Origin of the sequence: Paenibacillus sp. FSL L8-0644 (assembly GCF_038008165.1) — a bacterium.
GTDB classification, from domain to species: Bacteria; Bacillota; Bacilli; order Paenibacillales; family Paenibacillaceae; genus Paenibacillus; species Paenibacillus polymyxa_D.
The window spans coordinates 4,280,515-4,338,185 of the sequence record NZ_JBBOYN010000001.1 but is presented as its reverse complement, the minus strand read 5'-3'; the positions used below and the strand labels follow the sequence as shown (position 1 = coordinate 4,338,185).

The 57,671-nt window shown below is 47.8% G+C and carries 59 protein-coding genes (2 of these 59 only partly in view); 41 read left to right on the top strand and 18 right to left on the bottom strand.

The window, feature by feature from the left end; genetic code table 11:
- The 5 genes from NSS94_RS19705 to NSS94_RS19685 all read left to right on the top strand — a co-directional run.
- Window positions 1-101 carry the end of a metallophosphoesterase gene (locus NSS94_RS19705; RefSeq protein WP_069012628.1) on the top strand. 844 nt of this gene lie to the left of the window's left edge, so only the last 101 of its 945 coding nucleotides appear in the window; the start codon falls outside the window, past its left edge; the stop codon is at window positions 99-101.
- A gap of 104 nt (window positions 102-205) precedes the next feature.
- A complete protein-coding gene (locus NSS94_RS19700) occupies window positions 206-946 on the top strand; it encodes a metallophosphoesterase family protein (RefSeq protein WP_029518256.1) in 741 nt (246 codons plus the stop codon).
- 51 nt (window positions 947-997) lie between these two features.
- Entirely contained in the window at window positions 998-1,606 is a 609-nt protein-coding gene (locus tag NSS94_RS19695; protein ID WP_340956737.1) for a GNAT family N-acetyltransferase, read from the top strand.
- 182 nt (window positions 1,607-1,788) lie between these two features.
- On the top strand, window positions 1,789-2,793 hold the full coding sequence (locus tag NSS94_RS19690) for an AraC family transcriptional regulator (RefSeq protein WP_341039965.1): 1,005 nt from the start codon (window positions 1,789-1,791) through the stop codon (window positions 2,791-2,793).
- A 180-nt stretch (window positions 2,794-2,973) separates the two neighbouring features.
- A complete protein-coding gene (locus NSS94_RS19685) occupies window positions 2,974-4,425 on the top strand; it encodes an MFS transporter (protein ID WP_341039964.1) in 1,452 nt (483 codons plus the stop codon).
- A 111-nt stretch (window positions 4,426-4,536) separates the two neighbouring features.
- Here the strand turns inward: NSS94_RS19685 and NSS94_RS19680 are convergent, their stop codons facing one another.
- Window positions 4,537-5,415, bottom strand: a complete 879-nt coding sequence (locus tag NSS94_RS19680; RefSeq protein ID WP_341039963.1) for an NAD-dependent epimerase/dehydratase family protein — start codon at window positions 5,413-5,415, stop codon at window positions 4,537-4,539.
- 263 nt (window positions 5,416-5,678) lie between these two features.
- Between NSS94_RS19680 and NSS94_RS19675 the strand changes: the two genes are divergently transcribed.
- On the top strand, window positions 5,679-5,951 hold the full coding sequence (locus tag NSS94_RS19675) for an alpha/beta fold hydrolase (protein WP_238437842.1): 273 nt from the start codon (window positions 5,679-5,681) through the stop codon (window positions 5,949-5,951).
- 37 nt (window positions 5,952-5,988) lie between these two features.
- On the opposite strand, the gene NSS94_RS19670 is transcribed toward NSS94_RS19675, so the two are convergent.
- From NSS94_RS19670 to NSS94_RS19660, 3 genes are all read right to left on the bottom strand, one after another.
- Window positions 5,989-6,729, bottom strand: coding sequence for a GTP pyrophosphokinase (locus NSS94_RS19670; RefSeq protein ID WP_341039962.1), 741 nt, complete (start codon window positions 6,727-6,729; stop codon window positions 5,989-5,991).
- 155 nt (window positions 6,730-6,884) lie between these two features.
- Window positions 6,885-7,694: a histidinol-phosphatase gene (locus NSS94_RS19665; protein WP_039272676.1), complete on the bottom strand. Its 810-nt coding sequence runs from the start codon at window positions 7,692-7,694 to the stop codon at window positions 6,885-6,887.
- A 60-nt stretch (window positions 7,695-7,754) separates the two neighbouring features.
- Window positions 7,755-8,657, bottom strand: a complete 903-nt coding sequence (locus tag NSS94_RS19660; RefSeq protein WP_023990132.1) for a LysR family transcriptional regulator — start codon at window positions 8,655-8,657, stop codon at window positions 7,755-7,757.
- Between the two features lie 429 nt (window positions 8,658-9,086).
- Here NSS94_RS19660 and NSS94_RS19655 point away from each other — a divergent pair, with 429 nt between their 5' ends.
- From NSS94_RS19655 to NSS94_RS19635, 5 genes are all read left to right on the top strand, one after another.
- Window positions 9,087-9,545 carry a chemotaxis protein CheX gene (locus NSS94_RS19655; protein WP_029518260.1) on the top strand — a complete coding sequence of 153 codons (459 nt, stop codon included), beginning with the start codon at window positions 9,087-9,089 and terminating at the stop codon, window positions 9,543-9,545.
- A gap of 39 nt (window positions 9,546-9,584) precedes the next feature.
- Complete coding sequence (locus NSS94_RS19650; protein ID WP_318628014.1) at window positions 9,585-10,364, top strand: SDR family NAD(P)-dependent oxidoreductase; 780 nt, start codon at window positions 9,585-9,587, stop codon at window positions 10,362-10,364.
- Between the two features lie 122 nt (window positions 10,365-10,486).
- Complete coding sequence (locus NSS94_RS19645; protein WP_029518262.1) at window positions 10,487-11,878, top strand: DEAD/DEAH box helicase; 1,392 nt, start codon at window positions 10,487-10,489, stop codon at window positions 11,876-11,878.
- A gap of 18 nt (window positions 11,879-11,896) precedes the next feature.
- Window positions 11,897-12,643: an ABC transporter ATP-binding protein gene (locus NSS94_RS19640; RefSeq protein WP_013311782.1), complete on the top strand. Its 747-nt coding sequence runs from the start codon at window positions 11,897-11,899 to the stop codon at window positions 12,641-12,643.
- A gap of 2 nt (window positions 12,644-12,645) precedes the next feature.
- Window positions 12,646-13,869, top strand: coding sequence for an ABC transporter permease (locus NSS94_RS19635; protein ID WP_029518263.1), 1,224 nt, complete (start codon window positions 12,646-12,648; stop codon window positions 13,867-13,869).
- A 111-nt stretch (window positions 13,870-13,980) separates the two neighbouring features.
- Here NSS94_RS19635 and NSS94_RS19630 read toward each other — a convergent pair whose 3' ends face one another.
- A complete protein-coding gene (locus tag NSS94_RS19630; RefSeq protein WP_023990126.1) occupies window positions 13,981-14,097 on the bottom strand; it encodes a hypothetical protein in 117 nt (38 codons plus the stop codon).
- 206 nt (window positions 14,098-14,303) lie between these two features.
- Between NSS94_RS19630 and NSS94_RS19625 the strand changes: the two genes are divergently transcribed.
- A complete protein-coding gene (locus NSS94_RS19625) occupies window positions 14,304-15,581 on the top strand; it encodes a sensor histidine kinase (RefSeq protein ID WP_029518264.1) in 1,278 nt (425 codons plus the stop codon).
- Between the two features lie 101 nt (window positions 15,582-15,682).
- Here NSS94_RS19625 and NSS94_RS19620 read toward each other — a convergent pair whose 3' ends face one another.
- Window positions 15,683-16,981, bottom strand: a complete 1,299-nt coding sequence (locus NSS94_RS19620) for an aminotransferase class I/II-fold pyridoxal phosphate-dependent enzyme (protein WP_029518265.1) — start codon at window positions 16,979-16,981, stop codon at window positions 15,683-15,685.
- Between the two features lie 180 nt (window positions 16,982-17,161).
- Here NSS94_RS19620 and NSS94_RS19615 point away from each other — a divergent pair, with 180 nt between their 5' ends.
- The gene (locus tag NSS94_RS19615) at window positions 17,162-17,947 is read left to right on the top strand and encodes a helix-turn-helix domain-containing protein (RefSeq protein WP_069012637.1); all 786 of its coding nucleotides are present in this window, start codon (window positions 17,162-17,164) and stop codon (window positions 17,945-17,947) included.
- A gap of 187 nt (window positions 17,948-18,134) precedes the next feature.
- Here NSS94_RS19615 and asd read toward each other — a convergent pair whose 3' ends face one another.
- Both asd and NSS94_RS19605 read right to left on the bottom strand, forming a co-directional pair.
- Entirely contained in the window at window positions 18,135-18,932 is a 798-nt protein-coding gene (asd, locus tag NSS94_RS19610) for an archaetidylserine decarboxylase (protein WP_029518267.1), read from the bottom strand.
- A gap of 88 nt (window positions 18,933-19,020) precedes the next feature.
- On the bottom strand, window positions 19,021-20,148 hold the full coding sequence (locus NSS94_RS19605) for a YheC/YheD family endospore coat-associated protein (RefSeq protein ID WP_341039961.1): 1,128 nt from the start codon (window positions 20,146-20,148) through the stop codon (window positions 19,021-19,023).
- 205 nt (window positions 20,149-20,353) lie between these two features.
- On the opposite strand from NSS94_RS19605, the gene NSS94_RS19600 reads away from it, so the two are divergent.
- On the top strand, window positions 20,354-21,517 hold the full coding sequence (locus NSS94_RS19600; protein WP_029518269.1) for a glycosyltransferase family 4 protein: 1,164 nt from the start codon (window positions 20,354-20,356) through the stop codon (window positions 21,515-21,517).
- Window positions 21,518-21,630: 113 nt separating this feature from the next.
- Window positions 21,631-22,413, top strand: a complete 783-nt coding sequence (locus tag NSS94_RS19595; RefSeq protein ID WP_029518270.1) for a WIAG-tail domain — start codon at window positions 21,631-21,633, stop codon at window positions 22,411-22,413.
- 130 nt (window positions 22,414-22,543) lie between these two features.
- Here NSS94_RS19595 and NSS94_RS19590 read toward each other — a convergent pair whose 3' ends face one another.
- Window positions 22,544-24,343 carry a M4 family metallopeptidase gene (locus tag NSS94_RS19590; protein ID WP_341039960.1) on the bottom strand — a complete coding sequence of 600 codons (1,800 nt, stop codon included), beginning with the start codon at window positions 24,341-24,343 and terminating at the stop codon, window positions 22,544-22,546.
- Window positions 24,344-24,811: 468 nt separating this feature from the next.
- Entirely contained in the window at window positions 24,812-26,590 is a 1,779-nt protein-coding gene (locus NSS94_RS19585; protein ID WP_341039959.1) for a M4 family metallopeptidase, read from the bottom strand.
- 559 nt (window positions 26,591-27,149) lie between these two features.
- On the opposite strand from NSS94_RS19585, the gene NSS94_RS19580 reads away from it, so the two are divergent.
- The 18 genes from NSS94_RS19580 (at window position 27,150) to NSS94_RS19495 (ending at window position 43,601) form a co-directional block, all read left to right on the top strand.
- Window positions 27,150-28,079: a glycosyltransferase family 2 protein gene (locus NSS94_RS19580; protein WP_029518272.1), complete on the top strand. Its 930-nt coding sequence runs from the start codon at window positions 27,150-27,152 to the stop codon at window positions 28,077-28,079.
- On the top strand, window positions 28,076-29,011 hold the full coding sequence (locus tag NSS94_RS19575) for a glycosyltransferase family 2 protein (RefSeq protein ID WP_340956717.1): 936 nt from the start codon (window positions 28,076-28,078) through the stop codon (window positions 29,009-29,011). The genes NSS94_RS19580 and NSS94_RS19575 overlap by 4 nt, the downstream gene beginning before the upstream one ends.
- Complete coding sequence (locus tag NSS94_RS19570; RefSeq protein ID WP_069012642.1) at window positions 29,008-29,808, top strand: glycosyltransferase family 2 protein; 801 nt, start codon at window positions 29,008-29,010, stop codon at window positions 29,806-29,808. Before NSS94_RS19575 ends, NSS94_RS19570 begins: the two co-directional genes overlap by 4 nt.
- Window positions 29,805-30,536 (top strand): sugar phosphate nucleotidyltransferase, encoded by a 732-nt coding sequence (locus NSS94_RS19565; protein WP_029518275.1) that lies wholly within the window; start codon window positions 29,805-29,807, stop codon window positions 30,534-30,536. Before NSS94_RS19570 ends, NSS94_RS19565 begins: the two co-directional genes overlap by 4 nt.
- 72 nt (window positions 30,537-30,608) lie before the next feature.
- Complete coding sequence (locus tag NSS94_RS19560; protein WP_069012643.1) at window positions 30,609-32,069, top strand: glycosyltransferase family 2 protein; 1,461 nt, start codon at window positions 30,609-30,611, stop codon at window positions 32,067-32,069.
- Window positions 32,070-32,188: 119 nt separating this feature from the next.
- Window positions 32,189-32,476, top strand: a complete 288-nt coding sequence (locus NSS94_RS19555) for a hypothetical protein (RefSeq protein ID WP_013311765.1) — start codon at window positions 32,189-32,191, stop codon at window positions 32,474-32,476.
- A gap of 29 nt (window positions 32,477-32,505) precedes the next feature.
- Window positions 32,506-32,838: a hypothetical protein gene (locus NSS94_RS19550; protein ID WP_029518277.1), complete on the top strand. Its 333-nt coding sequence runs from the start codon at window positions 32,506-32,508 to the stop codon at window positions 32,836-32,838.
- On the top strand, window positions 32,838-33,188 hold the full coding sequence (locus NSS94_RS19545) for a hypothetical protein (RefSeq protein WP_039272663.1): 351 nt from the start codon (window positions 32,838-32,840) through the stop codon (window positions 33,186-33,188). The genes NSS94_RS19550 and NSS94_RS19545 overlap by 1 nt, the downstream gene beginning before the upstream one ends.
- A complete protein-coding gene (locus tag NSS94_RS19540; protein ID WP_039272662.1) occupies window positions 33,136-33,495 on the top strand; it encodes a hypothetical protein in 360 nt (119 codons plus the stop codon). Before NSS94_RS19545 ends, NSS94_RS19540 begins: the two co-directional genes overlap by 53 nt.
- Before the next feature lie 182 nt (window positions 33,496-33,677).
- Window positions 33,678-34,769, top strand: a complete 1,092-nt coding sequence (locus NSS94_RS19535; RefSeq protein WP_029518280.1) for a CgeB family protein — start codon at window positions 33,678-33,680, stop codon at window positions 34,767-34,769.
- A gap of 33 nt (window positions 34,770-34,802) precedes the next feature.
- Window positions 34,803-35,936 (top strand): CgeB family protein, encoded by a 1,134-nt coding sequence (locus tag NSS94_RS19530; protein ID WP_029518281.1) that lies wholly within the window; start codon window positions 34,803-34,805, stop codon window positions 35,934-35,936.
- Between the two features lie 60 nt (window positions 35,937-35,996).
- Window positions 35,997-37,658 (top strand): glycosyltransferase, encoded by a 1,662-nt coding sequence (locus NSS94_RS19525; RefSeq protein ID WP_029518282.1) that lies wholly within the window; start codon window positions 35,997-35,999, stop codon window positions 37,656-37,658.
- A gap of 121 nt (window positions 37,659-37,779) precedes the next feature.
- Complete coding sequence (wecB, locus tag NSS94_RS19520) at window positions 37,780-38,871, top strand: non-hydrolyzing UDP-N-acetylglucosamine 2-epimerase (protein ID WP_029518283.1); 1,092 nt, start codon at window positions 37,780-37,782, stop codon at window positions 38,869-38,871.
- Window positions 38,864-39,850 carry a polysaccharide biosynthesis protein gene (locus NSS94_RS19515; RefSeq protein WP_029518284.1) on the top strand — a complete coding sequence of 329 codons (987 nt, stop codon included), beginning with the start codon at window positions 38,864-38,866 and terminating at the stop codon, window positions 39,848-39,850. Before wecB ends, NSS94_RS19515 begins: the two co-directional genes overlap by 8 nt.
- Window positions 39,847-40,701: a dTDP-4-dehydrorhamnose reductase family protein gene (locus NSS94_RS19510; RefSeq protein ID WP_069012647.1), complete on the top strand. Its 855-nt coding sequence runs from the start codon at window positions 39,847-39,849 to the stop codon at window positions 40,699-40,701. The genes NSS94_RS19515 and NSS94_RS19510 overlap by 4 nt, the downstream gene beginning before the upstream one ends.
- A complete protein-coding gene (locus NSS94_RS19505; protein ID WP_029518286.1) occupies window positions 40,662-41,660 on the top strand; it encodes an NAD-dependent epimerase/dehydratase family protein in 999 nt (332 codons plus the stop codon). Before NSS94_RS19510 ends, NSS94_RS19505 begins: the two co-directional genes overlap by 40 nt.
- Window positions 41,657-42,373, top strand: a complete 717-nt coding sequence (locus NSS94_RS19500; protein ID WP_029518287.1) for a glycosyltransferase — start codon at window positions 41,657-41,659, stop codon at window positions 42,371-42,373. Before NSS94_RS19505 ends, NSS94_RS19500 begins: the two co-directional genes overlap by 4 nt.
- Window positions 42,357-43,601: a glycosyltransferase gene (locus tag NSS94_RS19495; protein ID WP_341039958.1), complete on the top strand. Its 1,245-nt coding sequence runs from the start codon at window positions 42,357-42,359 to the stop codon at window positions 43,599-43,601. Before NSS94_RS19500 ends, NSS94_RS19495 begins: the two co-directional genes overlap by 17 nt.
- Here NSS94_RS19495 and NSS94_RS19490 read toward each other — a convergent pair.
- Window positions 43,598-43,954: a hypothetical protein gene (locus NSS94_RS19490; protein ID WP_239645229.1), complete on the bottom strand. Its 357-nt coding sequence runs from the start codon at window positions 43,952-43,954 to the stop codon at window positions 43,598-43,600. The two genes, NSS94_RS19495 and NSS94_RS19490, sit on opposite strands and share 4 nt — an antisense overlap.
- A gap of 196 nt (window positions 43,955-44,150) precedes the next feature.
- Here NSS94_RS19490 and NSS94_RS19485 point away from each other — a divergent pair, with 196 nt between their 5' ends.
- Genes NSS94_RS19485 through NSS94_RS19470 form a run of 4 tightly spaced genes read left to right on the top strand, consistent with a single transcriptional unit; the run spans window position 44,151 to window position 48,077 of the window.
- On the top strand, window positions 44,151-45,392 hold the full coding sequence (locus tag NSS94_RS19485) for a sialidase family protein (protein ID WP_029518290.1): 1,242 nt from the start codon (window positions 44,151-44,153) through the stop codon (window positions 45,390-45,392).
- Window positions 45,392-46,618, top strand: coding sequence for a sialidase family protein (locus NSS94_RS19480; RefSeq protein WP_341039957.1), 1,227 nt, complete (start codon window positions 45,392-45,394; stop codon window positions 46,616-46,618). Before NSS94_RS19485 ends, NSS94_RS19480 begins: the two co-directional genes overlap by 1 nt.
- 33 nt (window positions 46,619-46,651) lie before the next feature.
- Complete coding sequence (locus tag NSS94_RS19475; RefSeq protein WP_341039956.1) at window positions 46,652-47,872, top strand: glycosyltransferase family 4 protein; 1,221 nt, start codon at window positions 46,652-46,654, stop codon at window positions 47,870-47,872.
- 31 nt (window positions 47,873-47,903) lie between these two features.
- Window positions 47,904-48,077: a hypothetical protein gene (locus NSS94_RS19470; RefSeq protein WP_165148594.1), complete on the top strand. Its 174-nt coding sequence runs from the start codon at window positions 47,904-47,906 to the stop codon at window positions 48,075-48,077.
- 65 nt (window positions 48,078-48,142) lie between these two features.
- Here NSS94_RS19470 and NSS94_RS19465 read toward each other — a convergent pair whose 3' ends face one another.
- A complete protein-coding gene (locus NSS94_RS19465) occupies window positions 48,143-48,565 on the bottom strand; it encodes a hypothetical protein (RefSeq protein WP_029518293.1) in 423 nt (140 codons plus the stop codon).
- 25 nt (window positions 48,566-48,590) lie between these two features.
- Window positions 48,591-48,938, bottom strand: a complete 348-nt coding sequence (locus NSS94_RS19460) for a hypothetical protein (RefSeq protein ID WP_029518294.1) — start codon at window positions 48,936-48,938, stop codon at window positions 48,591-48,593.
- 245 nt (window positions 48,939-49,183) lie between these two features.
- Here NSS94_RS19460 and NSS94_RS19455 point away from each other — a divergent pair, with 245 nt between their 5' ends.
- The 3 genes from NSS94_RS19455 to NSS94_RS19445 all read left to right on the top strand — a co-directional run bounded on the left by NSS94_RS19455 (window position 49,184) and on the right by NSS94_RS19445 (window position 51,514).
- Entirely contained in the window at window positions 49,184-49,831 is a 648-nt protein-coding gene (locus NSS94_RS19455; protein ID WP_341039955.1) for a DUF1796 family putative cysteine peptidase, read from the top strand.
- Window positions 49,824-50,450, top strand: a complete 627-nt coding sequence (locus NSS94_RS19450) for a DUF1796 family putative cysteine peptidase (RefSeq protein WP_341039954.1) — start codon at window positions 49,824-49,826, stop codon at window positions 50,448-50,450. Before NSS94_RS19455 ends, NSS94_RS19450 begins: the two co-directional genes overlap by 8 nt.
- A gap of 131 nt (window positions 50,451-50,581) precedes the next feature.
- Entirely contained in the window at window positions 50,582-51,514 is a 933-nt protein-coding gene (locus NSS94_RS19445) for an NAD-dependent epimerase/dehydratase family protein (RefSeq protein WP_340933040.1), read from the top strand.
- Window positions 51,515-51,580: 66 nt separating this feature from the next.
- On the opposite strand, the gene NSS94_RS19440 is transcribed toward NSS94_RS19445, so the two are convergent.
- The 5 genes from NSS94_RS19440 to NSS94_RS19420 all read right to left on the bottom strand — a co-directional run bounded on the left by NSS94_RS19440 (window position 51,581) and on the right by NSS94_RS19420 (window position 57,175).
- Window positions 51,581-51,907: a PTS sugar transporter subunit IIB gene (locus NSS94_RS19440; RefSeq protein WP_039272650.1), complete on the bottom strand. Its 327-nt coding sequence runs from the start codon at window positions 51,905-51,907 to the stop codon at window positions 51,581-51,583.
- Window positions 51,908-51,936: 29 nt separating this feature from the next.
- Window positions 51,937-53,373: a glycoside hydrolase family 1 protein gene (locus NSS94_RS19435; protein WP_318628025.1), complete on the bottom strand. Its 1,437-nt coding sequence runs from the start codon at window positions 53,371-53,373 to the stop codon at window positions 51,937-51,939.
- 70 nt (window positions 53,374-53,443) lie between these two features.
- Window positions 53,444-54,739, bottom strand: a complete 1,296-nt coding sequence (locus tag NSS94_RS19430; protein WP_029518300.1) for a PTS sugar transporter subunit IIC — start codon at window positions 54,737-54,739, stop codon at window positions 53,444-53,446.
- Between the two features lie 18 nt (window positions 54,740-54,757).
- The gene (locus NSS94_RS19425; RefSeq protein WP_029518301.1) at window positions 54,758-55,126 is read right to left on the bottom strand and encodes a PTS lactose/cellobiose transporter subunit IIA; all 369 of its coding nucleotides are present in this window, start codon (window positions 55,124-55,126) and stop codon (window positions 54,758-54,760) included.
- A gap of 123 nt (window positions 55,127-55,249) precedes the next feature.
- Window positions 55,250-57,175: a BglG family transcription antiterminator gene (locus NSS94_RS19420; protein WP_029518302.1), complete on the bottom strand. Its 1,926-nt coding sequence runs from the start codon at window positions 57,173-57,175 to the stop codon at window positions 55,250-55,252.
- Window positions 57,176-57,334: 159 nt separating this feature from the next.
- Here NSS94_RS19420 and NSS94_RS19415 point away from each other — a divergent pair, with 159 nt between their 5' ends.
- Window positions 57,335-57,671: the 5' portion of an Rrf2 family transcriptional regulator gene (locus tag NSS94_RS19415; RefSeq protein WP_029518303.1), read on the top strand. The gene runs 62 nt beyond the window's last position; 337 of the gene's 399 nt are visible here — the first part of the coding sequence; it begins with the start codon at window positions 57,335-57,337; its stop codon lies off the right edge, out of view.

Genomic DNA, 57,671 nt, shown 5'->3' with positions numbered 1-57,671 from the left:
TGCCGCTATATGTTAGCCGAGGCATTGGCATGACACATCTGCCGATTCGCGTGCTGTGCAGGCCGGAGCTTAGTGTCATTACACTAAAATCCGGCCAATAGGCCATGATTTTTTTTCATCTTCGTCATATAGTTTGGAACTACATAAAGATGGCTTGAATGTAGTGTAGAGATGTAGTCGTTTCGGACAAAGGAGTGAGGTTCAGATGGATCGTATTGCTGTCATTTCAGATATTCATGGCAATTGGCCTGCCTGTGAGGCGGTGCTGGAGGATATTGCTTCCCGAGGCATTAGCCGTGTGTTTTGTTTGGGGGATCTGATCGGCAAAGGGCCTAGCCCGAGCGAGGTTCTGGATGCTGTCCGTCAACGTTGTGAAGTGGTCGTGCGGGGGAATTGGGATGAGCTGGTCAGTATTACGGATGATCTCAATTTTAGCTGGCAAGCCGAGCGCTTGGGGGCAGAACGAGTGCAGTATTTGGCACAGTTACCGTTTCATTATGATTTCAGAATGAGCGGACGCCGTATCCGTCTGGTGCATGCCTCGCCGCAAAGTGTGTATCACCGTGTGCAGCCATGGGATGAGCCGGAAAAACGGCTTGCCATGTTCGATCCGTTAGCAGAAGAAAATGGAAAAGTTGCTTTTGCTCCGGATGTTGTGGGATATGGTGATGTGCACAATGCTTTTATCCAGCATTTTCAGGGGAAAACACTTTTTAACGTCGGCAGTGTCGGGAATCCGTTGGATGTTACGCAGGCTTCCTACTGCATTTTAGAGGGGGAGATGGGAGAGGAGCAGCCTACGTCCTTCTCCATTCATTTTGTACGTGTACCTTATGATATAGAACTGGCGGTAAAACAAGCGGAGGAAGCTGATGTGCCTTCTTTGCCGTATTATATTCGAGAGCTGCGTACAGGAATTTACCGCGGGATTCAGGACCTGGATTAAGTATGGAAACATTCATTTCTAAAAGCCAATCCATCCGCAGGAGGGAACATTGTGCTGACCAGAGAAATGCTTCGTCTTGGGCTACCAGAGCTTTACACCCGTCGAGTCCGATTGCGCCAGCTAAGAACGGAGGATTATCCCACGCTGGAACGGATCCTATCCGATCCATTGGTGATCCAATATGTGAATCGAATTCGCAAGCCAGTCTATGCACGAATGCGGCGTCTGGTTGCGCAAATTAAAATTTCTTCCGATTCACTAGATTCCCTGCATTTTGCGGTGGAATGGCATCCGAGAAATACAGAAGAAAGCAATCTACTTAGTGAATCCAATGAGCTTACCTCTTCACCGTTGCTCGGTATCGTCTCTTTTCAGCAATGGAATGAAAGAACGGGGGAGGCGCAATTGGGCTATATTCTGGATCGTCCTTTTTGGGGACAGGGGCTGGCTACAGAAGTGGTGGGAGAAATGCTGGATTTTGGTTTCGGATCTTTGAAGCTCCAGCGGATCGAAAGTCGTTGCCAAGCGGATAATCAGGCTTCCATGCGCGTGCTTATTAAAAATAAGATGCGCCTGCTGCGCACCATTGGTGCTTATGATCCCTCAGGAGAGGTGCCAAGTGTATTGGTATTTTCGATGACCCAAGGGGATTATGCATAGAAATGGCATTGGAATATTTTGTTACAAAGATGAAATATAACTGCAAAACAACTCTAACACAGGACGGGTACAATACAGACATGACCCCCTTTTGAATAATATATGTTGCTGGGACCCGATGATTCGGGTCCTCTTTTTTTGTTATCCTATAGTTAGAACCGAACAGGAAAGAAGGGCTGGCATTGGCTTTGAATATATGGAGTGCAGACATTCATCATTTATTTGACCAATTCACTGAGCTTGTGGATGGTCATATTCATCATAAAAAATCGGAGCAACAACTCACGATTCCCCCGCATATGGGTAAGGGAAGTATGACTCGCACACGGATTCGTCCAGGTATGGAAATCGTGGTCACGGATCTCACCTTTGAACAGAATATGAAGCTTCATATTCAGGAGGCTTGTCCGCTCTTTGAACTCAGCTATTGCTTAAACGGTGAAATATACTGTGAATGGAACGGCAAAGAAAGCCATACCAATCGGTTGACCGGAAATGTTTTATATTTAGAGGATGAACTGGTTTATGAGGAAAAGAAGGCAGGAGTTCACCACCAAATGGTGGAAATAAGGTGTTCTCCACAAGAGCTATTTTCTTACGCCGGAGATATTGCAGAAAAGCATAGCATAGAAACATGGTTGCAGCGTTACAAAGGGAATATTGACGCCTATGCGGATACGCCCGCCATGCACAAGTGTGTTTATGACATGATACATTGTAACTACAATGGGACGATGAAACGGTTATACATGGAAAGTAAGGCAATGGAGTTTATTGCACTATTTGGGGAGATGGATGGACATGTAACAAGGGGGACAAGCCATTTTATAAGTCGTGAAGATATTTCAAAGCTCCATAAGGCTCGTGAATTCGTCATTCTTCATTTTGAGCACCCCCTGTCGATTCAAGCGTTGGCCCGAAAGGTTGGGCTTAATGAATTCAAGCTAAAGAAAGGATTCCCCCATTTATTCGGAATGACTATTTTTGAAATGGTGCGTAAGCAAAGAATGGAAAAAGCCCTCTGGTACTTGGAAGTTGAACAATTAAACATTGGAGAGACGGCATTTTCAATCGGGTACAGCAACGCCAGTAATTTTACGACAACCTTTCGAAAGTATTATGGTTGTAATCCTAGCGAATATATCAAAAAAATACGTAATCCAGATACATTTACGAATAAATCTTAATAAAACAATCCTTCAAGCATGTCCATCATGTTTGGAGGATTTTTTATTGGTGCTCCTTCTATAGGGATAGAAAATACCTTTGCAGGTAGAGACCTCCTTGCTTTATAGATGATAATGGTTATCAGTTGAGATGAGAAATGAAAAGACTAAAGATGCCCATTATAGGTTGGAGGAACTACAATGAAAGATCGTTTTGCCATAGCCATGACTAATCCTCAAGCAGTACAGCAGGTAGATTCGCGTCGCTGGTACGCATTAGCTCTTATTTTACTTCCTACTTTATTAATTTCACTGAACAACTATATGATGCAGGTTGCCCTTCCGATGATGCAGGCGGACCTGCATGCCAGTTTTTCAGAGGCACAGCTCATATTTACGGGATATTCTCTGGGATTGGCTGTGGCCTTGATATTGGGCGGCAAACTTGGAGATATGTATGGTAGAAGACGCATGTTATGTATCGGGGTGTTGGGATTTACATTGATGGCTCTGTTAGGGGGGATCGTATCGCAGCCTACGTTAATCATTATGATTCGTGTGCTTCAAGGGATATCAGCTGCCATGATTCAACCCCAGGTTCTATCTATCATGCAAAGTAGCTTTCTTCCCAAAGAGAAGGGACTGGTATTTGCAATTTACGGAGCTATCATTGGGGTTGGGTTTACACTTGGTTTAATTCTGGGTGGATTTTTGGTAGACTGGAACCTTTTCGGTCTGGGCTGGCGCATCATTTTCTTTTTTAATGTCCCCTTTGGGCTGTTAGTGGTACTCTTTTGTCCTATTATTTCGGAGTCTTATGGCAGAGCGGTGCCAAACATGGATTGGGGCGGGGCTTTTCTGTTGCTTCTTGGTTTATTGCTGTTTGTCTATCCGTTGACAACCGGGCAAAAGCAGGGCTGGGCTTTATGGACATGGGGGTGTCTGCTGTTGTCCATTCTGGTTTTGGTTGCTTTTATAGTTACGCAAATGGGAAAAGAAAAGAGGGAAGGCTCGCCTTTTATTCGTCTATCTATATTTAGAAAGAGTTCATTCGGCGCGGGGATATTGACGGTAATTGTCATCTATCTTAGTATGTTTTCGTTCTTCTTTATTTTAAATTACTATGTACAATCCGGTTTGAAATACAATGTTCGATCCACAAGCATGGTCTTTTTGCCGCTTGGTGTTGGCTTTTTTCTCACCTCATTATGGTCGTCCAGGCTAGTAAAGAAGTGGGGGAATAAGGTGTTAAAATCAGGTATGCTAATCATGGGGATTTGTAGCTTTCTGCTCATTGGATCGTTACATCTAGATGCAATTCATTTATGTCATATTCAAAATATCATCATACTAGGTGTATATGGTCTGGGTCTCGGGATGGCCACAACGCCACTGGCCCATGTCGTCCTTGGGGCTGTATCGGCTGAAGAGGCAGGAACGGGTTCAGGCTTGTTTACGACCTTTATGTACTTGGCTAATTCGTTGGGAGTCGCTCTGATCGGTATCTTGTTCTCTTTATCACTCAATCACACGCTTTCAGAAGCTAATCTGTCAGATTATATCAGAGCCTTCTCTATTTCTGCGGAAGCGAGTAGCCTTCTTGCCTTGGCTGTGCTCAGTTATATTTCAATTTGTTACAAAAATGAAATATAACTGCAAAGTTACTTTAACATAGAGTGGGTACAACATAAACATGACCCCCTTTGAATCATATATATATATTGCTGGGACCCGGAGCTTCGGGTCCCCTTTTTTTTATGATTTTTAGGAACGGGTCAGGCTGGTTATCAGCTCTGGAAGCCATTCATTTAGGGAGAGAAATGAGTACCCCTCTGACTGGGCTTTGGACGTATCCATGTACCACGATTGTGTAATACCAAATGGAGACATGTGCTCGTCTGCTGTTTTTTCTTTCATCACAGCTTGTTTTCCAGTTACCTGCTCAATGATCGAAATGATCTCCCCAATCCTCACTGTACCGTCGGAGCAAGCATTTACAGGCCCTGTTAAAGGAGTGTGACCAAGCCAAAACAGAAAATCTGCGGCTTCATCGGAACGAATAAATGAGATTTGTGCTGCGGCATTAGGTACTCCGATTTCTGTTCCTTCACGAACATGCTCGATATGAAAATGAAGTCTTTTCGTATAATCGTCTGTCCCCAATACAATTGGAAAACGAACAGCAACTACAGGAAATGTAGCTTGCTGCATAAAAACTGCTTCTGCCTGCCGTTTAGCCTCCTGATATGTAAAATCGTCTTTCCCGCCCTTGCGAACCGGGTAAGCTTGAGGGTCAAAGATGCTCTCTGTCAGCACTTCCGGTCTCGAATCATAGACGGATAGGCTGGAGGTCACGATATACCTCTTGGCTTTAGCATCAAAAATGCGGCAGGCTTCGCTTGCTTCATCTGGGGAAAAGCAAATATTATCATAAACAACGTCCCACACTTGCTCACCTACGGCCTCAGCGAGCGCTTGCGGGTCGGTACGGTCTGCACAAATCCGCTGAACGCGGTCAACAAACGAATCGCTTGCTTGGCCCCGTGTGAGGATGGTAACGGAGTTCTCGGAACTCTCTAGCAGACGTTCCACCAGTCTCTTGCCAAAAAAGCGCGTTCCACCCAGTACAAGTATCTTTTTCATACTTACATCACTCCTCCTAGAATGGTTTTCATTTATATTAAGATAGACGGACTAATGAATGTAAAAGATACAGGACGCAATGAAAAAAAGGAGGATCATATGCCATACGTAGAGATTCAGGATTTAGAAATGTATTACGAAAAAATGGGTACAGCTGCGAGGCAATGTGGCTTTATATTGTGCGGTGAAGCACCCTCAAATGTTTGCGACCGTTACGACCATAGGCTGTAGTGGAGTCGCATGTCCTGAGGGGGCAGATGAATTTGATTATGCGTCAGAGCGCACAGGATTGGCGCCAATATCCGCAATTGACACGTAGTGAGTTAAGTAGCATTACGTGCCCTGCATTATTTATCGCGGGTGAACATGACGATTTCGCCACAGAAGAGCAGCTTTTAGAATTATGCTCAGGGGCCCAAGACTCACGTTATCTAATTGTTCCGGGTTGTAGTCATCGACCGCACATGCTTAGAGAGAAGCCGATCTTAATCAATGATTCTATTCTTTCATTTTTGAACAAACATGCGATTCGTTGAACCAATCATTCGCATAGCGGTGGAGCACCGCCTAATCTTACTCTCCTAGAAGCTTCAAGAAATTGGCCGGCACCGTAATTTGCTGATTATTAATCATAATCTTCCGAAGCTCCTCCATGGAGTCCTCTTCACCTCTAGCGTCTTTAATCTCCTTAATTTCACGATGCAGTCGCTCCATTTGGAGATCTAGCGCATTAGCGGAGTCTGCTGCGTTCTTTAATTCACGTGTCAGACTTTCGGGAACGGACTGGTTGTACTTATAAAATATTTTATGCTCCAGGCTGGCCCAGAAATCCATCGCAATGGTTCGAATTTGCACCTCTACGCAGACTAGCTCCTCACAATCCGACATGAATACAGGAACTTGAACCAGCAAATGCAGGCTCTGGTAACCGTTCGGCTTGGGGTTCTTGATGTAATCCTTAATTTCCAGCACCTTCAAGTCACTTTGTCTCTGAAGCATGTTACTGACATCATAAATATCAGAAATAAAAGAGCAAGTAATACGCAAGCCGGCGATATCCTTGATATGATCTTTGATAGCATCCAGCGATAACTCGCTATGTTTACGAATCATTTTATTCATGATGCTCTCAGGAGATTTAAGGCGTGATTTGGTATGCTCAATAGGGCTGAAATCGTGTAATGCCTGAAATTCCTGCTTTAATATTTCAATCTTGGTTTCCATTTCGTCGAGCGCAAATTTATAGATTAGCATAAATCGCGTGATGTCATGCTTTAGCTTTTTAAATTTGTCCATAGGATCTTCCAAGTGCATATGTAATTCTCCTCACACATAGATGTCATAATCTTGCTAAGCATTCGCCTTTGCAATGGAATTATTACCTTATAAATTACAATCCCCAACAATTCCATTGCAGCAGCGTTCGTAAGATCAAATGATTTGCGGAGAGGCAATTCCCACCTTGAATTTTAAAGCGCCACAGAAATTTTACGTTTTTCTTTAAAATAGACCCATTCCCGGAAGCCGATATCCTTCAGCATTGCCTTTACTTCTTCCCAGTCATCGCCTACCCGCGAAGGTTTATGGGCATCCGAACCAAAAGTAACCTCCACACCAAAATGGTGCGCTCTTTCTAAAATAGAAGCAGACGGGTACCATCCGCCACTCAGTTTGGTTTTACCCGAAGTGTTAATTTCAATCGCCACATTGGATTCCGCAATTACCTGCAAGGTTTCATCAATGGCTTCATCAGCAGGAATGTCTGAAAAGGCTGGAAAGTTCCCCTTCATTGCGTCAATATGGCCTAAAATCTGAAACATGCCGCTTCGCGCAGATTCCTGAATGAGCGTGTAGTAGGCTTGTTTGACCTCGATTTTACGAGCGTCGCTTAATTTGTTCCAACGGTTACGGTTAAAAATGCTGTCCCCTTCGACATTGTGAATCGACCCAATGAGATAATCAAATGGATAAGGAGCCAGAGTGGAACGATATAATTCAGCAAAATCAGGAAAATAATCCGTTTCCAATCCGAGGAGCACGTCAATACGGCCTTCGTATTCTTTTTTAAGCTGTTGTACCTCTTCTACGTATTCAGCAAGCTGTGACTTAGCCATATAAATTTTAGGAAAAGCCTGATCCTGTTCGCTGCCCAGGAAAGGGGAATGGTCCGAAATACCAATCGCTTGTAAGCCCGACTGAATGCCTGCTTCAATGTAATCTCGAATGTTTCCGTCTGCATGACCGCAGCGGAAATGATGGGTGTGCAGATCAAATTTCATAGCCTGTCTTCCTTTCGTAATCAGGGTTTATATTTTGTATGGTGTTCATAGTGAATTACGTTATTCAGAACTGGTGAAATTCGTCTCCGGCATCCCCTTCAGATCACTTAAAAATTGCTGCATGGCTGAGTTTAGATATCGGCCGGATTTATAAATCACTCCTACCGGATGACTAACTTCCAGCTCAGGAATATGGATCATTTTTAATGTGCCTGCACGCAGTTCAGAAGTGACCGATAGTCTGGAAATAATGGCCGCACCGAGATTAATTTCGACCATCCGTTTGACTTCCTCACTGCTGGACAACTCAATCACGACATGAGGCACGATTTGGTGCTTTTTAAATACATCGTCTACGAATTTTCGTCCCACCGTATCAGGAGAGAGCAGAATCAGCGGAATTTCCCGAAGGGCTTCAATGGTAGCATGTGGTTGTGAAGCCAGCGGATGAGTAGGAGACACGACTAGCTCAAAGGAATCGTAATACAGAACCGAAGTGCTTAAATTAGGATTACGTTCGATCAGATAGCCGATGCCAACATCAATAAGTCCGTTCTCCACCTGCTGATAAATCATGGAGGAAGCCATGGATTGAATGGAGGTTTTGATGAGAGGGAACTGATCCTGAAAGTAGGAAAGCACGCGCGGTAAAATTTGAATAGCGATGGATGTTGTGGTACCCAGCGCAATGTGACCCTGTGGTGTTTCGTTTAGATCGTACAATTTTTGCCTTAATTCCTCAACAACCTCTAATATGCGCTCGGCATGTTCCAAAAAAACAGCTCCCCGGTCGGTCAGGGTGACAGGCTGGTTGCGGTCAATCAGGATGGTTTTGAACTCATCCTCTAGACTTTTAATTTGGGCGGACACCGCCGGCTGCGTCAAATTGAGAAGTTCTCCGGCTTTGCGGAAGCTCATCGTTTTGGAAATCATGATAAGTGTTTCGAGTTGACTGATGTTCATGAAGTTCCTCCTCTCTTTTCTTAATCTTATCGCAGCTGTATAGAATGAATATTTTTAGCCAATCCATAGGTTCATATGTAAAACCGTCGTTATGCTTTATTTCATTAAATTATAGGTTATTCGAGCAGGAAGGGCAATGAATCGAAGCAGAGCACCTTAAAGTGTGGTATATTGGGAAATAAAGACTAAAGTCCTGATATCCTTCAAAAATAATCAATCTAAAACCGGTAAGAAGTAAAGATATAGGACATTATTCACATTTTTTGTGGTTTAGCTATAAAAAATTACCGGGTAGCTGTCGATAAGTGATATAGAGAGCATTTTAATGAGGATCGATTCGTTTTACAGTAATATTTAATTAAAAAATTCTAATTTAAATGGGACTTTTGTTGTGTGTCTAAAAGCCCATCGTAAAGGGGCGCTTTGATCGTGAAGGCAGAAGTGATAAATCCTTTTTTGGAGTCGGCGCGACGGGTCATTGAACAATTGATCCAAGTATCTCCTTCATCCGGAAATCTTGGTGTGAAAAATGTCGAGCTGGTGGACGACCACATCTGGATTATGATCGGGATGACCGGACAGCTTAGCGGAAATATTGTGTTCGGCCTGAATGAACAGGTGGCGCTACGTATGGTATCAGCGATGATGGGCGGATTTGTGTTGACTGAAATTGATGAGATGGGAAAAAGCGCAATTTCAGAATTGGGCAATATGATTAGTGGTAATGCCAGTACGATTTTGTCCAGTCAGGGAATTGTCGTGGATATTACGCCTCCGCAGGTCATGAAATCAGAAAACTTGACCACTTTTGTGCCTCAGCGTGCCCTTTATATTCCGCTCACGGTGGAAGGAATCGGTGAGCTGGATATTCAGGTGATGATCTCTTAATATTAAAGGAGCAAGTTTCTTTAATGTGGAGGGATGAGCGTGAGTATACTACAGGACAAGATAGTTGTGATTACAGGTGCATCTAGTGGGATTGGCGCCCTTTGCGCTCAGTTGTTAAGCGAAAAGGGCGCGATTCCTATTTTAACAGCACGCTCGCAGGAGCGACTGAAGCAAGTATCTGCTGGAATCAGCGGCAGACATGAGCTTATCCAACTGGACGTCACCCGCCAGGAGCAGGTAGAGGCTGTTGCTGCACGAGTATTGGAACAGTACGGACGGGTCGATATATTACTTAACAATGCGGGCTACGGAAAGTTTGAGTATTTTAATGAAACCGACCTGACGGAGTTTGAACAAATGATGGACGTGAACTACATGGGTGTTGTTCGCTGCATCAAGGCGTTTCTGCCGCAAATGACAGAGCGGGGCCATGGACAGATTGTCAATGTAGCATCAATGGCCGGGAAAATCGGGACAGCCAAATCGTCTTCTTACACGGCGACGAAGCATGCGTTGCTCGGTTTCAGCAATGCGCTCCGGCAAGAGCTGCGCGGGAGTGGAGTGACTGTAACGACGATTAACCCCGGACCGATCGACACACCCTTTTTTGAGCTGGCAGATCCTTCAGGAGGATATGTTCGAAATGTAAGCTGGTTTATGCTACAACCAGATAAGGTAGCACGGCATATCGTAAGAGCGATGGAGCTTCGCAAGGAGGAGGTTAATCTGCCACGGTGGGTATCTCCTTTTCTCAAGCTGTATCAGTTAGCTCCCAGACTGACCGACAGGCTGGGTCATGGGGTGATGAATAAGAAATAAAAGATGTCCCGTAAGCCATTAGCTATGGTGAGGGACATCTTTTATTTTTGTGATTTGGTAACAGGGCTATTTTCGCATATAATGGAGAGTAACGAATTTACGTATAGGGGTTGGACCTTTTCATGACATTGAATTTTGAATCGCTCGGCGTTGAACAAGATCTGTTGGACAAACTGACTGAGCATGAAATTACACAGCCTTCGCCAGTTCAGGCAGAGGCTATACCGGAAATAATGAAGGGAAAGCATGTATTGGCGCGCTCACAAACTGGCACAGGCAAGACACTGGCTTATTTGCTGCCGCTGTTGCAAGCGATTGATCCGCAGAAAAAGGCTACGCAAAAGCTGATACTAGCTCCAAGCCAGGAACTGGCCATGCAAATTGTACGTGAGGGTCAGCGCTACGGTGAGCATCGCGGAATCCGTGTACTCGGTCTGATTGGTGGGGCGGCTATCAAACGTCAAATCGAAAAGCTCAAGGATCATCCACAGCTTGTCGTGGGCACACCAGGACGTGTACGGGAACTCATCGCTTCAAAAAAGTTGAAAATGCACAATATTACAGCCATTGTTATCGATGAGGTGGATCAGATGTTCCAGCTCGGCGGAGCAGGCGATGTAACCAATATATTGGGCACCGCCCAACGTGATCGTCAATTGGTATTCCTGTCCGCAACGCTGAACGACGAGATTCAGTCGCTGGCGAAACGGGAGATGCGTGAATACGTAGAAATTGGGATTGATCCCGACCAGAAGACGGCCAGTGGACTGGAACACTATTACTTTGTATCTGAAGAACGGGATAAGGTGGATATGCTGCGCCGTCTGGTACGTCATTTTAATCCGAGAAAAGCGCTGGTGTTCGTGAATACAACCAATGCCATCGGGGAGATTGAGGCCAAGCTCAAGCATATGGGGCTGACTACGGCATCCTTGTATGGAGATGCGGATAAAGTCACGCGTAGCAATGTGTTGGCCCGATTCCGTGAGGACAAGCTCAAAGTGCTGGTCGCTTCGGATGTGGCAGCCCGTGGTCTGGATATTGAGGGCCTTGAAATGGTTATTCATTTTGATCCGGCTACGGATAGTCAAGCTTATGTTCACCGTGCAGGACGGACAGGACGGATGGGACGCAAAGGATTGGTGGCATCGGTTGTCACTGACCGTGAAACGTTCATCATGCGTAAGTTCTCCCGTGAACTGGGCATTGACATCGCAGAGCGTGCGTTGCATGGAGGTCGAGTAGTTGTGCCGCGTCCGGCGGATGCCAAGCGTGCACCTGTAAGACCCTCCGAGGCTAGATCCTTATCTAACGGAGCATCGGCGGAGGATCGAAAGGCACCTGTTCGTGCCGAGAACGGACGTCCTGGCAGGAATTCCGCGAACGGTTCAGCTCCAGGCAAGAGCAAAGGTGCAGCCTTGTCCAAAGCAGGAAAAGCACAGCGCGAGCGTGATCGCAAAAACAAGGGTGCACCAAGATGGCTGAAGGAAAAAGGATCAAAACCGAACGAGTAAGGGAGAAGAGGGGGAGCCATGGAACAACAGCCTGTGTTGCAAATTAACGGACTGACCGGCGGATATAGCGCCAAGCGCCCGGTGTTGCATCAGATTTCGCTGGATGTGAAACCGGGCGAAATGGTAGGACTGATTGGTCTGAACGGGGCCGGGAAAAGTACGACCATGAAGCATATTTTGGGCCTGATGACACCGCAGGCCGGAGAAATTCGTGTGCAGGGGCATAAGCAGGATGAAAATCCCGAGGAATATCAGGGAGCCATTGCTTTTGTACCTGAATCTCCAGAGCTGTATCCTGAAATGACGGTGATGGAGCATATGGAATTCACGGCCAGAGCGTACGGAGTTAGCGAAGCAGATTTCCGCACACGCAGTGATCAAATGCTGGACTTGTTCCGTATGCGGGATAAAAGTGGAAGTATGTCGATGCACCTGTCTAAAGGGATGCGCCAGAAAGTGATGATTATGTGTGCATTTTTAGCGGGACCGCCGTTGTATGTCATAGATGAACCTTTTTTGGGTTTGGACCCGCTTGGTATTCGTTCCCTGCTTGACTTTATGTTAGAGATGAAGCGTTCGGGTTCGTCCATTCTACTCAGTTCTCATATTTTGTCCACGATTGAAAATTATTGCGATCGTTTCATTGTACTTCATCAGGGTGCCATCATTGCGCAGGGTACGCTGGACGAAGTGACAGCACAGGCGGGTAAGCCGGGCATGCCGCTGGAAGATGCATTTTATGAGCTGGTACAGGGCAGGGAATGAGCATGGATTTGCAACGTCTGCATAAAGAAAGACGTGTAGCGTTCTGGGGACAGGTGTTGCCTTATCTGGGCTATGTCATTCAGAGCGGTCTGGCGGTGGTGTTCGGCTTTGCACTGATTGCCTTTGCCGCATGGTACACGTCGCTACTAATGCATACTCCACCGGATTTGCCCATCCGCTGGATCATGCTTATTGTGGCTATTCCGATTGCTCATGCGAGCTTTCGTACGTATTTAAACGCAGCGGATATTGTTTTTCTCCGTCCACAGGAGCACGCAATGCACTATTATTTTAAGGCCAGCCTGATTCGGGGTGTGGTGTATAAAATATTCGGTTTGCTATTGCTGTCTATTATCGTGTGGCCGCTGTATATTCGCAGTGATTCCGCGCCTAAGCCGTTGCTACTGACCCTGCTACTGTTCGTGCTATTAAAGCTGCTATTCAGCTACGGCGGCTGGCAAGAGCTTCGTATGGTATCGATTGGCGGGAGTATAGGCTATCGTCTGCTTCGGTGGGTGTTGGCTGTGCTGATGGTAGCCGCATGGCTATGGCAGCCTCCACTACACAGCGTACCATTTATCATATTGGTCGGTGTGGTGTACGTGCTTGTTCTGCGTTTTCCGGTCAAGCTGCTAGTGGCTTGGGAAAAGCTGATTCGTACAGAGGGTATGCAGGCTGCTCGGGTGATGCGCACTTTGGGCTGGTTTGTCGATGTGCCCGCCCTTACGCAGAGAGTGACGCCGCGCCGTTGGCTATCCTGGTTGGGAGGTAACATACCTTGGAACAGAAGGGGAGCGTATCGTTATCTGCTGTTTAAGACGTTCCTGCGCACAGAGCCAGCAGGTATTGTCATTCGGCTCGGGATTCTGGGGTTGTTAATTATATATATCACCCATGCTAGTTGGATTGGTATTGCAGTATATTTATTTTTCATATTCCTCATTGGTGTACAGGTCACTTCACTAAGGCAGTATCACAAGGATTCGTTATGGCTTCAGTTGTATCCGATTCCTGCGCATAGTCGTCGTGCGTCTTTTCTCGACTTTGTTGTTCGGTTGACGTTGCCGGCTGCTGTGGTTCTGTGGCTTCCTTTTCTGGCAAAGGGAACGGAAGATCTACTGTCTACACTGCTCACGTTGCTTGGGGGAGTTGCAGTAGTGTTCCTGCTACGAGGCGCTCAAGCCAAAAAATGGCGTTTGGACGGTCAGGATGAAGAAGAAGTGTGATTTGTATCTATGTGAATAAAGTAAAGGCTAATTCGCAGGCAGCACTTGCTGCTTGCGAATTAGCCTTTTTTTGTACTGCTATCATAGCCGTGGGTGCAGATATCCGTCAGCTTATATAAAGATCGTTTTGCTGATGATAACTAATAAAATGAACAGTACCAGAATTGTTCCTGTGCTTGTGAATGCGCCGTAACCACCGTAACCGCCTCTTGTTTCTTCTGCTCCCATGCTCATTCTCCTCTCGGTCATTGTGATAAAGGATACATCGTATCTTATGAAGTGGATTTTCAGATTGCGTGGGCCATTGCTCAGGTATGTTGCTGAATCGCCTTATATTTTTCATCAGATGTAGGGGAGGAGAGAGGAAAAGACACGTATTGTCGAGAATAGAAGAAGTACGTAATCATTATCACTTGGAAAGTGGGAAAGACGAGATGCTGATAGATAAGCTGCTCGTGAACATATTTCTTGTGTTTGTACCGTTATTGGTATATAGCGCTTTGTCAGATCATCGGCATATGAAACATACCCCGTTGCTTATGGGAGGGGTGCTGGGTGTGTCTTCTGTGCTTTGCCTTATGTTTTCGTATATTTGGTATGGACTATTTTGGGATCTTCGATATGTTCCTCTGATCCTTTCTGTTTTATATTTTGGTCCTAAGGCAGGGCTTCTGAATATAACGTTGATGGTGATGGCTCGTATGTATATAGATCCTGAGTCTATAGTGGTGAGTTTTCCCAGCATGATGTTGTGTTATTTGGGGCCTCTCTTGGTGAGAAAAAAGTTTATGCAGCTCAATAGTATATTGCTTCGGGTGGGCATGAATATGCTAATGAGTATATGGACTAGTATTGCCATGTTTATATTTCTGTTAATACATTCCTGGGTCAATGGAAGGCTAGATAAGGATGAGATCGAGCTGATCCGGGCAATACTCTGGTTCGGTATGATTCAATTCCTAAGCATTGGAGCCTCCTCTTTCTGGATGGAGTTTAGTTTGGAACGGGAAGAAATGAGAAGAAAGATTAAATATGCTGAGCATCTGAATACGTTAGGTGAACTGGCTGCCTCTATGGCTCATGAAGTACGGAATCCATTGACCGTTATTAAAGGGTTCTTGCAAATGGTTCAGTCAGGGCTAGAAGGGAAAAATCGCAGATATATTGCTTTGGCACTAGCAGAGGTCGATCGGGCTGAAAGAATTATTAGCGACTATCTGAACTTATCCAGACCGCAGATTGGGAACACAGAGCTGATGGATCTGTCTGGCATGGTTCAACAGATTGTTTTGCTTTTGAAACCGATGGCGACCAAGCAAGGCGTAAGACTGTATACTGAGCTAAGGAATGAAATATACGTACATATGGATCGTAATCAGCTGTTACAGGCGTTAATACATGTGACGAAAAATGCGATCGAAGCTGCGGATGATGGAGGCAGGGTATACATAAAGCTGGCGATTCAGGAAGAGAAGGCATGTCTGCATATTAGGGATACAGGAAAAGGCATGAGTCAGGAGCATCTGGAGCGAGTGGGTACTTTGTTTTTTTCAACCAAAGAGGTAGGAACGGGACTGGGAACGGTCGTCTCCTTTCGAATCATTGAAGCCATGAACGGAAGTATACACTATGAGAGTGAGCCCGGAGTCGGAACGGAGGTAGTCATCCTGCTGCCACTCGCACAAGAATCAATGCTCGCTGCTGAAGGATAGTTTGTTTCGAAGTGTGACTTACAATGGTTCAGCCCATTAAAAAGCGGTATGCCACAACATCCGGCATACCGCTAATGATGCTATATTGAATCTGTTACATATTATGCGTTCAACAAATCTTGTGCGCCACGGTAAACAATGTCATACAGGTCTTCCAGATACTCTTCCTCGATACATGAGAATGCGATTCGGAGATCATATTCACCCAGCGCAATTGTTCCTACCCCATATTGTTCCAGCAAATGTGTGCGCAGTCGTTCAGCGGACAAGCCGTTCAGCTTAAGGCACATAAAATAACCCGAATTGAAAGGATAGTAGCTCCATACATCTCCGTATTTTCCACTATCGAGCAACGCTTTGACTTTATTAGCCCGCCCCTTCATAATTTGGAACTTTTCATTTTTCTGTTGTTCAAAATCGGGTGATTTGAGGGCATCCAGGACGAAGGTTTGAGATGGGTGAGGACCGCTCGAAATCGTTGCCCGAATAATCCCTAATGTTTTTTGTTCCAGTGCGCTCAGTACATCCTGATGTTCCGAAGCAAAGGTAATAAATCCGACACGGAAGCCCCAAACGAATTCTTCTTTGGTAGCTCCGTCAATTTTGACGGGTAGAATTCTCGGATGAAGTCCAGCTAACTGACCGAATAGTGATTCATGCAGGGAGTCCTCGAAGAACAGACCAAAATAAGCGTCATCCGTCACAACTACGACATTGATGCCTGCTTCTGCGGCTTCCTGAATGGCAGCAACAATCGCTTTACCCTCTTCGACTCCCGGTGTGTAGCCCGTCGGGTTATTCGGGAAGTTCAGCACAACGATTGCTTTGCCGTATTCTTTCTGTGCCAGTAGCGCCTCGCGTAATCCTTCACTATTAAAACGTTGATCCTCTGTGAACAACGGGAAATTCACCAAACGTCCATGACGGCGAATACCGAAAGTCAGCTCATAGTTTTCCCAGTTTTTGTCTGGGTAAATGACAGCGTCCCCTTCATCCGTGAACAGGTCGGCAACGATGCTCAAACCATGGGTCAGCGCGTTCGTAACTACGGGAAGGCCATAACCTTTTCCAGCCAATGAAGGGTTTTCCTTCAGCATTTTGTCACGCCATACACTACGAAGTTCAGGTTTGCCCGCAGGGGGTGCGTAAGGGTATAAATCCTTGGGATTGTAAGCGGACAGCTTCTCCTGAATGACCTCCAAATGCATAGGACCGTTACCTTCCGTAGCAATACCAATCGTGGCGTTGTACTTTTTAGCAAGCTTCCCGGCTTCTGCGGATTGACTCAAAATCCCCTCTTTTGGGAAATAAATTTCTTTCCCTAAAAGAGAAAGCATTTGATATACATGCTCGTTGCCTGTCTGAATGTTTTGGTTTAACTGCGCTGCCAGTGGATTCATTCCCGTTTCATCCTTCCAAGTCATTTTGATTACATATTATAGCATCACACACGGTAAGCGTCACGCAAAAGCATCTGGGAGCATAAAAACGCATTTTTTTGCTTAATGAAGGCGCTGAGCTTATATTATAAATTAACGGGATAGAGGACAACCAAAGATTAACAAGAGGAGGTGCAGATTTTGCTGGATACATCTGCGTCATCGTTTATCCTGTTGTCGGCCTTCGCCAAAATTGTGTGCGAGCCGGGCTGGAAATGGCAGGTACGCGAGAAGCCGATGCCAAACTATGATTTATTCTATGTATGGAGCGGAGAAGGAACAGTGGTCTTAAACGGAACATCGTATCCGGTGAGCAAGGGGAGTTGCTTCCTGTTCAAGCCGGGGGATGATACCCGTGCCACACATAACCCGCAAAAGCCGCTCATACTTACCTATATTCATTTTGATCTCATCGAACAACCAGAGCTAGTCCCTGCAAGCTACCGTATGCTGGAGGAAACGTTCGAGGTAGAGCATATGCTTGCCAGGTACGTTCGACTGCGCCTGGAGCGTGCTTACGGAGCTGACGAGGAAGGCAAGCTGATTCTAAAACAACTGATGATTCATCTGCTGCGTGCGGACCGTAAGGAGCCGCAGGAGCAACAGGCCAGTAACCAGCTCACCGAGGTCATTCGGGAAACGGCCAACTACGTGCGTCAGCATCCGGGACTTCCTCATCGCGTCGAGGATTTAGCTGCACGGGCAGGGCTGTCACCGCGTTATTTTTCGATTAAATTCAAGGAGCTGTTAGGTGTTTCTGCGCAATCTCATATTATCAGCATGCGGATTGAGCGTGCACAGCATCTATTGCTGCATGCGGGAATGAATGTGACCGAGGTGGCAGAGGCTTTGGGGTATCGTGACATCTTTTTTTTCAGCCGCCAATTCAAGCAATACACGGGGAAAAGTCCGTCTGAGATCCGCTAATGTTATAGACGGTGGACAAGCTGTTTCGGATTTAGGCATAATGGGAGTAACGCATGACAAATATAAAGGATAAATTCCAAAAAAAGGACCCGAGCCATTACGCCGGGTCCTTTTTTATATGAGCAATTTATATCATTCGATCCCAATGCTCATATGTGTAGCTATAATCCTGTTATGATACATTCACTTATGCTTTGGGATCATGTCGAAAGCAACCCAGACGTTGTCCCATTTTCACCACATCCCCCAGCTTCAATGCGGGGTCTGGCTCAAACGTACCGTTCTCAGTTAGCAAAACGACGGTTGACCCAAATTCGAAATAGGCGAGATCGTCTCCTTTTGTCCATGAGACGGCTTTATCATCCGTATATTTGATGCTACTCACATTCATTGCGCCAACCTTAACGACCGCCACCTCACCATATTCGTGGGCGATGTACGTAATCTGTCGTTCATTGCGGCTAAGAACTGCTCGCATATGCTGCAAGCCGAAGTCATTCACTGGGTATACCTTGCCGCGCAGATGCTCTTTTTCTACCAGCGTACCGGATACTGGTGCATGAATGCGATGATAATCCGTCGGGCTGAGATAGAGTACAAAAGCATAGCCGTGTGTGTATTTTTCAAGACGCGGAGAGCGGTTAAGAAGCTCTTCCAGCGTATAGTCCTGCCCTTTGACATTCAAAAGAGTGCCGGACGTAATTGGGCCAGTGAAAGTAATCCGTGCATCCACCGGACTGGTCATCACCTCGGCGTTCGTATCAATCGGGCGCATGCCCGCTTTTAATTTGCGTGTAAAATAGGCGTTCAGAGAACGGTATTCCTTCCATTCCTGTTCAGCCTCATGCGTCTGGATCTGGTACGTACGTATAAAGGTGGGGATAAAAAGTCGGCTTGCACCGCTTTGCGCGAAGGAGCCCACAATCCGGCACACCCACTTGCGCGATGATAGCTCCGTCATGAGCCGCAGCCACTGTTTTGCCATTACAGATCCCCCTTGTTCATTTCCGAGCCGTCTTGGCCGGAACCTGTCCGGCCGCTCTGAACTATATTGACACAGAATGTGACGTAAATCAATACAGTGGACGGCCTGGTGAACGTTCGGTATCTGACGAAGGCATCCGTTCGAGAAGCCAACGAGCGTAAGCCATCGGCTGAGTGTATGTTTCTTTCCAGACATTGTGCATGCCAGCCTGGCTGAAGCCATAGCGCTGGTCACGACCGTTGCATTCGATAAAAACAATCTTGCCTTCACGGGTAATTCCCAGATCCAGACCGACATCGGCGAGACGAGGAAGGGTTTGTGCCAGTCGGTGCACGATTTGTAACGAGAGCCGCTCTAGTTCATTCATTAACCGGACTGCGTTCGAAGTCTGAACCGTCTCTGTTTGTGATAACACCTCCAGTAAGGAACGGGCCGTCCCCCCCTGTGCCACATTGGAGACAAAGGTGTGGGAAGGAGCAATTTTAGCGAACATGCCTGTCACACCCCAGATACCGCCATATCCGCGCTGAACCGTCACACGGATATCAAACGGACGATTGTTGTACAAAGCAAGCGGTATGGTTTCCTGTACGATATGAGGCACATGCAGCAGTCGTTTGTGTAGAAATAACGGGAGTTCTCCGACATGCAAACGTAGTGTGGACCAACGCTCAGGTATAGAAGGATGTGCACATTGCAAAGTCCAGCCTCCGCGGGAATGCCGCAGACGCATAATTCCTCTACCCACGCTACCGCTACTGGGTTTAATGACAACATCTCCGGTTTCTTTCATTAAGGTATGGATGGAGGAAAGGTTGCCTTGCAAGGTTTTGGGGAGGTGGATGCGTAGCAGAGGGTCTTCCTGCAGAATTGCATGTATATGGTCTTTGTGGAAACGGTTTTGTTCATTAAAAATGTAGTATCCCTTTTTTACAAGCTTGTTGATATCTCTAGCATTTTCATTTTGCCGATAGAGAGTCCGATTGTGAATGACCGGCGGCAACGGAAGAATTATCTGCCGATACTCGTTGCCGTGTTTAACAAAAGCCCGGCATGTTCCGGTCGCTATATGAATATCCTCCAGACGAAGAAAGCAGGGGATGAGCTCATAGCTTAACCCGGCGTCCTCGTAATTGGCGATAGATTCATATCGCGTCCTCATGGCGGGAATGCCCCGGTAGGTTGCCGGGTTGAGCATGACGCCGACATGCAACATGAGTATGTCCGCCCTCCTTGTAGTCACTCCAACTGATCATACTGTGATTGTAGTCCATCATATGTATCAAAGATCGGCCAGGCATGGACGCTAGCCTTGCGGTAAGCCCAAAGTTAGAAGCGAGGCACCTTTCAGGGAGGCAGACGATATGATACAAGATGAGTGTTGCAGAGTGTTGGAATAAGGTCAGAAAGTAGGTGTGGTGATGCAGAGGCCGAAGGTAGCAGTTGTTACACCGGGCTCCTTTGTTATACCTTCGCCCCGCAGCAGTTCTGTGGAGCGGGTAATTGCCCGCATGGTACCGCTGGCTAGTCATGAGCTTCAGGCGCAGATCTATGGCATAAAGGGAGCAGAGGCATCGGATCATGGCGATGTCGACGGAATTCCCTGTATGCGTTTTACGCGGGGAGCAGGTTATATTTCTGAGGTGATTGCCGATTTAAAGAGATGGTCACCAGCGGTAGTAGATGTACACAACCGCCCGGCAGTTGCGTATGCCATTCGCGAGGCTTTGCCCAATAGCCGAGTTGTGCTGACTTTGCATTCGACCACGTTCATCCGGGAGCCTCACCTTGAACGGAAGGACATGGGTAGGCTACTGGCATCAATGGATCGCATTATTGTGAACAGTGCGTATTTGGGAGCAATCGTAGCTTCTGACTGTTCCGAAGCAGTCAGGAAACGCATCGTCGTAAACAAGCTGGGTATCCATCCTGGCGATTTCCTGCCACGGTGGACTCCAGCAGCAGAAGCGGCCAGGTCGGCGCGATTGGACGATTTCGGCTGGTCAGGCCGCCAAATCGTATTATTTGCGGGCAGACTGATGCCAGGGAAGGGCGTTCACCGGCTGCTCAAGGCCCTGCGGCATGTCGTCCGCGCCTGCCCGGGCGTACTGCTGCTCATTGCAGGTAGTGCCTATTACGGGCATGACCGCCTCACGCCGTATACGGCGTCGTTGCATCGGCAGGTGCGTAAACTAAGGTTGGGGAAGCATGTGCAATTCCTAGACTATGTTCCGCATCCAGCATTGGCCTCGCTATATCAGCTAGCCGATGTGACTGTTGTTCCTTCAGTGAAGGATGAGGCCTTCGGGCTGGTCAATCTGGAAGCTATGGCAGCAGGAGTGCCGGTGGTCGCTTCACGAATCGGCGGTATTCCAGAGGTAGTACAACACGGCGAGACAGGCTGGCTTGTGTATCCGTCTCACGGTGAGCAGGAAATGGCCGATGCCATCATCAGGCTGCTCCAGCAACCTGACTTGCGACGACGGATGGGAGAAGCCGGACTTGGCGAGGTACGGAGACGATTTTTGTGGCAGCACTCAGCACAACGCTGGGCACAAATCATAACGGACTGCGCAACGGAGTGACGCAGGCGCTGTTACGCGCATAGGTTATCTTATAGGCATTAGCCATGATACCCAGCCGGGTGAATGAAGCGGAGCGACCGCTGGTTCACTCCTGTGCCAAAGGAGCGGTCACCATGAACCATCGTACGAACCATAGCCCTAAGGATAAAAGAACAGCGCGACGTAACCCTTCCAATGCGGTTCCCTCCCGCCGTGTTAACAAGGAAAAAGCGGCTTCGACTTCCGGCAGTCCTAGACCGAGCCAGCGCGGGACGGCAACGGTTCCTGCCCCTGTAGAGAAGGATACCTCCGTTCAAGCTGTAGAGGAAGCGGCGTGGAAGAAGCATAAGCTTCCCAAAACGCTAGAGGAAGCGATGCAGATGAATCGAGCATCTGTACTGCTGTTGTCTGTGCCTGAGTCAGATACGGAATGCAGGATGGATAACGATAAACCGTCTATTACGACGGAAGATCAGGCAGAGCAAGATTCATTACTGGATTGTTCCATAACCAGTATTCACATTGCGGAAGGAAGACACCGCCCAAAGCAGCGTGTGATCTTGCCTGAGCAAGATATCGATCTAGCCTTCGATACGGAGAAAGAAGAATTAGACTTGAATGCCATTCACGATGGATCAGCGACCAGTGACGAGGCTTCTGACGATCATATAGCTTCACCACAATATGGGAGCATTTCTTTTCACCTACCCGCACGGGCAGATAGGGGCGAAGTGAGCGTTGTATTTGAGAAGCCATTTATAGATACACAATATGTAATCACTGCCAATGCGAGTATACCGGGAGTGATGGTATCCGTCACACAACGTCAGAGGCATTCGGTAGTACTTACTGTGGAACGCATACACTCGGGACCGATATGTGAAGGGTTGGTCCTTTGGATTGCGATGGGGCAATAATAAGAAGCCAGGAATATAAGTGTCCATAATCAACTTTATACTAGAAAAAAGGCGTCCCATAGTGGGACGCCGTATACATAAAAGGGAAGGGGGTAGACTTGTAATATCGGGGAAGTTTGTATTATTTCACTTATCTCACACCTACAGCGTCAAAAGACTTCATAGCAGAGGTTACGGCTATTGAATTTTCACCATAACTGTCTTTGGCTGTTTGGATAACAGCAGCACGTGCGGTGGAGAAGTTAGACGTGGAAGTCAGATAATTGGTGAAGGCATTATAATAAATATATACGGCTGCATCACGTCCGATTCCATCTACCTTGACACCATGAAAAGTGCCACCTTGTGCCAGTAGATAGTAGGCTTTATTAATAATACCGCTATTAATATGGGCTCCACCATAATCCTCGTTGTTAGGATCAGGATAGAGATTGCTGTAGTGATCGACTTGACCGTATTTGACAGGATCGGAAAGGGAGCGAATGGCATCGCCCTTAATATTAGGGGTATAAGCGACTTTGCCGAAATCCCAATTGGTACGCTCAATGTCGTTGCCTATAATATCTGAGATGGCTTCACTTAATGCACCAGATTCAGCGAAATACACGAGCCCTGATGAATGCTCGGTCACACCGTGTGTCAGCTCATGGGCAACAATTTCAAGGTCGCTGCTAAAAGGGGCAAATAACGTGCCGTCTCCGTCTCCGTAAAGCATGTGAGTGCCACCCCAGTGGGCATTATTGTAGTTCTTTGCGCCGTAATGGACTGCCGAAGCGATGGCCATGCCATGCCCGTCAATGCTGTCGCGTCCAAATCTATCCTTGTAATAATCGTAAGTGCGAATAGCGTAAGCGTGGGCATCCACCGCAGCAGGATCTTCCCATACGTTATCGGAATCTGTATACAGGGTGCCGGGGAGCGTCTCGGTGTTGTGGACGTTATAAGTTAGGATTCCTTTACCACGAGTCGTATCCTTTAGTTGATACTTCTTGCCCGAGGCTGTGGTTTCAAATGTTTTGGTATCGCCGAATACACCGCGCCCTGTGCCGATTACTTCGTTAAGAATGTCATACTTGAATACGATTTTTCCGTCATTAGCGTCAATAAAGTAACGTGTGCGCAGCAGAGTGGGCTGTAGAGTATTAACTTCGGTTACATAGACGAGACGTGTGGAGTCTCCATCGGGATAGATGTACAGTTCTGCTGTAGGGTCCACGCTTGGTTCCAGATTGGCAATCTTGGGAATAGAGGATGCAGGCTCTACCACTTCCAATGTACTGTTCTCCAGTTCAGCTGCTTTATCCAAATCCAAGGAGTCCTTATCAACAGAGATTGAAAATTCATTGTTAGATGCTGTTCCGTAAGTGTCTTTACTTACACTACTTGTACCCTCGTAAGGTTCAGGAACGATTGGGGCGGAGGAAGGGAGAGACTGAACCCGTATAGCTGCATCTTTATAAGCGATATATACAGCCTCAGTAGCACTGATTTTTGGAGTTGTATTTTCTTTAGCATCGGCTTGTTGATTTTCTGAAATGACAGCTCCCAAATAAGAGGTGATTTGACCAGACTTGTTCACATGGATGGTCTGTTCGGCTCCAAATACGGGAATTCCGTCTACATATTGTTTTAACCGATAATGCTTTGTACCAAATTTGTCACTGGTGCGATCCACGATACGAAATTGCTCGCGCACATGGGAACCGATGTGGGTATCGTCCAGACTCAATAATGTTTTTTGTTGTCGATTTAAAAAGCTCCAGACCAGATTGTCGCCTGTTACCGTTGAAGGAGACTTCCAGTTCACCGTTTGGAATGTTGGCGTAAACTGAGTCGGATCGGGAACAGAATTTTCAGCTGCGGAGGCTCCAGGCGCAATGGCTCCTAATAACATAGCTCCTCCTAGAAGTGAAACCCATACTTTTTTCAATTCATACTCACTCTCCTTAATTAATGTTGGGGTAAAAAACACCCTGTTTGCAGAAGCCTAGCGTCATATATGTAAGTCTTGTTGCCCCTTTGAAACGTGAAGAGGCTGGATAAAAATGACCTTATGTAAAATATTAAGGTTTATTTTTTTTGCAATTTCATCGTCTCGGCTCTGATATTAGCACAGAGGTTGTCGAACGAGAAGATTAATTTTACAAAATACCCCAAAATGAATCTTTAGTCCCTGATTTACGGTTTATTTGTCTTATTTAGTCGAAAATGATCGGAGGGACTCTATGAATATGAAAAGGGCGCCCCTTTGAGGGGACGCCATAAATAAGGGGGGAAGGGGCGCAGACTTGTACACTGCACCCCTATTTTTTCGTCCATTGTATGAGTAGGGCCACATGACAGTTGCACAACGGCAACGGTCTATGGACGAGAATATGAGGATTATAGCGTATATGATTTAGTTTACACCTACAGCATCAAAAGATTTGGCAGCTGCAGTTGCTTGTGCCGAGTTCGCACCGTACAGATCTTTTGCCGCTTGGATCACAGCAGCGCGTGCGTTGGAGAAGTCAGAAGAAGAAGTCAGGTAGTTCGTAAAGGCACTATAGTAAATTTGGACCGCTGCATCGCGGCCAATTCCATTTACAGCTACCCCATGGAAAGTACCACCTTGTGCCAATAAATAGTAGGCTTTATTAATAATGCCGCTGTTCGTATGAACGCCACCGTTATCGGAGCTGCCTTTATACAAGTCGGAATAGTGATCTGGTTGATCATACAGCGTAGGATTTGACATAGAGCGAAGAGCATCGCCTGCAATGTTTGGCGTATAAATATCATCGCCTACAAGCCAGTTTTTACGCTGAATGTCATTGCCGATAACGTCCGAGAAAGCTTCATTTAATGCACCGGACTCTCCGTAATATTCCAAATTCGAAGTATACTCTGTGACACCGTGCGTAAGTTCATGTCCCACTACATCGGGGTCCCCGCTGAAGGCGATAAATGTGCTACCATCCCCGTCTCCATAAGTCATTTGGGAGCCATTCCAGAAGGCGTTGTTGTAGCGGCTACCGTAATGGACTGTCGAACGGAGTTGCAGCCCGCGTCCGTCAATGCTGTTGCGTCCAAATTTAGACTTATAGTAATCATATGTTTTGGCAGCATATGCATGGGCATCCACGCCGGCTGGATCATTCCATACATTATCGGCATCGGTCAGAAGGGTACCTGGGATGCTTTGGCGGTTGGAGGCCGTGTAAGTCACGATACCATTACCGCGTGTTGTATCTTTTAACTGGTAGCTACTACCGGAAGCCGTCGTGTTGAATGATTTGCTATCACCAAGCACACCTTTACCTGTGCCTGTCGCTTCATTAATGATGTCATACTGGAATACGATGCTGCCATCATTGGCATCAATAATGTAGCGAGTACGCAGTGGGGCAGGTTCTAAAACATTGACTTCTGTTACATAAACCAGCTGCAGGTCATCCCCTTTAGGATAGAAGTACAGATCGGCTTTAGGATCTACTTCTGGCTGCAGATTAGCGATTTTGGCAATGGAACTTTTTTCTGTCTCCACCGCTTCAATTTTGCTATCTTTCAAGGCAGACGCTTTATCAAGACTCAGCTCGTCTTTATCAATGGATAGCGTTTTTTCGTTGTTAGCTGCTTCGGCGTAAGTGTCTTTGCTTACACTGCTTTGTTCCTCAGCATCTTTAGAAATCGTATCGTCGGAGGTAGGGAGGGCTTCAATCCGTGCAGATGCTTCTTTATATGCAGTGTAGACCGCTTCAGAAGCGCTGATTTTTGGAGTTGTACCTTGCGCAGCTTCAGCTTGCTGATCCTCAGTAACCACCGCTCCTAAGTAAGAGGTGACCTCACCAGATTTGCCCACATGAATAGTCTGTTCAGCTCCATATACGGGAATCCCGTTTACATACTGTTTCAGCCGATAATGGCTCACACCGGACTTGTCGCTTGTGCGATCAACGATTCGGAATTGTTCACGTACACTAGAGTCGTCCGCACCCAATAACGATTTCTTTTGCCGATTCAAATAGCTCCATACAATGTCGTCACCCGATACCGAGGAAGGGGCTTTCCATTGCTCGGCGTGAAAGGTCGGTGTAAGCTGAGTCGGCCCCGAAACGGAACTCTCCGCTGATGCACCAGACGCGACAGACCCTAACAACATAGCTCCTCCAAGAAGCGAAACCCATACTTTTTTCATTAAAAATTCACTCTCCTCGATTAATGTCAGGATGAATCATCCTGTCTTGAATAAGGCATTGCGCCATTTATGTAGGTCGTGTTGTCGTCTGGAATAGAAGAAAATGGAACATGAAGAGAAATACCGAAGTGTTTTTCATGAAGCGTACGTGAAAAGAGGGTACTGCAGTATGAAGCATGTGGCCTAAAAAGGTGACAAACTCCTCCTTTCCTGTCGTATATAAAGAAAATAGAATAATGGTGGATAATGGAAAAGAATGACTTATGCAAAAAAAACTAATGTTGATTTTTTGAACTCCCATCATCTGGCTCTGATATTAGCACAGAGAATGACAGACGAGAAGATCTATGTCACAAATTTATCCAAAATGAATCTTTAGACCCTAATAACTCACTTATTTAATAGGATTAATAAGTTATGTAAAATAAAGTCGAAAATTGCTATGTCGAAAAGACTCCACGCTTGCCGTTACACACGGCTTTTGGACCGCATAGGTTATGTTGAACTGTCCTAATCATGCTGTCCATCTATACAGCAGGAAGGGAGGTGAGACGGGAGCATGAAGAAGCAGGGAAGAGCTGGATACAAGATCAAACGGAGGCGGCATTCCGGCGCATACTATCATTCTAAGATGTGGCTGCCGTTACGAATGCCGAACATGCATAAGACCCCTGCCATGAGGGAGGTACTCGACACGGAGAGAGGGGCACAGATCGGCGAAGAGCGACCATCTGGACCGTCATCAGTGGGAAAGTTTTTCGTATCTGTCATTATTCCGGCCATGAATGAGCAAAAAACAATCGGAGCTGTGATTCGCGAGGCGCGCCGTGTCCATCCACATACAGAGGTTATCGTCGTTGAGAACGGATCACACGATAGAACGGCGAAGGTGGCAGCAGCGGCGGGAGCTCGTGTACTTTCTTTCCCGGAACCGCTCGGACATGATGTTGGCCGTCGTGTTGGAGCGGAGGCGGCATCCGGACAGATCCTGCTTTTCCTGGATGGGGATATCGTCATTCCCTGCGTTAGACTCCGGCCGTTTATACACGCCATATGTGCAGGGGCGGATGTGGTGCTGAATGATTACCATGGACCTGTGAATCGTACGCCCGTACATCCTGTAGTGGAGGCAAAGCATGTATTGAATATCTTGTCGAATCGTGCTGATTTAGGGGGAGCGTCTATGACTGGCATTCCACACGCCATTAGTCAAAAGGCTCTAAATAAAATAGGTCCAAAGCCCTTGGAGAAACCTCCCTTATTTCAAGCTATGTCCATCGCTTCCGGGTTACGAGTGGTGACTGTATATGGAATAGCTGTCGGTAAAATAAATGCGACACGTAAAAAACAGAACGGCAAGGACCCGCTGGCAGGTGTAATTGTTCAGGATCATCTGGATGCCATTGCCTGGCTTACATCGCATCTGGGAACGCGTGCAGGCTTTACGGATTTGGAGCGCAAACGGATCAGAGACGAGGTGAAACTGTGAGTAGACCGTATCGCAGAGGGAAGCGTGAAGAACCGAGCTGGGGGATCAGACGTGTTCAGCGAAAACGAGGAACGACGACTTCAATGCATAGCCGTAGGGTGAGAAAGCCCACACCTCGGGCAACAGGAATGACCGAAGTGACTCCACCTGTGGAACGCGAAGTTCCGGGAGATATTGTATTACAGGGAACCGCAGCGGCCGTGGTCAGCGCCTGTAATGAAGAGTCAACGATTGACCGGGTGCTGAGCGAGCTGGAAAAACTTCCGCTTACGGATATCATTGTCGTATTGAACGGCTGCACGGACGGCACGCGCTCCACCGTAGCCAAACATCATCCTAATGTGACTCTCGTCAACGTGCCCGATCGACTGGGGCATGATGTTGGCCGTGCAGTAGGCGCGCGTATGACGCAGGCTGATATTGTGCTGTTCGTGGACGGAGATTTGCCGATTTCGGGATCTGATTTGCTGCCTTTTCTCCACGCGGTGGATCAGGGAACGGATGTCGCGCTTAATGATCTGGGCAGACATTTGCCCCCCTATGCCCAGCAAGACAGCGTGACACGGTGCAAAGCATTCCTGAATCGCGTACTGCGCAGGCCGGATCTGGGAGCAAGCTCATTGACCGCCGTACCGCATGCATTATCTCGGCGTTTACTGGATCAGCTTGGCTCAGCCGTGCTTGCCGTACCGCCAAAAGCCCACGCCATGGCAATTCTGTATGGCATGATCGTGGCGGCAGTACATGCTGTCGATGTCATTAAAACAAACCGTAAGCGGACCTTCAATGTTGGCAAAGGGAACGCTATGGAACAGTTGATCGTCGGTGATCATGCAGAGGCACTGACAGCTGTGTTTCAGGTAGCCGGGTATTCCCCGCTCGGGCCTGTTCCAACACGGGTAGACGTTGCCAAAGGGAGGAATGCACAATGAGTCTGACGAGCATCATTATTCCGACTTATAACGGCCTGCATCTGTTAAAGCCGTGTATTGAGGCGATTCGGACACATACGATAGATGTACCGTATGAAATCATTGTTGTGGACAACGCTTCGAATGACGGAACGGATGATTTTTGCGCATCCGAGCGGCTGATCAGCATACGTCTTCCTGAAAACAGGGGCTTTCCAGCAGCATGTAATATGGGGCTCCGGCTGGCTTCGGGTGATCAGTTCGTTATTTTAAACAATGATGTGACGGTTACGCGGGGATGGCTATCGAATATGTTGGCCGCATTGCAGAGCGAAAGCATCGTGGGATTGGTGGGACCGGTGACGAATTGCGTCAGCGGTATTCAGCAGATACACGGCTTGGAAGGAGATTTGGCCAGCTGTCTGAGATATGCGGAGCAGAATAATGTAAGTAATCCCTCCAGGTGGCAGGAGGTTAAGCGGTTGGTCGGATTTTGTTTGTTATTCCGGCGTGATCTGATGGAACGGATCGGATTGCTGGATGAACGGTTCAGTCCCGGACATTATGAGGATGACGATTATTGTCTGCGCGCACGTGTGCATGGCTACAAGCTGCTCATGTGCAACGACTGTTTTGTCTATCACGAGGGGAATGCGAGCTTCTCACGCTCGGAAACTTCCTGGATCGAAGAGCTGATCGAGCGGAACTATCGTTTATTTATAGAGAAATGGAGCATAGATCCCAGAATGTTCATCGAAACTGGAAACGCTGGGGTTGTATGCACTGAACATGCTGTCGAAGGAGGAAGGAAGATATGAAAGGGGTTATTCTCGCAGGAGGAACCGGATCGCGCCTTCATCCGTTGACTACATTACTCAACAAGCATCTGCTTCCGGTCGGCAAGTATCCCATGATCGTATATGGTATCGAGAGGCTGCGACAGGCTGGAATCACCGATATGCTTATTATTATTGGTAAACAATCGGCCGGGCTGTATACCGATTTTTTGGGCAGTGGCAGTGATTATGGTGTCCAACTGACCTACCGGATTCAAGAAAAGGCGGGCGGCATTGCAGAAGCACTCGAACTGGCAAGAAGCTATATGCAGGCAGAAGAGAAATTCACTGTTTTGTTAGGTGATAATTTGTTCAAGGAAGACTTGGGACCTGTGATCGAACGATTCAAGCAACAGCCCCCGGGGAGCGCCAGAGTGTTGTTGAAAAAGGTGGCAGATGCTCGTCGTTACGGGGTACCCGTGTTTGATCCTGAGCGTCCGGAGAGCATTACGCGGATTGAAGAAAAGCCACAGCATCCCCAATCCAAATACTGCGTTACGGGTATCTATATGTACGATACTGCCGTGTTCGATAAGATCCGGCAAATTACACCTTCGGCACGTGGTGAGCTTGAGATCACGGATGTTAACAACTGTTATGCCGCTGAAGGCAAGCTGGAATATGATATTTTACGGCGTTATTGGAGCGACGCAGGAACCTTCGATTCCCTTCAGGAAGCTGGATTGAAAATGAAAGGACTTCTACCTTGATCTCAATGAAACACCATCCTACCGGGCCAGGCATATAGTATAGGCATAATGCCACCCGGAGGAGTGAACGGCATGAAACGCCTGAATATGCAAAGGAAACACAGCAAGCGGCTCGGAAAGAAAGGCTACTGGTCAGGATATAAAAGGGGCCAGGAGCAAGGTAACAGGTTGGGTCAGGCTTCGTTCGGCAAGGTTTTTGAAGGCGTCAGTATTATCATTCCGTCCTGCAATCAGCTTCAACAGCTCCGTGCATGCATTCACCGTATTGAGGAGAATACGAGCCATCCTCACGAAATTATTGTAGTGGACTGCGGCTCGACGGACGGGACATCCACCTATTTGCTCCGTAAAAGCATCGCTGTGCGTTATGCGCTGTTAAAAAAGGATGTGCAAATGATAGGTAGCCTGAATCAGGGGCTGATGATGGCAAAAGGAACAACTATTGTGGTACTGGATCAAAACTCCATGGTGACCCCCGGCTGGTTGGATCGGTTGTTAGGGTGTTTACACAGCGATCCGCGTATGGGTGTTGTTGGGCCTGTAACGAATGGTCCATTCAAAGAACAGCAGATCGAGGTTCCTGATATGAACGAAAATGGAGCACGTCAATTTGCCATGACCTTCAATGTTCCCAAACCGGATGCATGGCGAGAGACCGAAAGCTTGGCTGGATTTTGTTTATTGCTGCGCAGAGAGACACTGAAAAAAACGGGCTACTGGGACGAAGGCTGCCACAGTATTGAGGAGGCCCATGCAGATTGGCTACTGCGTGTGCGTTTGTTGGGGATACGTATGGCAATTGCCGGAGATGCTTTTATCCATTATGAAGAAAGAGATCGGGATACGGTGTATGGTTTTCCTCTAACGACCGAAACAAGCGGTTCAATGGAGGAAAGCAGCCGGAACCGATCCTTTTTTGTACAAAAGTGGGGGGACGCGGATAAGCTGTTCCACAACCTGAAATTCAGTACAGCGGAGACGGACGACCAGATCTCAACAGGTAAGGAAACACACGTATCAGCGGCAAGCTTTTACCCCATCGGAGCGGTTGTTCAGGGACCGTCCGGTGTAGTATTTCGGTTAGAATCGGGAAGAAGGCGGTATTTGCATGGAGTCAGTGCTGCGGGAGGTGAAAACGTGCGCCCTGTCAGATTGTCTCAGCTGGACTTGTTGGCACTTCCCTTGGTAGGGAAGCCGGAGGTCACAGTTTCCGGCAGCACTGATGCACCTGTAGCTGAGTCGCCAGAGGAACCCTTGCCTGTGCTGGCGGCTCCTGAGCTGGGGAACATGTCCATGCTTCCCACACTTCATATCCCGGCCCAACGTAGGCGATGGATCGAGTTACTGTATGCTGAAGGTGGGCAACTGTACCAAATCGGCAACGGTTGGAAAAGACCATTCCTTACCCTCTACGCTGTGATGAGTTGGCGGGCTGAGGACTATCCAATTCAATTTTTGTCCTCTGAAGAATTGTCGGCATTGCCGGAGAAGCAGCCTATTATTGCTCCACCGGTGCTGCACGGGCATCTGTAATGATCTGAATAGGCGCTTTTAGGCGGAACCGACTACTCGCTGCGGCATACGCTGTAGTAGCGGAAAGCCCGTAGGTAATTCGTGCGTTCCGCACGGCGGAGCACATAAAGGAGGGGCTTATGCATAACGAGTTAGATGATTTGCTGATCCACATTTCGCACTCGCAGCAGCAGATGTCAAGGTTGTTGGATGCGGAACGGCAGGTGGTTGTGCGCATGGCGCAGATCATACATGAACTGCCAGATGAGGAGCCGCGTTTTGACGGAATTCCGGGCATTCTCGACAGCTCGGGACAAGTAAACAAAAGCATTGTGGCCTATCTGAACGGCATTGCCGATCTTCAGGAAGCAATGGCTGAAATGCTCGTTCGTGTCGTGAAGGAAACGGCATACCCGGAAGAGGAGTAACGTAACAACCGAGGGCAGGGAGTGAACACATGAGTAGGGAACAAGCAATGATTCACATGCTGGACGCGGCCTCCAAAATGCAGCGGAATGTGTCTATGATCCTGGAGGCCAAGGCGGTCGAAGCAGAAAAAGTGCGTAATTGGGCGCTGAACCATCTGGCGCCCCACGCCTTTGACACCGATGAAGAACAGCTGGGGCGACCTTTGGAGATTCACGAGCAAATGGTGGAAATGCTGGAGGGATTAACGCGGCTTCAGACTGGTCTTTGCAGCAATCTCAAAGCATTGCTGGATCAGGATGAGCAGCAGGGTGGCGGCATGGAAGGGATGATGGGAGGCATGGGCTCGGGGGATATGAACTAATGAGCATGAGGCGTGAACGTGAGATCAAGCTGGATATAATGGAGTCTATTGCTGCCAGCCAGCACGCCGTTGCCCGGATGCTGACCAGTCTTGCGGACTTGACGCCCCATGCGGATATGTCGGCTACCCGTCTGGAAGAAACCATTCGTATACTCAGCAACTACCAGGGCGAAATCACGCAAATGTTGGCGGGTATTCCATTAAGACGACAGGTATATGGAAAACCGACGAAGCCGTGGCTCCATGTGCCTGTTCAGAAAAATGAAACCACCACGAGAAAGCAAAGGAGGAATGAAAATGAGCACAAGGTGGGAACGCGCCACTCGGGAAAAAGCCCGCAAAAGACGTAAAGATGCCCGGCGTTCCAGCATTCGCAGATTAAAACGGAGAAGAAGACGTCTGCTTGCTCTAAGACGCCGTAAAAGAGGACATCATTCTGCACGTAGAAGACATCCTCTTTTGCGGCGGCGAAAAAAACCTCAAGCTAACCCGGTGGCAGTCCCTTCTGCGGAGAATCCACAGCCCGGGACTGTTGCATTGGAGCATGATCCGCAGGCATTTCAGCAGGGGTATGATGCAGCTTACAACGAGGGTTTCAATTCAGGCTTTGCCAAAGGTTATGAAGATGGACACCAGGTCGCTTACAAGGCTCAGTAAACTATGCAGAACATCCATGACAGCTAACCCCCCGAAGCTACACAGCTTCGGGGTTATTTGCGGTTCGGCAGTTGGACGGGCAAACGCCAATTTTGTCCGGGCAGTGGCAGTCGTCCATGATGCGTTTGACCCCTCCGCATATAGTTTAGGAGTGACAGAAGTTTATCCTACAACAGGACAGGGTGAAGGATGTGAACGATCAACAAAGCGGAAATGAACGCGAAGCGTACCGATGCGGCTATCGGGAAGGACGCAGAATGGGCGGTTGCACGGCTGCTCTGTCACAGGTCGTGGCCATACAGCCTGCTGTTCGTCATTTGAAAGTGTTGTATATTCCGCAAGGTTTCGCAGCTATAGACACAGGTGTGCAAGAAGCATTAGGCCAAATATGCAGCTCATGCGCCATCGGTACGCCTGCTACGATGCTAGCTGACGCCGAGGCTCAACGTCCAGACCTCGTGCTGGTCATGAACGGGCTGCATGTTTTTCCGGCGGATCATCTGGAGCAGGTACAGCAAATACGAGCCCTAGGCATTCGGACGGCCATATGGTTTGTAGATGATCCTTACTTTACGGAGGATACGGCGTTGATCTGTCAATCCTACGATGTCGTATTTACGCACGAAATTTCTTGCCTGCCGTTTTATCGCGATCAGGGAGTAACGAGGGTTCACTATTTGCCGCTGGCTGCGTCAGCTCGTATCTTTTATCCTCGGCGGGTAGAGCGGGAGCATCAGCATGATATTTGCTTCATTGGAAATGCCTTCTGGAACCGTGTGAAGCTATTCGACCACCTAGCTCCCTTCTTGGCGGACAAAAGAGTGCTGATCGTAGGTGGGCACTGGGATCGGCTGACCCGGCGGGATGTGCTGGAACGCTTTATCCGTCCGGGTTTTATGGAACCGGAAGAGACCGCTCAATATTATAACGGCTCTAAAATTGTCATCAATATGCACCGCCCGACAGACCCCGGACTGGATAATCGGAATACACACCAGCTTTCAGCGGAGTCCATCAATCCTCGGACATATGAAATTTCTGCTTGCGGCACGCTTCAAATGACGGATGTTCGGAAGGATTTGAGCCGTTATTACCGACCAGGCTATGACATTGAAACTTTCTCTGGAGCAGATGAATTGAAAGTGAAGCTGGACTACTATCTCAAGCATGATTGGGAACGCGAACGCATGGCCTGGCGCGCATTGTACACGACTATGCAAAAGCATATGTACTCCAATCGCATGGAAGAACTGCTGGACAAGGCGATGGCCTAAAGTAAACACCATAAACAGTGAGGAGTGAAAGTGATGACGATATCTACGACAGGACCGTATGACCCGGCTGTTCACCAGACGGCGGCAGCCTCCTGGGAAAAGGGGAGAACTGCGGGATTGCATGACGGATACGACGAAGGATATCTGCGCGGCCGTGCTAACGCAATTGTTGCGCGGATGAAAGCAGTTTTCCCTTTTCGACAGATCCATGTACTGTATGTCGTCTCAGGCAAAGGCCTTCCGTATTCTCCGCTGGATGAGGCGGTCATTACCACATTGCAGAGCATGACGGCTCAGGTTACCGTAACAGACCCACGTCAGCCGGTAGGAGATATTGCCGCTCAGCTCCGTCCGAATCTGATGCTGGCACTGGATGGAATGGATCTTCCGTTGGAGCAGGTTACTGCGGTACGCCAGTTGGGCATCCCCACCGCCATCTGGCTAACGGACGATCCATATTACACCGACACGACGACCAAAATCGTTACGAATTATGATTATGTGTTCACGTTAGAAATGAACTGCATGGAGCTGTACCGTCAGTTGGGTTGCACGTCTGTGCACTATTTGCCCTTTGGAGCATTTCTGACTCACTATTTCCCCCTCAGCTCGCCCGCTTCGGTACGACGTGAGATTGGGTTTACAGGCTCAGCCTACTGGAACCGCATCTATTTCTTTAATCCGATTATGCCGCAGCTCATGGCTCGTAACATTAAAATCAACGGAATCTGGTGGGATCGTCTCCCAGATTATCAGTCGTATGGCGACAAAATTGAGCTGGGTCGCTGGATGTCTCCGGGCGAGACCAATGATTCGTACAACGGCAGCAAAATCGTAATTAATCTTCATCGTTCCCATCAGGATGATTCGGTGAACAACAACTCACTGAAAATTCCGGGGGCTTCGCCCAATCCGCGTACGTTTGAAATTTCTGCCAGTGGCACGTTGCAACTGACAGATACAAGAGATGATCTGGCTCGTTTTTACAAGCCAGGGGAAGAGATAGAGACCTACAGCTCTCAGCAGGAACTGCTGGAGAAGGTTGAGTTTTATTTGACGCATGAAAAGGAGCGTCGTGAGATTGCTCTGCGTGCTCTGGAACGAACCCTGCGGGAGCACACGTATGGTCACCGGATTGACCAACTGTTGTCGGTCATATTTCCATAAGGTGATTCACACGTCCGGTGGTTGCTATTTTAAAGGAGGTGAACTCCGATCAAGCCGAAAATGATGTTATTCAGCCATGTTAGCAACGTCCGCAGTATTACGGGGGCCGAGAAGCTGCTATTGCAATTTTGTCTAGATATGCGTACGTACTTCGATTGTATTCTCGTAACGCCTGGTGAAGGGCGGCTGACCTCAATGGCCCGCAAGCGCGGAATCACCGTTCTGACACAGAATCTGTTCATGCTGCATGGCATGTATACCCCATATGAGGGATTGGCGCAGGATGCGGAGAATTTGCGGACCCATGTGGCGTATGCACCGTTGTTCCAGATGCTTCGGCATGCTCGACCTGATGTGGTGCTGGTCAATACCTGTGTGAACGTCATGCCTGCAATGGCTGCCCATGAGCTTAATATTCCGGTGATCTGGAAAATTACCGAAGTCATTAACCAGAATGCGCATACGCCAGTTTCTGTTTCTATCATTGAGCGCTATAGCCAATGGGTCATCGGCATTTCTCAAGCTGTAATGCGTCCTTTGCATGGTGGGGGACTGACACGTCCGCATACGGTGTTGTCTCCCTGCCGGGATATGGATATGCCGTCTCCCAGAGAGCATGTGCTGGAACGGAAAAGGAAACGTGAAAAACTGGGGCTGCGGGATTTTCATATTTGCATTGGTTATATTTCTTCCTTTATCTACGAAGCCAAAGGGCTGTTACCTTTTGTCCAAATGGCTCTAAAGCTGTGCGAAACCAATTCGCGGTGTCGTTTCTGGATCATCGGCAGCTCGGTGGACTCGGAATATTACGTAAAATGTGTCTCTTTAATCCGCCAATCTCGTTATAGCCGCCGCTTCCAGTTCAATTCATTCGAGGAATCCGTGTCAACGGCCTATAGCGCAATGGATATTGTTGTGATCCCAAGTATGGTGGAAGAAGGCTTTGGTCTGACCGCCCTGGAAGGGCTAGTTTACGGTAAGCCCGTGGTAGCCTTTGCGCAGGGTGGACTTGTGGAATTGATGGAGGCTACCGGAAATACAGATTTTTTGGTAGAGCCGGGCAACAGCGACATGCTGGCGCAAAAAGTGGGCTATCTGCTCGATCATCCCGAGGAAGTGGAACGGATTGGTGTCCGTAACAACAGTGCAGCTACACGTGTATACGGACCTGATTCCTACCGAAGCAGTATGCACCTCATGGTCAGTCAATGGGTATGTCATCATCCGCATTGGTTCCCGTTGATTCAGCAGCCGGGTGGACCTGTATGGACGAGGGAAGGCGAAGGGCTGCGTCAGGTCACCGCTATACCGGAGGGTTATACCAGCACGATTCGAGAATTTCCTGAATCGGTGGTGTGTCAGCTGCCTGTGCTGGGTCTGCCGCCAATCGAATATGCAGCCATTCAGGGCTTGCCACAACCAGCACCCCCTTTACCTGAGTCACCACCCGAATTGCCCCGCGGCAAGCGTAGTATTCGGGCGAGATGGCCAAAGGGCCGCAAGCGTACCAGACTTCGGAATCGCAGGTATAAGAGAAGCGGCGGCAAGAGTCGCCTTAAGAAAATTCACGGGTTCCCGTTGTCGAAGGGACTTTATCCGAAAACCAAGTCCAGACAGAAGCTCAAGCGGAAAATCAAGCACCGGTCACGGCGACACAACGCGCACAAACCGAAGCGAGTCACACTCAAGGCTGGACAGCATACAAAACAACGGTCCGGGTGAACCTACGCCGGACCTTTGAGATGAACGTTAAGCTGGAGCACAGCCAGTCTGCTGGATGGCTATCCTTCATTGAACGCCACAATTCAATGAAACAACGACAGCAAAGGTGGGTTCCAAAACCATGAAAATATTGACCGTGCTCGGCACAAGACCGGAGATTATACGGCTCAGCCTGATCATTCCGAAGCTAGACCGCCATGCAGATGAACATGTGCTTGTGCATACGGGCCAAAATTACACCGAAAGCCTGAGCGGGCAGTTCTTTCGCGAACTGGGACTGCGTGCCCCGGATTATGTACTTCAGGAGAAAGCGGGGACACTGGGCAAACAGTTGTCCGCCATGTACTCGCAGATGGAGGATATTTTAAACAAGGAACGCCCCGATCATGTGCTATTGCTCGGTGATACGAACAGCGCTCTATGTGCCTTACTTGCGGAACGTATGGGTTATCCGGTCGTGCATATGGAGGCGGGGAACCGCTGTTATGATCTGGATGTGCCGGAGGAGAAGAACCGGCGTGTCATTGATGCGATATCTACCATTAATATGCCTTATACGGAGCAAAGCAAGCAGCACCTACTACGCGAAGGCTTCCCAAGCCAACGAATCATACTGACTGGAAATCCGATCTACGAAGTAATGCAGCACTATGAGAAAGAAGTAACCGGTAGTGGGATTTTGAAAAAATTGGGACTGTCGCCGGGAGAATATTTCCTGGTCACTGCCCACAGAGCCGAAAATGTCGACCATCCACCGCATTTGCTGGCTATTTTAGATGGTCTTAACCGGGTAGCCCAGCAGTTCGGGCAGCGGGTCATTTGCAGTATTCATCCCCGGACTGCCGCCCGGATCGCAAGCCATCCGCCGATCCAGCTTGATCCGCTAGTGGAATTTCACGAACCGTTCGGTTTTTTTGACTTCGTTCTGCTGGAGCGGCATGCCCGCTGCGCTTTGACAGACAGTGGTACCGTACAGGAAGAATGCTGTGTCATGGGGGTGCCGACGGTTACGATGCGCCGGACGACTGAACGGCCGGAAACGGTAGATTGCGGCAGCAATATCGTGTCCGGCCTTGATGGCGAGATTATAGCAAACGCGGTAGCCATAATGACCGGGATGACCCATAAGTGGCAATGTCCCGCGGGCTATCTGGTGGAAGATGTGTCGGATAAGGTAGTTAAATTTCTGCTTGGAGGGAAACGGCATGTTTGAAAACCAACGTATCTTGGTTACCGGCGGTACCGGCTCCTGGGGGCATGAGCTGGTTGCCCAGTTACTGCCGCGTAACCCCAAAGAGGTCATTATCTTTTCACGCGGAGAATCCAGTCAGGTTGCCATGAACAGGCAGTTTGAGGATGAACGACTCAGCTTCTGTATTGGAGATATTCGGGATAAGGATGCGCTGACTACCGCTTGTCAAGGAGTGGACTATGTATTTCATTTGGCAGCGCTCAAGCACGTACCCGTCTGTGAGGATCAGCCCTACGAGGCACTCAAAACCAATGTCGTAGGCACTCAAAACGTAATCGAGGCCGCTGTCGTTAATCAGGTCAAGAAAGTCATTTATATATCGACCGACAAGGCCGCGAATCCGTCCAATTTTTACGGCATGACGAAGGCAATAGGAGAAAAACTGATTGTTTACGCCAATCTGCTGAATAGCGATACACGTTTCGTGACGGTGCGCGGCGGTAATGTTTTGGGCACAAACGGAAGCGTGGTGCATCTGTTCCAAAGCCAGATTCGCCAAAAGGGCAAGGTTTCGATCACAGATATGAACATGACGCGCTTCTTCCTAACCTTGCGTGATGCGATCAGTCTCCTGTTCAAAGCCTCGGTGGAAAGTGTTGGCGGGGAAATTTTTATCATGACCATGCCAACCTGCCGTATTTTGGACTTGGCTGAGGTGCTCATTGAGGATTCAGGTGTGGAAAACGTAGAAATTGTAGAAAAAGGTGTGCGTCCCGGTGAGAAAATTCATGAGATTTTGATGAGCGATTTTGAAAGCCTGACGACGGTAGTCTATGACGAGCAATATTTGGTCATTCTCCCAACGCTGAATATTCCTCAATTAAAGGACCGCTATAATCAGTGCCCTCCCGTGTCATTCAGCAGCTTTAGTTCGGAGTTTAATTTGATGTCGAAAGAGGAGATTCGCAGCATTCTCCAAAGCGGGGGGTTCATCAAATGAAGCTGCTTATTTTGGGTGGTAACGGCATGGCGGGCCATGTTCTGGTGAAGTATTTCCAAAACCAGAGCGGGTATAACGTGTTCTACACCACCCGTGATCCCGAAAATAAAGGTGGTCTGCTGCTGGATGTAAAGGACAGCTTTATGGTGGAGCAGCTGGTACGGAGTGTACGGCCAGACGTTATTATTAACGCGGTAGGTGTACTGAATCAGCATGCCGGGGAGGATCAAATTGCAGCATACCAAATTAATGGGTTGCTGCCACATCTTCTCCGGCGGACAGCGGACAGTATCGGTGCCCGATTGGTTCATATCAGCACGGATTGCGTATTCGAGGGAAATCGGGTACCTGGTTTATATAAGGAGACGGATCAACCCGATGGGACAAGTGCCTATGCTTTGACGAAAATACTCGGAGAAGTAAAGGCCGCAGGGCATCTGACTATCCGTACCTCCATTATCGGGCCGGAAATTCGGCCCAGTGGCATTGGTCTGCTGCACTGGTTCTTGCAGCAGAGCGGAGACGTTAACGGGTATCGCCGGGTCTTTTGGAACGGGGTTACGACGCTGGAATTAGCAAAGGCGATACAGGTGCAGATGAATGAGCCGCTGGACGGACTCATTCATCTGGTTCACCCTGAACCGATCAGCAAGCACGATTTGCTGCTGCTGTTCAAAGATATCTGGAATAGGGAGGATATTCGGATCGTGCCGAAAGATGAGCCGGTGCAGGACCGGACGCTTCGTTCTACCCGGGCCGATCTGCTCTACGATGTTCCTCACTACAGCATCATGCTGAAGGAGCTGCTGGAATGGACGGAAGCACAGCGGAACAACGTCGGCCTGTCATAGTCATTACCGGAGCGGCGGGCTATACCGGGATGCATGCCTGCCGCCATTTTGCAAAGCTCGGCTGGGAGGTAGCGGCGCTGACTCGCACTGCCGCTTCCGTCTCAGAACTGATCTTACTGGCTCGCGATGATGAAAATAACAGCCCAGAGGCGGAGACTCGCAACTGTATTACGCCTTATGTGTGTGACTTGCTCGACAAGAAACGTCTGGGCGAAGTAATTAGACAGATTGCTCCGGATTATGTGCTTCACCTGGGTGGTAAAAATTCCGTCCCTGAATCTTGGGAGAGTCCCCTGCTATACATGGAATCCAATGTACTGTCCACCCTGTATCTGCTCGATGTACTGCGACCTTTCCCCAAAGCCAGAATTGTCGTGGCGGGTTCTCGGCTAAAGACGGCTTTGCAGGCTCCGTATCATCCAACACATCCATACAGCCTTAGCAAAAGCCTTCAAGAGGCAGTCGCGCTCTCGTGGGGCGCGCTGTTCGAACAATCCGTCATGCTGGCAGAGCCTTGCAACTTGATCGGTCCGGGTCCATCTACCGGATTTTGTGCATTACTCGCGGGGTATATCGTTCAGACGGAACGTAGGGAGGGGCAGTCCGCAACTGAAACTGTCCCGTTCCGGGTATCTTCCCGACATGCGCAACGTGATTTTCTCGACGTTCGTGATGCCGTTCGCGCATACGGTGTGCTATTGGAACAGGGTGTGCCAGGCCGAGTGTACTCGGTCTGCACAGGCCGCATTGTGGAACTGGGCAATATCGTGGAACGTATGGTTGCGCTGGCCAAAACATCTATTCCCATACAATGGGGGGATGTGGCAGAGTCAGCATCTACCGAGGCATACCGTGCGAAAGAGCTGGAGGACATGGGCTGGAAGCCGACCATACAGCTGAGGCAATCTCTGGAGGATATGATTCAATACCGCCGAGCCGGAAAGGAAGGAACGATATGAGACCGAAAGTAACGATCGTCATTCCCTTTTATAACTGTGCATATGTGGATCAGGCTTTGCAAAGTGCACTAGAGCAAACTTATGGCCCACTCGAGATTATTGTCGTCGATGACGGCTCCACGGAACATGTTGATATGCTTCAGGCCTATCTTCCTTATATACATTATTTAGGGAAATCCAATGGTGGAACAGCCAGCGCTCTGAATCATGGTATCCGACATGCCAGTGGCGATTATATTGCGTGGCTCAGTTCCGACGATACCTATCATAGGGATAAAATTAACAATCAGGTTTCTTTTATGGTGGAAAACGGTGCGTACATCTCCCATACCAACTTCAATTTCATCAATCAATATAGCCAAGTCACAAGCTACCAGGCAGCCGCCGTGTTTCCGTCTATGACGGAGTTTTACCGTTTTTTTCAACAAGGAAATCCGGTCAATGGATGCACGGTTATGTTTAAAAAGGAGCTGTTTGCACATATCGGTTTGTTTGATGAATTGCTGCCGTACACACATGATCTGGATATGTGGTACCGAGTGATGCTGGCGGGATATCCATTTCCTTTTCTGAACGAGTCCTTGGTTAACTACCGTTGGCATGATGAAATGGGAACCAAAAAATATTGGCCCGCTGTGGAGCGGGAGTACAACATCACCCAAGCACGTTATCGAGATCGCTTCAGTCAGGTATTGAGTGGTTTATCCTCATGAAGCCGAAAGTCTGTCAGGGGGGATTGATATGGTAGATACGGGGATTGTTATGCCACTGTACAAACAGGATATCGGCTATCTGCAAGCTGCAATCTCATCCGTACTAGCCCAGAGCTACAGGGGATTTCGCTTCATCATTGTTATTGACGGAGCGCCGGAAATGGTGGGGCCAGCGCTCTATGCAGCAATGGGAGACCCGCGCGTTCAGTTGGTTACACTCCCTCAGAACCAAGGAGTATCCCACGCCCTAAACCGGGGATTCGATGAGTTGTTTAAAGATCCTGGGATCAAGTATGTGACCTGGGTCTCCAGCGACAATGTTTATAATGCTTCCTTTATTGAACGATTGCGGCAAGAGCTGAAGCAGGGGCCAGACTCACTCGGCCTTGTGTTCTCTACCTTCCGCCAGGTTGACGCATATGGGAACCCGTTGTATGACGAGCAGCATCAACAGGCGTTGATCCGGTACCAAAGTCAGCCACATCACGAATTGCTGAACGCCAGCATTGTTGGGGTTTCATTTATGTACAAAAGCAAATATGCCCTCCAGATTGGCGGCTATCGGCTGCAACCCGTTGAGGATTATGATTACTGGCTGCGGCTGACCGAGACGTGCAATATGAAATTCATCCCGGAGATCCTGATGGATTACCGGGTGAATTCCACATTTAGTGTATCGGCCGGCCTACACAGCCAAAAGGAGCACCGACGCTGGCGGCGCGCATTCCAAATCGCCAAGTATGAGGCGAGAGCACGCCGGGGCATCCCACTTGAAATGACGATTTTAATGCCTGTCACGGATATGGCTCAAGCTGAATCATTGCTGGATAATCTGCTGGAGCAGCACTACAGCAATTGCGTGGTACGGCTGCTGGATTTAACGCCAGAACAGGAAGCTAGCGCTTTCCTGTCGATGATGCTCGACCCTCGGTTAATCGTAACATCACGGCAGCATTATTCGATCCAGGAAGCACTGGTTCAGGCTATTGGTGAAACCACGACTCGCTTTGTTGTATGCTTCGGTGTCAAACCTTATATTGCCGTGACGGATCTACTGTATCTCACGGATTTGTTGCGCCCATTACAGGATACACATGCCTTTTCCTACTATACAGATGACCATTCCACCATCGGCAGCGGACGAGGGGTTCAGTCCGTACCGCCAGAATGGAATTACGTGTATTACACCCACAGATTGCATCAGGCACTGGAACAGGGTGGCTTTTAAATAACAGGGGACAGTGCAGGGATTGTGGTCAGCTCGGACTGGAGAACACGGTGCTCCTGTACAACATTACCAAACTGATCCAGTCCAAAGTTGGAGAGCACGACATTCGCTGGAGCAGCGGAGGCCACGTTGTATTGTACCTCATAGGCAAGAACCCCTTGTATAAAGAAGGTACGGCGGGCAATGGAGTTTGCAGGCAAGTTAACCGATGTCACATACAGTGGTGTCTTGGTATCCGGTACAAGCGAGAAAAAAATTTGGATGGTCACGGTTGCCGCATTTACTGTGTCCTCATTGACCAAGTTCACAACAACATTGGAGCAGGCAGTACCAAAATCTCTAGTGTTCGTCATATAACCGGTTGTAAAAGCCAATCGAATCATCCTCTCAAAAAACAGAATATTGGATAACCCTTGAAGGGATGCTTTTATACTATGAATCTATTGAAAAGAAAGCTTGTATGGTTGTCTCTAGGCTGTGCTGAAAAAAGTACATTTTGATAGAAATACTTCAGGCGTATCTATTTATATAATGAAGGGAATGCTCGCGATGCCTTTGAATTTTCAGGTGACACCCAGCGGCCTGCCCAAATTTGAGCCTAGTGTTGCTGTTAATTTACTGAATCCGAATATTGTTATAGCTGTAGCTGTTGATTTTAGCAGTGGGCCTCCCTTGATTGGACTGTATCGCTCATTGGATGCCGGAGCGAACTGGACGGATACTTTATTGCCGATTCCGCCGGGTTATACAGGAGCCGAGGCAGGAATGGTAGCCTATCTGTTCCCCAATATTTTTATCGTATCCGCGCATGTATTTCCGGGCAATGAAAACGGGGCTATCGTGATCTATCGCTCTACGGACGATGGAGCCTCTTTTGCTCCTCCCGTGGTCATTAACCCGGGCTATGGAGATTACATTAATAATGACTGGACTAATATTACGACGGATAATGCGGGGGCAAGTCCCTATCTCGGGCACGTCTATGTCACGTATAACCGCCAATATAATGTGGATTTTAATGCTCAATCTGCGGCCTTCTACCAGCGTTCCACCGATGGAGGACTAACTTGGGACCGACCGTTAATGCTCTCCAATATCCAATCCTCAACGGAGCGGCCTGAGCCTGCGGTCGACAAATATGGAAGCGTATATGTCAGTTGGATTCGTACGGGACCGCAAACACCAGCTTTTTTTATCCGACGCTCCTTTGATGGCGGGGCAACCTTCAGCGGGGATATTCTCGTATCCAATATAACGCTTGTGCCCAATCCTTTGCCCGTTCCTGGTTATGACTTTCGGATATTGAATTTCCCCAGCTTGGCCGCGGACTGCTCGGGTGTGCCTTCCACAACAAATACGCTATATGCCGTGTGGCAGGACTTTGGTCAGGGATACAGCAATATTTTGTTGTCCAAATCAAGCGATTTTGGCGGTACCTGGAGTGCTCCGGTCATTGTGACAGACAGCCCGCCCGGCTCGCAAAATTTTTTCCCTGCAATTTCAGTGTCGCCCAAGACGGGACTGGTCGTTGTCGTGTACTATACCAATCGCGTGGACGGCTTTAATCTGGATGTGTTCGCCGCAGAGTCGTCCGATGGAGGTAACACCTTTACGAACAGTCGTCTCACGACGACCTCCTTTAACCCGAATGTCGGTGGAGGCGAATCAGAGCTGATCGGTGATTATATTGATGTCGCCATTGTACCGCCGAACAGCTATATTTCCGTCTGGACAGATACGCGCACAGGCAGTTTGACGATATTTGCGGGTGTACCGGGGGGTGGAGCCTGATGCCGAACGTACAGCTTACGCCTAACGGAAGGCTGGCCCAGGAGCCGAGTGTAGCTTTCAACCTGCTCGACGGTACCATTGTGTCTGCGGCTATCGATTTTACGACAGGGCCGCCGTTGACGGCGGTATACCGTTCAGGTAACGGCGGTGCCTCTTTCACACAGCAGATTTTACCGCTACCAGCCGGCTATGTAGGGGCGGAATCCCATAGCGTCAGCTACGGTTTTCCCAACTTGTTTGTCATAGCCTGTCACGTATTTACCGCAGACGGTTTGAGCGGTACCATCGCCACTTATGTGTCGAGAGACAACGGTAATACATTTGATCCGCCTGTGATTGCCCAGCGAGGGTATGGGACATTTGTCAATAATGTTGAGGTCAGCGTGAAATTCGATACTTCTCAGGTCAGCTCCTATACCGGAAATATCTATTTATGTTATACGCATCAGTACAATCCTGACTTTTTCGGCGGATCAGTCATGTTCTTCCAACGTTCGCAGGATGGAGGGATCACATGGGGGACACCCGTGGTGCTCACCGCTGGCTCCAATCAGATTACGCGGGGGGAAATCACTGTGAGCATTACAGGGGTGATTTATGTCGGGTACATTGTCACAAATCCGGTTAACCAATATCAGGTCATTGTGTCCTTCAATGGAGGGACAGCATTTAGTTCCTCGCTACCTGTATCTTCTGTGGTCCCGGTTCCGAGTCCGTTGCCCGTGGCCGGCTTTGGTTTCAATGTGCTGCCGGCAGCTAACATTGCCGTGGATCGCTCTACGAGCCCGAATCAGGGAACACTTTATGCGGTCTGGCAGGATAATCGGGCAGGGTATGCGGATGTGCTGCTTGCCAGGTCGGTGAATGGTGGATTAAGCTGGACTGCGCCGCAATCGGTGACAGGGGCCAGTGCAGGGGCACAGCATTTTTTCCCGGCTATTGATGTTTCGCCTGTGACCGGCGTGATTAAGATCGTATATTATACCAATCAAATAACGACCTCTTTATTAGACGTATTTGTGGCCGAATCAACGGACGGAGGGAATACATTTACGAACCTCAGAATAACAGACAGCTCCTTTAATCCTAACGGGATTAGTCCGGTTCCAGTCGTTACAATCGGTAATTTTATTGATGTAACGATCGTGCCGAATAATGGTTTTTTTGCGGTCTGGACAGATGCGTTATCGGGTTTCCAGCAAATTTACGGAAGCAACGGAATGTAGCTCAGCGTACGAGACAGAGGAGGTGAGGCTGTTTTGAAAATTTTGTTGGCTACGTACTGGCCGATTCCTCATTTGGGTGGCGTATGGCCCTTTATGATGCAAATTAAACGGAGACTGGAGCTACTGGGCCACACGGTAGACTTGATGGGGAACGGACCGGATACACCTAAATACCATATTGTTTTTGAAGATAGGGAGCTACTGAAGGATCAACTGCTGCCCCTGCTGGATACGAAGCTGAATGAATCGGCTGTCCCTGTATTACATTTGGATTCATGGGTGCAGACGGTGGAAAAGGATCGATACTGTATGGAGCTGGCAGCGGCGTATTTCGGGGTCGAGCAGTATGATGTTATTCACACGCAAGATGTCATTGCGACGCGTGCGCTAAGTCGGGTCAAACGCAAAGATAGCGCGTTGGTAGCGAATATTCATGGCTCGCTGGCTCGTGAAGTTATGATGGCTTTGGAGCGGGATCATGAGGAGGGTTACCGTGAGACGCTGATGTGGAAGTATTATTGGGCGCTAGAGCACTATGGCGCTCTATCCGCGGATATTACCATTACATCTACAGAATGGATGAAACAGACGCTTGTGCGTGAGTTCGAAGTGCCTGAGCAGCAGATTGCTACTTTCCAATACGGATTGGATACCGAGTACTTCTGGGAAGTCCACGCCCGGGGAACAGACATGATACGACCTGAGGGGAAAAAAGTTATCATTTGTCCTTCACGGCTGGTCTATATCAAAGGGCTGCATTATTTAATGAGCGCTCTTGGCTTGCTGAAAGCAAGTCGTACGGATTGGGTTTGCTGGATTGTCGGGGAGGGAGATAAAAGGGAAGAGCTTCAAACACAGGCGAAGGAGCTAGGGCTGGAAGAAGACGTGGTTTTTCTGGGGCATCGTGAAGATGTACCTGCTCTTTTACAACTGGCGGACCTTTTTGTTCATCCAAGCATACAGGACAATCAGCCGTTTTCGGTCATGGAGGCGCAGATTATGGGGCTTCCGGCAGTGGTATCGGATGCAGGCGGACTGCCGGAAATGGTGAAGCATGAATACACCGGACTGGTCTCCCCGGTTGGCGATGTGGAGGCACTGGCAGCTCATTTGCAGCATTTGCTGGCTCAGGATAAAGTGCGGATAGTCATGGGAAATCGTGCCAAAGCATGGGGGATCGCGCATTGGTCTCTGGATGTTATGATTGAACGACTCGTGAATATTTATGGGCAAGCGCTGAATCAAGTACGTTGAATACGTTGATTCAATAGTTAGGAGGGAGAGCATGACTTTTCCTGTCGTTGGAGACTTGTACAACCGTATTTTTGAAATCCAGCAGTCACACCCGGATTTGAAGGTCGATTACGCAATATGGAACCGAATTAACACTTCGTTGCCAGAAGATTATACGCTGCCGGACGCTGACATTTTAGAATGTCTGAAGCAATCCGCGCCATGAGAATACAGACCCTATAAAAAGGCAGGTTGGGCTTAAAACTCCCACCTGCCTTTAGTTATTTCAGCTCATTGTCCATCCGGGTTTTCGTCCATCGAATCTACATACACAGAGCCTCGAACCATGAGTGGTCCTGTAACAACAGCACGGCGGTCGGCTGATTGTACGGTCAGGCAGTATACATAAGGCTCTCCCTGTGTTCCCGTTTCCTCATAGATTAACTCGGCAAATCCCTCCTGATAACAGGAATCCTGCAACCAGTCCAGCATAGGTCCCCGCTCATCGTTGCGACGCAATCGAATATCCAGCTCCCCGATATCCCAGTTGAGCAGCGGATTTTCCCATGCCAAAGAGACTTCAATGACAATACGTCCTTCAGCTTCACTTGCAGGAATGATCAATGTAGAGAGCACGCTCTCCTGATCGGTAACCTGAAAAGGCAGTGCATATGTGCCTGGCTCAGCTTTGTTTTGAACTGAATATTTCAACATACCTTCTTCCTCCTCTGCCCGTTCATTAGGGTGTCACGGTAAAATGACTGGCTGTACGCTTAGCGACAACGTTCCCGTTTTCCAAAAATTCAGCCAGGATAAACAGCGTTTCTGGATTGTAAATATTCGTGATCACTCGCAGATAAAACGGATTTTGGGCTGCCTCCATATCCTTGAGTTCTAGCACGGAGTCAGCTTCGGGAGAAGGGCCCAGTCGAAGAAGTTGCCGCCTAAAAACGCCACTGTCATTCCCCATTTCCAGCAACACATCGACGGCCCTCTTTTCACGATTGAAAAAGGTCACATGGCAGCTTTGTATATGGGCGCTGTGGTAAGCGAGATGGTGATCGATGGTTAAAAGAAACACGGACATATGATGATGCCTCCTTGAATTCCGTTAGGTTACCAGCCTTAATATGATATGAAAAATAACCGGGATTGGACTGGATAGTTGTACGCCTCTTTGACAAAAAGCGCATCGGTGTCCAACCCTTTTCGCCGTGCTGTGCATGTAATGTAGAGTGGAACAAACTACGGCCTGAAGTCCCTTTTTCGACTACAGAAGAAGGATAGAGTAGGAACTGAGAGAAGGGTCGTATTAAAAAAGGAGGCACGGCTATGAGACTCGCACAGCTGGCAGGGGAATATGAAGCGGTCTTCAGTCTGGGACAAAACTGTACACCTGCCATTCAATTGGAAAAGAACCGTTTGCGGCCGTTTGCCGGGGTACTGGATTGGATGATGTCTGACACGCTGTCCGATGTGAACCGCTTGCTTGAAAATCGGTTTGCCGGATTTATGGATTTGCCCAATTTAAGTGTCGTTGGTACGAGCCAACTGAATTATATGGTCAGAGATATCGCTTATAATGTGATCTCGGTGCACGATTTTCCACAGGAACGCAATACGTCCTCAGATCTGGTGACCTATCCCGAGTTCAGGGAAAAGATAGACCGTCGTATCGAACGTTTTTTTGCAAAAACACAGATGGCGAAGCGCAGCTTGTTCGTCCGTATGCTGGGAACCTATGAAGAAGTAGAGGAACTGGAACGTATTTTGTCAGGCATGGTAGCGAATGAATTTCGTTTGTTGGTGGTGAATTGTTCCGGCGTAACGGAGTTGACGGAGGTGGATTGGCAGCTTCCGCATGTATGCGCGGTGGAAATGCCTTTTGCCGATGTATGGAATTACAAGAGTGATCCGCATTGGCGTACTCTTTTTAAAGGGATGACCTTGTTTTCGGAAAGGGGAGGACGTCGTGCTTGAACGGTTGCAGGGGGATTATGATGCTGTATTCAGTCTGGGTGGACATTGCTTGCCTTCCATTCAGCTGGATAAAAACGGACTGCGTCCCTATGCCGGTCCGCTGGACTGGATGATTTCCGGTAACTTGTCACAGATCAGTCGCTTGCTGGACGCCCGTTTTGCCGGTTTTATGGATGTTGATAGTCTGCGTGTCACGGGGCACGATTACGGCGAGCATAACTTCATGGTCGAGGATGCAAACTATGGGATTACAGCCGCACACCATTTTCCGGTTAGCCAGAATACATCGGAGCAGCTGACTTCCTATCCTGCATTCAAAACAACGCTTGATCGCCGCATCGCACGTCTACTGGAGCAATTCACGCTTGCGTCCCGTCTGCTACTGGTTCGTCTCGGGGGCAGTCGGGAGCAAGCGGTGGAACTACATGATGTGCTATTACAGAGGATTACACATGATTTTCGCTTGTTATACGTGGATTATACAGGGACTGATGGTGTGACGGAGTTGGATTGGGGATTGGAGCGGCTGGTTTCAGTGGAGCTGCCGCCTGAGGATATATGGAACGGTCAGGATGGGATGTGGCGTTATATGCTGGAAAATGTGAGACTGCACGTCTGAGGTGCTGAGATTCTAGAGACACACTATAGATTGTCTTCGGACTGTGCGTGTGCCTGCGCCAAGCTATAGGGAGTCGCATAACATGATGCGAAGGGAAGTCATATGCTTCGGTTCAAAAGGAGGGTGAGCTAGTGAAGGCTTTGGTCACCGGGGGAGCTGGATTTATTGGTTCTCAGCTGGTACGTGCGCTTGCTGATTCGGACATCAGAGTACATGTGCTGGATAATCTGACGACCGGAAATATGGCAAATGTGGACCCGCGCGCGGTCATGCATATTGCGGATATTCGCAGCTCTGAAGCTAGGACGTTGCTGATTCGGGAAAGCCCGGATATTGTGTTTCACTTGGCCGCACAGGCTGATGTGCAGCAATCCATCCATCAACCCGATGAGGACGCGGATGTGAACGTGCTGGGGACGATTCATTTGTTGCAGGCTTGTCATGAAGCTGGTGTGTCAAAATTCATATTTGCTTCCACATCTGGCGTATACGGAGAGCTGCAAAAGCAATGTATACAGGAAGACGATCCCGTGGAGCCCATTTCAGGCTACGGACTGTCCAAGCTGACCGCAGAATCGTATATTCGACTTTTTTATCGGCTGTACGGTATGAACTACACGATTTTGCGTTATGGAAATGTGTACGGTCCCGGTCAGGCCGCGAAGGGAGAGGGTGGTGTTGTCGCTCTTTTTATGGAGCGGCTGAAAAAAGGAAGCCCCTTGCTCATTCACGGCGATGGGACGCAAACTCGTGACTTTGTGTACGTCAAGGATGTAGTTCGAGCGAATATGGCGGCTATTCATGCAGCGGATCAACGCACAGTACATGTAAGTACGGGACGAACGACGTCCATCAATCGACTGGCCTATGATTTACTGAAGCTGCATGGTTCGTCTGTCCGCCCTGTGTATTCACCAGCGCGAGCTGGAGACATTCACCATAGCTGTCTTAGTAACGCAGTCGCCAGACATTGGCTTCGTTGGGAACCGCTATACGGCATTTCTGCCGGTTTACAGGAAACGTATGTGAGTAGTATGGGCTCAGGCAAAGAAGATATGTCGTGATAAAGAGCGCGCAACTCAAGAAAGAGACTGAGGGAATTCTCAGCCTCTTTTTCATTTGAATAGCAATTAGATGTTCTCGCCAGCCAGCTTAAAGGCTTGATCTAGGACAGCTGCACCGTTCCCTCTACCATAAGCCAACGTGTCAATGACATCTACTGGGATACCATAGGGAGCTGCAATTTCGGTGACTGCCTTTTTACGCATCCGCACTTGAGGTCCGAGCAAAATAGCAATCACGGAATCTGTAATGCCTTCCAGCTCTTCCTTGATGGTGCTTTCGGGGATGGCTTCGATGTTCAGCTCTATGGATCTTGCTGCTGCTTCTTTTTTCATTTTAGAAACCAAAATGGATGTGGACATACCCGCAGCACATGCCAAAATAATTTTTTTCATATTTGAGCGCCTCCAGAATTCATTTTTAACTACTTGTACTCTTCATCCAGATCAGCAATAAATGAGCGTTCTTTGATCGCGGCCTGATACCAGTAGCCGGATTTCTTCAAATGCCGACTTCGATCATTGTCCAGGTTAATTTCTACCAGTCCATAGCGATTTTTAAAAGCATTCATGGGAGAAACGTTGTCTGTAAAGGCCCACAGCATATAACCTGTACAGTTGGAGCCCGCTTCTACAGCTTGTAATGTGTAGTACAAATGCTCTGTTATAAAGTCAATACGATAGTCGTCCTGAATGATGTGTTCCTCATTTTTGAAAGCAGCTTCATTCTCAATACCCATACCATTTTCTGCGACAAACCACTCGATATTGTGATATTCGTTCTTAATGCGCATTCCCATATCGTAAATGATTTTAGGATAAATCTCCCAGCCCCGTGACTTGTTCATTCTTTTACCCGGAAGATCAAAATGCTCATAGTAGTAAGAGGGGTGGAAGGGGGTGTTTTCGTTCCACGCTTTACTCTGCGCTTTGACCCGATGGGGATAATAGAGATTGATTCCGACGTAGTCAACGGTATTTTCCTTAATTACGGTCAGTTCTTCCGTTGTAGCTTCAAATGCAATATCATGCTTGCCCATGAGATCGAACAATTCTTGTGGGTATTCGCCTTTAATAAGCGGGTCCAGAAATACTCGATTGTAAAATAAATCATACACATGTGCCGCATACTGGTCATGAGGGGCGCTTGATCGGGCATAAGTGACTTCAGGATTCAGAATAACGCCTATTTTAGCCCCGTGCTGACTATAGTTTTTTGCTTTGAAAAGCTGTACGCACTTTGCGGTTGCCAGCGTTTTGTTATAGTTCCATTGCATCCACTTCCGCGTATTTTGTTCATAGGGATAGCGAAGGGCATCCAGATAGACGCGAGTCTGTACAACAATGGGCTCATTAAACGTAAACCAGTGCTTGACCCGATCGCCGTACCGTTCAAACACTTTTTCCGCATATTTTACAAATAACTCCACTACATGCTTGGAAGACCAGCCCTCATATTTATCCAGCAGATAGGCAGGGACCTCATAGTGTTCCAGACAAATCATCGGCTCGACTCCACTCGCAATCAGCTCATCAATGACCCGGTCCATATAATCCGCATACGTTTCATCCACCACTACATTCTCATAATCCGTTAAGAAGCGGGACCAATTAATAGAAGTCCGATAATGGGTTAAGCCAATCTGCTTCATCAGCGCAATATCTTCGGTATAGCGATTATAAAAGTCGGTTGCAACCGCGGGTCCATATCCATTGTGCCAGACATAGCGGTCATTTTTGTACCATTGGTCCAGGAATGAGTCCTGACCTTCTTTTTTACCGCTCCATCCCTCTGTCTGCCAGGCGGAAGCCGCTGCACCCATGATGAAATTCGATGGAATTTGTATCGTATGTTTAGCCATGACATGTTTCTCCTTTTCATTGTATAAAGAATGCGTTTTCAATTAATTAGTGTATTTCTATAGTAGCGCATTATTCAGTCGTTCGCTTGTTGGCAATTTTGACGAACGGGAAATAAATGATAATCGCTACCACAATGCAAACGATCTGAGTGACGACGGCTCCAATGCTTCCACCTGTAGACAGGTAGGCATTAATAATAGGCGGAGTAGTCCATGGAACCATGACGACGGCTTTACCTGCAAATCCAAGCAACGTCGAGAAGTAACCAATCGTTCCTGTGATGAGCGGAGTAATAATGAAAGGGATAGCCATCAATGGATTCAACATAATCGGAAGTCCGAAAATGACAGGCTCATTAATATTAAACAGACCTGGGCCGAGCGAAAGCTTTGTTATTTCCTTCATATCTTCACGCTTGGAAGCGATCATAATACAAATCAAGAGGGCTAGCGTAATCCCTGAACCACCGATACTCATATATACGTCCCAGAAAGGCATCGTAATAATGTTCGGAATGGGCAGTCCTTGCTCATAAGCAGTCATGTTGACAGTAATCGCGCCAAGCAGCAGGGGTTCACGAATGGGCTTTACCATTTGGTTTCCGTGAATACCGATCACCCAGAAGATTTGCGCAACCAGCATCAGCACCAGTATACCTGGCAGTCCCTGTACTACGGCCTCCAGAGGTTTTTGCACCACATTATAGACAGCATCGTACAGATAGAGTCCCGTAAACTTATGAAAAAAGAATCCAAACATGGAGAAGACAGTCACCGTAATAATGGTAGGAATGAGTGCGGAGAATGAAACGGCCACATTGCTGGGAACACTTTCAGGCATTTTGATTTTTAGCTTGTCGGACTTACCCAGTTTGCTGTATAGCTCGACGGACAGGATGCTTATGAAAATCCCTAAAAACAAGCTCTTGGTATCCGTAAATTGACGGGCTATGACGTCTGTTACTTTTTGCATGTCACCGTTAACCATCAACTCTATCGTGGTTGGTGTCACAGAGATAAAACAGATTAAAGCAAGCAAACCGGGGAAAAGATTTTTCTCACCATTAATTTTTCCTAGCTCCAGACCAATCATGAAAACAGCCAGAATGGTAAGGATATTCAAGCTGGCATAGTTAATGCCTGAGAAAATCGGTTTGTACTCAGCCAGGAATGAGAATGGCCTAAAATGGGCCAAACCATTGACTGGGTCCATGACCATATTGGAAATCAGTACAGCAAAGGCCCCGACAATAATAACGGGCATCAATGTGATAAAAGCTGATTTGATCGCTATAATATATTTAAAATTGTTGATTGCATTTGCTACCGATGTGAGGCCGTCAACCAGTTTGTCTTTGAATGCCATGGGATAGCGTCCCTCCCTCTACGATTTCGGTACGAATTGATCCATGCGTTCATACAGGTCTACAAACTCTGAGGCCATATCGCGAATGGTGAGTGCATTCATCAAATGATCTTGAGCATGTACCATCATGACAGACATCTCTGTTTTTTCACCCGCTGCTTCCTTACGGATGATTCTGGTTTGAATCTTGTGGGAGGACACCAGTTCTTTTTTTGCTGAGGCTAATTCTTCTTTGGCTTCACGAAATTTCCCCGCCTTTGCAAGCTCAATCGCCTCCATGGCGGAGCTGCGTGCATTCCCTGCGTATAATATAATTTGGAATACAATCTCTGTATCATCCATGTCCTCCATGTTCACGTCGTGCTCTGTAGATTCATCATGATTCACGTGATCCTCTCTCCTTTCAATCATCTTGTTCGTATGGCTATTATAATTTGGAATCGCTTTCAACATAACACACATTATTTCCTCTTCTTAACGGAAATCAATCGTTCTTCATACTCCTTATGTTCAACTATTTTTATGCAACACTTCTATGAATTCTGTATACGTTTTGCAGCGAATAAGCTGCTGGACGAGCTGTTCATTATTTAAAATTTCAAGCAAGATATGATACATAGTCTGTAAATCTTCTGATTTCGTACGCTGTATACAGAGCATACAAATAAACTGTACCGGCTTGCCATCCCAATCGATTGCTTTTTGTAATGTACAGATGGCCCAAAATGTGGAATCTGCGAAAGGTTCCATCGGATGCGGGATCGCGACCAAGTTGCCAAATGAAGTGGGGGAAACGGCTTCACGCTCTATCACGGATTGCAGTAGAGGGCCTTTTACAAGATCTGCTTCGTGTATTTTTTCGGCTATAAATTCAAGCACTTGGAGTTTGTTCTCAAACTTCTGCTGAAGGAAGACCAATTTTTTTCGTACATACTGCACAGCAGGAAGTCTGACCTCAGAAATGGCTTGTTCAATTTTAGTAATATCAGAACTGCCCAAAAATGTACTCACATGGATCATAGGGATAGAAAGCGGTTCTGAAATAGGGATCGTGCTAATGACAAAGTCCAGTGTATCCAACGGCATTTGTTTCAGCTTATAAAGTTCAGTGGTTCCCACGATATCCAACCTTGAACCGAAGACCGATTGAAGCTTATAATACAGCAGCTTAGCACTGCCGAGTCCAGAAGCACATACGATCATACATCTTTTGGGTGCATCCTCCATTTTCTTTCTTTCCATCGCGACTCCGATATGAATGGCTAAATATCCAATTTCATTTTCCTCGATGTGTATATGAAGCCGCTGCTTGATGACCTCCGCAGCAATGATACCTGCTTCAAAGGCAAGCGGGTAATTGGCTTTGATTTCATCCAGCATAGGATTACGCAAATTCATTCCGTATTGATAACGGTTGATCACTGGTTTGAGGTGAAGGCAAAATGCAATCAGCAATTCTTGATCGTGTTGAATGTTCATCTTCAACTGCTGATCAATTTGGTCTAGTATTTCGATAGTCAGTTCGTAGATATCTTTATCAATGATCTTTTTAATCTCCACTTCATCCATACGTGCACTAACGACGGTCCTTACACCCAACAGGTGAACAGCAATGTACGCAACTTCAACAAGTGGAAAGGAGGGCTTCATGTTTTGTTCCAAGGCGGATACGATCTCAGTCGCCACCCTAAACTCTTTTTGCGCTTCGATTTTTTTCATCTCTTGCGGATAATACGACACATACCTTTCTTCACGAATTCGCTTACATGCTATAGCAATATGAATGACCAGATTGTTCAGGGCAATGTCCGATAACTGAATATCATGGATCTCAATACGATCCAGAATCACTTCTCTTATGAATTCCATCTCTTCGTTAGAGATCAGAGGAGGGTGGGACATCTGCTGCTCGCCTATTTCATCTGTCCTACTGAATATATAGTCGGAAATGCAATAACGCAGCTTGGCCTCATTCCCTTTGACTCGAATACCATGATAGGGTTTATTCTCCAGAGATAGTCCGTAAGTTGCCAGCAGCTTGCGCAGTTCTTTGAGGTCATTCTGTAAAGTGGATCGACTAACATACAGGATCTCGGCTAAATCATCAAGTTTGACATATGCATTGGTAAGCAATAGCTTTTTCATTAAAAAACGATTTCTAGCTTCAGAAGAACTCGCTAATGGATAGGGCCCATTATTTTCATCATCCTTTAATTGCTTCAGCAGATGATGAAATGCTTGTTCGTCCCGAATCTCTAGCTTGTAGCCTGTTCCTTTAAGGGGTTTAACTGCTGCTCCATGCTTCGACAACAGCGCACCCAATTCCTTTAAATCCGTTCGTATCGTTCGAGAAGATACCTTCAATGCAATTGCCAAGTGTGCTCCTTTGACCATCTGTTCAGCAACCAATATACGAAGAATATCAAAAATACGCACAACGAGCCCCCTCTCTTAGCTGTTTCTGATGAACAGTATACAACGGTTAGAGCGTAACCAAAAGAAGGGTTGACAACAGCGTGAATCCTAGATGATCTTGACACACTCGCAGATTCGGCGATATAGTAGATACAATAAGTCTTTGATTGAGGTGTAGTTATGAAATTTACAAAAGCAACGAATTATGCTCTGCACACTATGCTCATGCTCGTTACTGATTCGTCGGTTAAGCCGGTAGGTGTTCAGCAACTGGCTGAATCCCAAAATGTTTCACCAACTTATCTTTCAAAAATTTTGACGAGGCTTGTGAAGGCTGGAATGATCGAATCCGTTTCTGGAGCCAATGGAGGTTATCGCCTATCCCGTCATAAAGATGATATTACTTTTTTGGATATTATCCATGCCATTGAAGGTACGAATTCTTTGTTTGAATGTGATTTCGTCCACGGTTCTGAGTGCCTGATTCAAGCTGTAATGAGGGAAGCAGAGGAGAAAA

Excerpts from the sequence above, each read along its gene's own strand:
- NSS94_RS19700 (WP_029518256.1), top strand. The coding sequence starts at position 206 with ATGGATCGTATTGCTGTCATTTCAGATATTCATGGCAATTGGCCTGCC.
- NSS94_RS19685 (WP_341039964.1), top strand. The coding sequence starts at position 2,974 with ATGAAAGATCGTTTTGCCATAGCCATGACTAATCCTCAAGCAGTACAG.
- NSS94_RS19680 (WP_341039963.1), bottom strand. The coding sequence starts at position 5,415 with ATGAAAAAGATACTTGTACTGGGTGGAACGCGCTTTTTTGGCAAGAGA.
- NSS94_RS19670 (WP_341039962.1), bottom strand. The coding sequence starts at position 6,729 with ATGCACTTGGAAGATCCTATGGACAAATTTAAAAAGCTAAAGCATGAC.
- NSS94_RS19665 (WP_039272676.1), bottom strand. The coding sequence starts at position 7,694 with ATGAAATTTGATCTGCACACCCATCATTTCCGCTGCGGTCATGCAGAC.
- NSS94_RS19660 (WP_023990132.1), bottom strand. The coding sequence starts at position 8,657 with ATGAACATCAGTCAACTCGAAACACTTATCATGATTTCCAAAACGATG.
- NSS94_RS19645 (WP_029518262.1), top strand. The coding sequence starts at position 10,487 with ATGACATTGAATTTTGAATCGCTCGGCGTTGAACAAGATCTGTTGGAC.
- NSS94_RS19640 (WP_013311782.1), top strand. The coding sequence starts at position 11,897 with ATGGAACAACAGCCTGTGTTGCAAATTAACGGACTGACCGGCGGATAT.
- NSS94_RS19635 (WP_029518263.1), top strand. The coding sequence starts at position 12,646 with ATGGATTTGCAACGTCTGCATAAAGAAAGACGTGTAGCGTTCTGGGGA.
- NSS94_RS19630 (WP_023990126.1), bottom strand. The coding sequence starts at position 14,097 with ATGGGAGCAGAAGAAACAAGAGGCGGTTACGGTGGTTACGGCGCATTC.
- NSS94_RS19625 (WP_029518264.1), top strand. The coding sequence starts at position 14,304 with ATGCTGATAGATAAGCTGCTCGTGAACATATTTCTTGTGTTTGTACCG.
- NSS94_RS19620 (WP_029518265.1), bottom strand. The coding sequence starts at position 16,981 with ATGAATCCACTGGCAGCGCAGTTAAACCAAAACATTCAGACAGGCAAC.
- asd (WP_029518267.1), bottom strand. The coding sequence starts at position 18,932 with ATGGCAAAACAGTGGCTGCGGCTCATGACGGAGCTATCATCGCGCAAG.
- NSS94_RS19605 (WP_341039961.1), bottom strand. The coding sequence starts at position 20,148 with ATGTTGCATGTCGGCGTCATGCTCAACCCGGCAACCTACCGGGGCATT.
- NSS94_RS19600 (WP_029518269.1), top strand. The coding sequence starts at position 20,354 with ATGCAGAGGCCGAAGGTAGCAGTTGTTACACCGGGCTCCTTTGTTATA.
- NSS94_RS19595 (WP_029518270.1), top strand. The coding sequence starts at position 21,631 with ATGAACCATCGTACGAACCATAGCCCTAAGGATAAAAGAACAGCGCGA.
- NSS94_RS19585 (WP_341039959.1), bottom strand. The coding sequence starts at position 26,590 with ATGAAAAAAGTATGGGTTTCGCTTCTTGGAGGAGCTATGTTGTTAGGG.
- NSS94_RS19580 (WP_029518272.1), top strand. The coding sequence starts at position 27,150 with ATGAAGAAGCAGGGAAGAGCTGGATACAAGATCAAACGGAGGCGGCAT.
- NSS94_RS19570 (WP_069012642.1), top strand. The coding sequence starts at position 29,008 with ATGAGTCTGACGAGCATCATTATTCCGACTTATAACGGCCTGCATCTG.
- NSS94_RS19565 (WP_029518275.1), top strand. The coding sequence starts at position 29,805 with ATGAAAGGGGTTATTCTCGCAGGAGGAACCGGATCGCGCCTTCATCCG.
- NSS94_RS19560 (WP_069012643.1), top strand. The coding sequence starts at position 30,609 with ATGAAACGCCTGAATATGCAAAGGAAACACAGCAAGCGGCTCGGAAAG.
- NSS94_RS19555 (WP_013311765.1), top strand. The coding sequence starts at position 32,189 with ATGCATAACGAGTTAGATGATTTGCTGATCCACATTTCGCACTCGCAG.
- NSS94_RS19550 (WP_029518277.1), top strand. The coding sequence starts at position 32,506 with ATGAGTAGGGAACAAGCAATGATTCACATGCTGGACGCGGCCTCCAAA.
- NSS94_RS19545 (WP_039272663.1), top strand. The coding sequence starts at position 32,838 with ATGAGCATGAGGCGTGAACGTGAGATCAAGCTGGATATAATGGAGTCT.
- NSS94_RS19540 (WP_039272662.1), top strand. The coding sequence starts at position 33,136 with ATGAGCACAAGGTGGGAACGCGCCACTCGGGAAAAAGCCCGCAAAAGA.
- NSS94_RS19530 (WP_029518281.1), top strand. The coding sequence starts at position 34,803 with ATGACGATATCTACGACAGGACCGTATGACCCGGCTGTTCACCAGACG.
- NSS94_RS19525 (WP_029518282.1), top strand. The coding sequence starts at position 35,997 with ATGATGTTATTCAGCCATGTTAGCAACGTCCGCAGTATTACGGGGGCC.
- wecB (WP_029518283.1), top strand. The coding sequence starts at position 37,780 with ATGAAAATATTGACCGTGCTCGGCACAAGACCGGAGATTATACGGCTC.
- NSS94_RS19515 (WP_029518284.1), top strand. The coding sequence starts at position 38,864 with ATGTTTGAAAACCAACGTATCTTGGTTACCGGCGGTACCGGCTCCTGG.
- NSS94_RS19510 (WP_069012647.1), top strand. The coding sequence starts at position 39,847 with ATGAAGCTGCTTATTTTGGGTGGTAACGGCATGGCGGGCCATGTTCTG.
- NSS94_RS19505 (WP_029518286.1), top strand. The coding sequence starts at position 40,662 with ATGGACGGAAGCACAGCGGAACAACGTCGGCCTGTCATAGTCATTACC.
- NSS94_RS19500 (WP_029518287.1), top strand. The coding sequence starts at position 41,657 with ATGAGACCGAAAGTAACGATCGTCATTCCCTTTTATAACTGTGCATAT.
- NSS94_RS19490 (WP_239645229.1), bottom strand. The coding sequence starts at position 43,954 with ATGACGAACACTAGAGATTTTGGTACTGCCTGCTCCAATGTTGTTGTG.
- NSS94_RS19485 (WP_029518290.1), top strand. The coding sequence starts at position 44,151 with ATGCCTTTGAATTTTCAGGTGACACCCAGCGGCCTGCCCAAATTTGAG.
- NSS94_RS19480 (WP_341039957.1), top strand. The coding sequence starts at position 45,392 with ATGCCGAACGTACAGCTTACGCCTAACGGAAGGCTGGCCCAGGAGCCG.
- NSS94_RS19470 (WP_165148594.1), top strand. The coding sequence starts at position 47,904 with ATGACTTTTCCTGTCGTTGGAGACTTGTACAACCGTATTTTTGAAATC.
- NSS94_RS19465 (WP_029518293.1), bottom strand. The coding sequence starts at position 48,565 with ATGTTGAAATATTCAGTTCAAAACAAAGCTGAGCCAGGCACATATGCA.
- NSS94_RS19460 (WP_029518294.1), bottom strand. The coding sequence starts at position 48,938 with ATGTCCGTGTTTCTTTTAACCATCGATCACCATCTCGCTTACCACAGC.
- NSS94_RS19455 (WP_341039955.1), top strand. The coding sequence starts at position 49,184 with ATGAGACTCGCACAGCTGGCAGGGGAATATGAAGCGGTCTTCAGTCTG.
- NSS94_RS19440 (WP_039272650.1), bottom strand. The coding sequence starts at position 51,907 with ATGAAAAAAATTATTTTGGCATGTGCTGCGGGTATGTCCACATCCATT.
- NSS94_RS19435 (WP_318628025.1), bottom strand. The coding sequence starts at position 53,373 with ATGGCTAAACATACGATACAAATTCCATCGAATTTCATCATGGGTGCA.
- NSS94_RS19430 (WP_029518300.1), bottom strand. The coding sequence starts at position 54,739 with ATGGCATTCAAAGACAAACTGGTTGACGGCCTCACATCGGTAGCAAAT.